Consider the following 57,671-nt stretch of genomic DNA (forward strand, 5'->3'; position numbering starts at 1 on the left):
CAAGATTTTCCAGAAGTGAAGTGTTCGGGTCGGTCAGAAAGAGGTTCAGAATTCCGTTGTCTGTTATGTAATATTTTTTGACGGATTCACGCTTCGAAAGCTTTGCTGAAAGATTTTCCGCATGAAAGACAAGCCACGCTTCTTCCGCATAGTTCAGATATTCCGCGACCGTTTCCGCCTTGACCTTTGTTCCGCACGACGAGACGATGTTCGCAAGCCTTGTGTACGATGAGGGCTGCTTTACGCTTTCCGCGATTTTTTTTATCAGAAGCTTGACGGCTCTCTCGTTCCTGATTTTGTAGCGCGAAATCAAATCGCCGAAATAGATTTTGTTGTAAAGGTTGCTGAGCCAAAGCCGCTTTTCCGCTCCCTGCGCATAGTGAAGCTCAGGAAGTCCGCCGTTGTAAAAATACGTCTCGAATTCTCGCACGATTTCATTTTTGCTGCGGATAAGGGAAACCGGATCCGTGCTGATTCCGTTCAGGGAAAGATGCTCTGCGAACGAAAACGGAAAAACGTTCTGAACAAGAAATCTTCCGCCAAGAACGGTTGCCATTTCCTTGGAAAGCATTTTGGCATTGCTTCCGGTGATGAAAACCGAATATTTGTTGTCCGCCAGCCGGCGTGCGAATTTTTCCCAGCCCACGACATTCTGAATCTCGTCAAGAAAAACAAAAGGCTTGTGGTTGAACATCTCGCCGTAGCACTGCAGAAGCAGGTCAAGGTCGGCAAGTTCAATTCCGTCAAGGCGGTCGTCCTCAAAGTTGAAGTAAAGAATTTCCTCTATTTTATGCCCCTCTGCCAGCAGGTCATGAATGCACTGGAACAGATAAAATGACTTGCCGGCGCGCCGTATTCCCACAAAAATATAGTTGAAGTTCAGCTGGATTTTTATGCTGCGGCGAAACAGATGCACAGACTGCACGAACCTCTGATTTTCGAGAATCACTTCTTTCACTTTGTCCTTATTTATGCTCATGCGGTAATTATATTGTTCAAAAAAGGAAAAATCAAGAATAATTCACCTTATAAGGTGGTAAATTTATTGTATTTAACACTGTATAGGGTGAAAAATCACTAAAAACAGGCAGGACGAGATAAATTTGTAAAGAATTCCGCCTTACAATCTATGCGCCAAAAGCGGGTAAATCCTTTAATCCAAAATTTTGAGGAACACGGCGCAGCTTTCAAGTTCGGTGAATCCGGTTTTCCTGTAGAAGCTGTATGCCGGAATTCCGTGTTCCGTCTGAAGATAAATTGCGCCTATGTTTTTCTTTTTGAGCGAATCTTCAATTCCTTTCATAAACAGTTTTCCTTTTCCCTGAGCTTCCCTGCATATAAAAAAATCATCGAGAATGTATTCGGTTCCGCTCCACCAGTGCCGAATGCAGCCTATTGCGGCTCCGCAAAGTTTTCCGTCTATAAAAAATCCGAAGACAAGCGAGCCTCTCCGCCGGGTCATGTCGCAGATATATTCGTGAAGCTGAAGCGGGTCGTTCCATCCGTCATTCCACGGCGGTGAATTGAAAACGTCACGGAACATAGTTTCAATTTGCGAAAAATAAGAATCGTCAAGTTCGCGGATTTCACACATAAAGTCCTCCTGAAATTATATCAAAAATATCAGTGTCCGTGCAGAATTTATTTTCCTAAACCTGACACGACGCTGTCATGTTAATATGCTATAATCAGCCATGCACTTTTCAGAAGCAAAAGGAATTCTTTCGGCGCGGGGAGGAATGAACATTTACCGCGGCTGCACGCACGGCTGCATTTACTGCGATTCAAGAAGCCGCTGCTACCAGATAAACCACGATTTTGAGGACATCGAGGTAAAGAGGAACGCGCCGGAACTTTTGGAGCAAAAGCTTTCTTCCAAGCGCAAAAAGTGCATGATTGGAACAGGCGCGATGTGCGACCCATACATGCACTGCGAGGCGGAGCTTGGCCTTATGCACCGCTGCCTTGAAATAATCAAAAGGCGCGGATTCGGAGTTACCGTGCACACAAAAAGCGACCTGATTCTGCGCGACATCAATATAATAGAAGAAATCAACGCAAAATCAAAAGCCGTTGTCCAGATGACGCTTACGACCGCGGACAAAAATCTTTGCCGGGTCATTGAGCCTGCGGTCTGCACAACGGACGGGCGCGCAAAAGTTCTTGCCGAATGCAGAAAACGAAAAATTCCTACAGTCGTGTGGCTTTCGCCGTTCCTTCCGTTCATAAACGACACCGAGCAGAATGTCCGCCGCCTTATGGAAATCTGCGTTCAGGAAAAAGTGCGCGGAATAATCTGCTTTAAAATCGGGCTTACACTGCGCGAAGGAAACCGCGAATATTTTTACAGCAAGCTGGACCAGCATTTTCCCGGGTTAAAAGAAAAATACATCCGCACCTATGGAAACGCTTACGAAGTTACAAGCCCGGACAACGACCGCCTGCTGCAGATAATCAGAACCGAATGTGAAAAAAATGGAATAGAGTGGCGTCTGGAAAAAGTGTTTGAATACCTGAACACGTTCCCGGAAGAAAAACAGGCCGCCACGCAGGGAATGCTGGAGTTTTAGAAAAACTTTCGGATTTTATGTTCATAAAAAGTTCCTGGTAATTCCTACGCATTTTTGTTTTTACGCTGATTGAATTGCGGACACAAACTTTATAGAATTGCCTTATGATTTTGAATATTTTGGCTGTTGCGGCGGGCGGAGCGGCGGGAAGCGTTTTGCGCTATCTTTTTACGCTGATTCCGGTGAAGAGCGTTTTTCCGTTTCAGACTTTTGTTGTGAATATGCTTGGTTGCTTTGCGATTGGTGCTGTTACAACACTGGCTTCTTTGGCGGCGCAAAAGGTTTCTTTTAGGTTCAGTCCGCTTGTTGTGCTTTTTCTTAAGACTGGCGTTTGCGGCGGATTCACGACTTTTTCTACGTTTGCGTTGGAAAGTGCGAATTTTGTTTCGGAGAAGAACTTTTTTATAGCGGCACTTTACGCTTTTTCAAGTTTGATTTTGGGAATTCTGTGCGTGATTGCCGGGCAAAATTGTATCCGGTAGGCAGGTAAATTTTAAAATGCGGCAGGGATTGGAAGGGTGAGCGCATTTTGAAAAAATGCGTGAAAACAAACGCGGAGCGTTTGGTCGGAGGCGGAAGCCGAAGCCCTGGAAAGCCCGGTTTTTGGCAGTTTGCGAAAGCGAACGGACAAAAAGCCGCCCTTAATATTATAATTTGCATTTCGGTTGACAAGATTTACTTAAAAGAATACTTTTTATACTGATTTTTATTCAATTTTTTGCTTAAGGAAGAATCGTTTATGCCTGACGGTAGTTCCGGTAACCCGGCTTCTGGTCAAAGTTTGAATGCAGCTCCTCCCCCGGTGAATCTCTAAATCATTCTTTGGCCATAAATTTCTCATCTTATGGAGTTTTCTATGGCAGATTTTAACGCTACTTTTCAAAAGACGCTGGACATTTTGCTTGAAGAAAAAAAATATTCTTCGGCAAAAGATATTCTTTCTACTATGGCGCCGGAAGATGTCGCTGCGGTTCTTCAGGAACTTGATGAAAAACCGGCCGCCCTGCTGTTCCGCCTTCTTCCTAAAAAAATTGCGGCGGAAGCCTTTGTTGAGATGGAAAGCGATTTTCAGGAAAAACTGATTAAAGGCTTTTCTGACAAGGAGCTTACCGCCATTCTGGACGAAATGTATGTGAACGATGCCGCTGACATTGTTGAAGAAATGCCTGCAAACGTTGTGAACAGGATTCTTTTTGACGATTTGATGAAGACAAACGTTATTTCTGTAGATACGCATACCGACCAGGAGGAGGTTGTTCAGATATTTTCAAAGTACAACTTTATGGCTTTGCCTGTTGTTGACAAAGAGCAGAATATGGTCGGAATCATTTCTTTTGACGATGCAATCGACGTGATGGAAGACGAAACCACAGAAGACATTGAGAGTTTTGATCAAAAAGTCAGTAAGTTTTTAAAAATTCTCACTGACTTTTAAAAAATTCTCAGTGAGAATTTTAGCTTCTACCTTAGGAAATATTTTTCTCGCTTTTCTCCCGATTTCGTGAGATTTTATTTAAAATTTAAGAGAAACATGGTATAATCCCCTTGTTGGAGAATCAGAATGGCGGAAGTACCTGTAAAAGACAAAATTGAATATACCGTTGCTCTCGTAAGCGATTTCGCAAAAAAATATTCGCTTTCCAACACACAGGCATTCAACTACCTAGATCGATTTAATGCCATTACGCTTTTGGAACAGCACTACAATATAGCCCACACCCTTGCATATTCGGAAATGGTAGATACATTAGCTTCTTATTGCAAAGACCATGGAGGAAATGTCTGATGTTTTTGTATCATGGTTCAAATGCTTGTAAACAAAGGACTCTGCCATGAATGATGTTGAATATCAGATTGAATGTACCACACGAGACCTTGCGACATATCTCGTAAGGGATTTTTCTTTTACCGTGGAACAGGCCTTGCGTGCCGTGTACAACTCAGAACTCTACCAGAAACTCTGTGACCCAAAGACAGGACTTTACTTTCAAAGCCCCCTTTATGTGTATGACTATTTAAAGACCGAAATCAAAACAGGAAAACTACAATGAGCGCAAGTTACAAAAAACTCTGGAAAATCCTAATCGACCGCGACATGAACAAGAGCGACCTCATCCGCCAGGCAAAAATCACCAGCAACATCGTAGCCAAAATGGGCAAAGGCGAAGATGTTTCCATGGAAAGCCTCAGGAAAATCTGTATTGCGCTTGACTGCGAGATTGGGGATATTATGGAAGTGAATGCGGGTGATGGAGAGTGAAAAATGAGTGATATTTTTGACATAAAAGACATGACAGAAGAAGATATAAAACATGAATACATAACAACTGCCCTCGAAGCAAAGTGGGATGCAAAAAAAATCTCCATGGAAACAGAAATCTGGAAGGCTGTAAAAAAGCGCAATCAAAATCTTCATATTTCAGCATCTCCTCTCAACAATTTTACAGACGGAAAAGTCAAAATCAAAGGAAACATTCCAAGCCGCGACAAAGGAAAACGATGTGACTACATTCTGTGGTACAACAAGGGAACACCGCTTGCAATCGTAGAAGCAAAAGACAATAACCACGCATCTTCCTTTGGCTTACAGCAGGCTATCAGTTACGGAGTTTTGCTTGATGTTCCTTTCGTTTACACTTCAAATGGCTCAACTTTTTTTGAACACGATTTTACAACAGGCTTAGAAAAAGAAATCCCACTTTCAGATTTTCCTACCGCAGAAGAATTGATGGCCCGCTGGCGTGGAGTAAATGCAGAAAAGATAGCAGAAGTTGAAAACCGCATGGAATATGCGATTGACGGTAATGCTAAGTTTTATGATGTTCCTCTTTGTTTTGAAGAGAATCTTATGAACACTCCATTTTATTCTGGAGCAGATTGTTATCCACCACGTTATTATCAGCGTAATGCAGTAAACAGAACTCTTGAAGCAATTGCAAAACATCAGGCTCGTATACTCATTGCAATGGCAACAGGAACTGGAAAAACATATACAGCTTTTCAGATTGTATGGCGTTTGATTGAATCTGGAACTAAAAAGAAAGTTCTTTATCTTGCAGACAGAAATAATCTTGTGGATCAGTCTATTCAGCAGGACTTTAAGCCGCTTGATAAAGTAATTCACAAAATCAATTTTCAGAAAGAAGACAAATCTAAAATCTCAGCATATCAGGTTTACTTTGCTTTGTACCAGCAGCTAGATTCTACAAAACATCATAATGATGAAGAGGAAGAAACAGAAGAAGAGATTGAAAACGAACTTTCAAAGTATAAAGAATTCTTTACTCCTGATTTCTTTGATTTGATTATTGTTGATGAGTGTCACCGCGGTTCCGCAAAGGCTGACTCACGCTGGCGTAAGATTCTTGAATATTTTAATGGTGCAACACAGATTGGTATGACTGCAACTCCAAAGGAAACAAAGTATGTTTCTAACATTGATTACTTTGGCGAGCCGGTTTATTCATACAGCCTTAAACAGGGAATTGAAGATGGATTTCTTGCTCCGTTTAAAGTAATTAATGTTCACACAAATATTGATGACGGCTGGAGACCTAAAAAGGGGCAGAAGGATATTCACGGAAATGAAATTGAAGATCGGGAATATAATCTTTCTGATTATGATTACAACATCATTGTTCAAGACCGTATTGATGAAGTTGCAGCTGAAATTACAAAGTACCTGAAAGAAACTGACCCCATGTCAAAGACAATTGTATTCTGTCCTACAGAAGATGCGGCAGACAGAATGCGTGTTGCATTAAATAATTTAAATACTGATATGGTCTTAAAAGATAATCAGGGAAATGTAAAGGAACAGTATGTTGTCCGCATTACAGGAAGTGACAAATATGGAAAAGAAAAACTTGATTATTTTATTTCTGTTTCACAGCCTTACCCGGTAATTGCAACGACTTCAAAGCTCCTTTCAACTGGTAGTGACTGTAAAATGGTAAAGCTTATTGTCATTGATGAACTTATTAACTCAATGACTGAGTTTAAGCAGATTATTGGCCGTGGTACACGACTTCGCTATGATGATGGAAAAACTCATTTTACAATTATGGACTTCCGCAGAGTAAGCCGATTATTTGCAGACCCTGACTGGGATGGCGAAATTGAACAGGATGAAGATTTTGATCCGAAACCAGAACCTAAAATCCCTCCTGAACCAAAAGACCCAACAGATGATTCAGATGATGATGGAGATGGCCCTGATAATGTAGATCCTCCTACACCTAATCCAAAACCAATTATTGGAAAAGGTCAAATCAGAGTAGATGTTCTTCAGCGTTTAGTTTCTATATATGATACAGATGGAAAACTCTTGAAGCAGGAATCTATTGAAGATTATACAAAAGAAAGTATTCTTGGAACTTACCAGACATTGGAAAACTTTATTCAGACCTGGAACGGTGAGCAGAAAAAAGAAATCATCCGTAACATGCTCAAAGAAAAAGGAATTGATCTTGAGCTGATTAAGAAAGATCAGAACATGACAGATGTAGATGACTTTGATTTTATCTGTCATATTGCATTTAATCAAAAGCCTCTCACAAGAAGAGAACGTGCAGAGAATGTAAAGAAACGTGACATCTTTGGAAAGTACGGAGAAGCTGCCCGCGAAGTTATAAATGCACTTTTGGATAAATATGCCGAACTTGGCATTTATGATATTGAATCAACAGAGATTCTAAAACAGAATCCATTTACTAAATATGGAAAGCCTGCTCGTATTGCGGCTTTGTTCGGTGGAAATGACAAATACCGACAGGCAATAAAAGAACTTGAGAACGAATTGTATAAGGTAGCATAAATGGGAGCAAAAGAATTAAAAGCAGCTATTTTGCAAGAAGCGATTTCCGGTCGCCTTGTGCCGCAGATAGCCAGCGAAGGAAACGCGCGGGATTTGCTGGAAGAAATTAGGAAAGAAAAACTGTCACACGGATTGGATTTTGCTAACGCAAAATCTGGAAAAAGGAAATCAAAAAAAGAGACAGCGTTAGCTGACTCGAATCCGTGTGACATTAAAGAAGATGAGATTCCCTTTGAGATTCCAGAGAACTGGTGCTGGTGTCGGTTGGGGGAGATTGTTTATAACAACGGTCAAAAAATACCTGATAAAGAATTCAGTTATATTGATATTGGTTCAATAGATAATCTGCATCAAAAGTTAAATGATAAAGAAAACTTTGTTTCACCAGAGCAGGCTCCTTCGAGGGCAAGAAAAATTGTGAAAAAGGGTGATATTATTTATGCGACCGTAAGACCGTACTTACATAACATGTGCATTATTGATAAGGACTTTGAAAAAGAGCCTATCGCAAGTACTGGATTTGCAGTTTTAGCTTGCTATCCTCAAATAAATAATCAATATTTATTTTATTATTTACTTTCACCTTCATTTGATAATTACGCAAATGATACAGAAAATTCGAAAGGAGTTGCATACCCAGCAATAAATGATGATAAATTGTACAAGGGGGTTATTCCTCTCCCACCCCTTGCCGAACAAAAACGCATTGTTCGTGCTTTGGAAGCGATTCTGCCTGTTATAGACGAATATCGTAAAAAAGAAGAAGAACTTGCCAGACTTATTCTGAGTAGAAAAATAATATAAAAAAAGAGTCGGCGTTAGCCGACTCGAATCCGTGTGACAATAATGAGGAGACCATAAATGAGCAACTTAAGTAGTTTTGTAAAACGCATTCGAGATGTAATGCGTAACGATGCCGGTATTAACGGTGATGCACAGAGAATTGAACAGATAGCCTGGATGCTTTTCTTAAAGGTATATGACGCAAAAGAAGAAGACTGGGAATTTGAAGATGAAAAATACGAATCAATTATCCCGGAAGAACTTCGCTGGCGCAACTGGGCACATACTGAAAATCAGGGTGACGGGCTTACAGGTGACAAACTCTTGAACTTTGTAAACAATAAGCTTTTCCCAACTCTTAAAAATCTTGAAATCTCACCTGACACACCAATCCGCCAGAGTATTGTACGCACGACTTTTGAAGATGCAAACAACTACATGAAGGACGGTGTACTTCTTCGTCAGATTGTAAATATTATCGATGAGCTGGATTTTGGAAGCTACGAAGAAACTCACGCTTTTGGAGAAATCTACGAAACAATTCTTAAAGAGCTCCAGAGTGCCGGAAGTGCCGGTGAATTCTATACACCACGTGCTGTAACACAGTTTATGGCAAAAATGATTAAGCCTCAGATTGGTGAAACAATGGCAGACTTTGCCTGCGGTACTGGTGGATTCCTTTCAAGCTGGATAAAAGAACTTGAAGAAGTAAAAGACGCTAAAGGCAGCATTTCAAACGAAGAATCAGAAAAAATCTACAACTCAATTTATGCTGTGGAAAAAAAGCAGTTCCCTTACATGCTTTGTGTTACAAACATGCTTTTGCACGGCTTGGACAGCCCGAAAGTTTATCACGGAAACTCACTTATTTATAAACTTTTAGACTACACCCAGAAAGATGCCTTTGACGTAATTCTTATGAATCCACCTTATGGTGGAAGCGAAAAGGACGACATCAAACAGAACTTCCCTGCAGACTTGCGTTCAAGTGAAACAGCTGATTTATTTATGGCAGTCATCATGTACCGCCTTAAAAAAAATGGACGAGCAGCTGTAATTGTCCCGGACGGATTCCTGTTTGGAAACGACAATGCAAAGAACAATCTTAAGAAAAAACTTCTTACAGATTTTAATCTTCATACAATTGTCCGCTTGCCTGGCAGTGTGTTCAGTCCATACACAAGCATTACAACAAACATTCTTTTCTTTAATAATGAAGAGCCGACTGGAAAAACATGGTTCTACCGCGTAGACATTCCAAGCGACCGTAAGCACTTTAGCAAAACAAAGCCGATGGAATTAAAGCACTTTGACGATTGTATTGCCTGGTGGAACGATCGCAAGGAAATTACAGACGATGAAGGAAATCCAAAAGCAAAGTGTTTTACAGCTCAGGAACTTATTGATTCAAATTACAATTTTGATGTTTGCGGTTATCCTCACGAAGAAGAAGAAATATTGAGCGTTGCAGAAACAATTCAGAACTACGAAGAAAAACGTTCAAAGCTTAATGCTGATATAGATAATCTTCTTGCCCAGATTACAGAACTTCATCAGAAAGCACAGAAAGGGGAGTTGTAATGCCAGAGCGAACCTTGCAGAAAATTTTAGATGAATATTACTCACTCGGAATAAACAATCAAATAGACTGGGAAAAGTTTTATCTGTATTCAATCATTACTCATTCCACTGCAATCGAAGGCTCAACCGTTACGGAAGTTGAAGCCCAGCTTTTGTTTGATGAAGGAATCACTTCCAGTAAGCGGACAATTACAGAACAGATGATGAATCTGGATTTGAAGAATGCTTACGAATACGGAATAAAATGGATTATGCAGCATCCAGAAATCACAGTGAATTCGCTTATAAGCCTTTCGGCAAAAGTAATGGCACGGACTGGAAGCGAGTATCACACAATTACAGGTGATTTTTCTGCGGCAAAAGGAGAACTCAGAAAAGTAAATGTAACGGCAGGAATTGGCGGAGTCTCTTATATGGCGTATCAGAAAGTTCCTGCAAAGCTTGAATCATTTTGCCAGAAATTGAATGAACTCCGCAAAAATATAAATCCAAAAGACATTTCTTCTGTTTACAAGCTGAGCTTCTGGGCGCATTATGAACTGGTAACGATTCATCCGTGGGTAGACGGAAACGGCAGGATGAGCCGCCTTTTGATGAATCTTTTGCAGTGGGAATACGGACTCATTCCTTCAAAAGTTCTAAAAGAAGACAAGGCGGAATATATTCAGGCTCTCATAGACTCACGGGAAAAAGATGATGATAGTATTTTTATTGACTTTATGTTGAACCTTCATGCAAAACATCTGCAAAGAGAAATTGAACAGTTTAAGGCTTCCATGAGCGAAAATAATGAGAAAATGGTCGATAAATCGCTTTTGAAGCTAGAAATGGTCGATAAGTGGTCTGTAAAGCCAACTTTAGCCGAGAAACTGGTCGATATTTTGCATTTTATGAGCGATAAATCCCAAATCACTACAGAGGAACTTGTGCGGCATTTTGATTTTGCACCTACAACAGCCAAGCGTTACCTGCGCCAGCTGACTGAATTCGGCTACCTTGAAGCAATGGGCGGGAATAAGAACAGATGCTATAAACTAAAAGAAGGAGAACTGTAAACCCATCGAATTCGAGGGGGTTAACTGTAAATGTACAAAAAATCTGCTATAATATATAGGAAGACTTATTATGGATCAAAATGAATTGGATTCAACTTGTGGCGTTTCAGACGATGAACTCACAAAACGCTTTATTGAAGCCGTAAGAATAGAAAATGAAATAAAAAAAGCAAAGGGCACTCCAATTTCCTGCTACGACTCAGCAACAAATTCCGCTTACCTGCTTTATGCAGATGGAACAAAAAAATATGTGCGAGCAAATTAAGAAACCAGAAATTATTGAATATTTTTACTGGCCGAACGAGGACTGGAGCAAAGAGAAAATCCTGCAGCTTACAGGGATAACCCTATGACCGCCAAAGATTTGAAAAACGAACTATTACAGGAAGCAAACTCATGAATTTAATAGACATATCAACAAATCTTGCAGCTTCTCTTTTTCCTGATGAAACTTGGGAAGAACAATATAAAAATGTCTTTGTGGCAAATTCACGAAAACCCAAAAACTCTGAACAAAAAGCGGTATTTGAAAAAGAACTCCTGATGGCTCGCATTGCTTCCGACAATGGGCATATTGTATTCCTTCTTCCAGAAATTCCTATCAAAAAAAATCCAGACGCACTTTTGGATGCAGAATTTACTGAATTTAAGTCCGTTTCAGGTGGAGAAAATGCTGTTTCTCACAGATTTAGGGATGCATTGCATCAAGGACAGAATGTATATTTAAAAATTGATTCCAATATCACCGTAAAGCGTATAAAACAGATTATTGCAGGAGTATTAAAGGAAAAAGAGAATACAGGAAAAGTATATTGCTATATTACAAGACTTGATACATTTTATCAGTGGAATATGCAGGATTTAAAACATAACAAGGCACCAAAAGGTGCCCTTTCGTTGCCCCAGGCTGACAAAAATCAGGACTCGGACATTTTTAATATAGCAGATTTTGAGAAAAAGTCAAGCGAGGAACTAAAATGACCGCAAAAGATTTGAAAAATGCGCTTTTACAAGAAGCAGTGCAGGGAAAATTAGTTCCTCAGATTGCAAGTGAAGGCAACGCACGGGATTTACTGGAAGAAATACGGAAAGAAAAATTGTCACACGGATTGGATTTTGCTAACGCAAAATCCAATCCGTGTGACATTACAGAAGAAGAGATTCCTTTTGATATTCCAGAAAGCTGGTGCTGGTGTAGATTGGGGGAACTTGGAAATTTCGTCAGAGGTAGTGGAATCAAAAGAGATGAAACAACAAATACAGGTTTGCCATGTGTCAGATATGGTGAAATGTACACCACTTACAAAATAAAATTTTCAAAAACAAAATCATTTACCTCTAAAGATGTTTTCGAAAAATGTCATAAAATACATACAAATGATATTTTGATGGCACTGACAGGAGAAAACAAGTGGGATATTGCTCTAGCAGCAACTTACGAAGGAACTGAAGAAATTGCAATGGGTGGAGATTTATGTAAGTTTACGCCAATCAATTGTAATTCACTATTCCTTGTTTATTTAATTAATTCTCCGTATGGAATAGAATATAAGCGTAATACTTCAACAGGTGATATTATTGTTCATACATCTACAACAAAACTCGGAAACCTATTAATTCCTCTCCCTCCCCTTGCCGAGCAAAGACGCATTGTCGCTGCAATCGAAAAGTTCATGCCGCTCATAGAAGAATACGGCAAAAAAGAAACACAACTCAAAGCCATTAATGAAAAAATTGGCACACTCACAAAAAAGGCAATCCTGCAGGAAGCCGTACAGGGAAAACTTGTTCCACAAATAGCTGCCGAAGGAAATGCACGGGATTTGCTGGAAGAAATACGGAAAGAAAAATTGTCACACGGATTTGCAAATTCCTACGGAATTTGCAGTGAGAAAGGTAAAAAATCTAAAAGCAGTGATTTACGTAGTAAATCACAAATCCGTGTGACGAAAAAAGAATTGCCAGAAATTACAGAAGATGAAATTCCGTTTGATATTCCGGAGAATTGGTGCTGGTGTAGATTGGGAGAGATTTGCAAATTAATTGACGGTGAAAAAGTAAAAGAAGTGAAATTACCTTTATTAGATGCTAAATATCTACGAGGAAAAAAAGATGCGACTATTGTATCTGAAGGAAAAGTTGCTAATGTTAATGACTTATTAATATTGGTTGATGGAGAGAATTCAGGTGAAGTATTCGTTAATAAAGAAAAAGGAATAATGGGAAGTACATTCAAGCAGTTATGTATATGTGAAAAATTATATTTACCATATATATTAAAGTTTATTGAAATGCATAAAGAGCTATTACGAAATTCTAAAAAAGGTGCTGCTATTCCTCATTTAAATAAAGATATTTTCTTCGGATTATTATTGCCTCTTCCCCCACTATCCGAACAAAAACGCATAGTAGCTGCAATCGAAAAAATGCTGCCATTATGCGAGAGATTGGGAATATAAAAACTAAAATAAGCATACAGGAGATAACAATGTTTTTTAAGAAAAAGAATATTTTTAGAAATTTAAGTATTGAAGAAATCAAGGAAAAAACAAGAGTCTTATTTATTGATGATCAAAATAGGAATGATATTATCGAATACTTGAGCAAATCAGATTGGAAATGTAGACAATTATTTGAAAGAGATTTTGACACATTAGATGCAATTGATATAAAGGATTCCCATATTATTTGTGTTGATATTAATGGTGTAGGAGAAAAACTCGGTAAGAATAATGGTTTAGATATAGTAAAATCCATTAAGACAAAAACGCCAAATAAAAAAATTATAATTTATTCTAGTCAAACTACACAAAATATTTTTCATGAAGCTGTTGATTTGGCTGATAAAAAAATCTTCAAAAGCGCAGGTGATTTTGAAGTATTCAAAAATGCAATCGAAGAACTGTCTAAAACTATATTCAGTTGGGATGAGATGGTATTAACTTCGTATGAAAAAGTAAAACCCTATTATGGAGATGAGTTAACATTAGAACTCTATAAAACTAAACTTGAAAAAATGAGCTCCAAGAAAAGTTTTTCTGTTGAACAATTGGAAGTTGCATTTAAAATTTCAACAGGAATTGCAACACTTGTATTTGAGGGAGTTAAATTATTTAAATGATAATTTTGGGTGTGAATAATAATAATGATTTGATTTATGTTTATACAGAAGACAAATCAAAAATAGATTATTTGTTATCAGCAATAAAAAATAACAAAATAGAAAATTGTGTTTTTTTTAAAGATTATATGGTTATTATCAGGGAAAGAGATTCTGGAAAGTATTTCTTTTTTTATGATGAATATAGAAATTCAAAAGATGCAAAACATGCAACTAAAGTCTTACTTCCAGCGGTATTGAAATCAAATTCTATTCTCTCAAATAATCTAACATCATATAATGAAAGTGAGCACATTATTTTACACAATGCAAAAAACATCATTCATGATATTACTTCAAGTCTAAGGAAAGAATTAAACTATGATGAGTTAGTATATCAAGAAGATAAAGTAGATTATATAAATAATTTAGTACAAAAAAACACACTTCATTATGCTAGAGAATTACTTCGTTGTGAGAAAGCCTTGGAACAAGTTGCATTTGAATATAACTGCTTGGATTTAATAACTTCCGGCGAATTGCTTGATTCAACTGATAGAACCTGGGAAAAAGCTCATTCTTGCTTAGTTCAGGCCTTTTATATCTATGAAAATGAATTTAAGGAAAGAAATATAAAAGTAAATATCGAAAAAAACTATGATGAAATTTTTTGTAATTTTTTTTCTGTCAGAAGTTCATTTGCTCTTTTATTTGAGAATTGTAAAAAATACTGTAAAGAAAATACAGATGTTTCCGTTACGATTGAAAAACAAAATGATGGTTCAATGAAAATAGATTTTGATATGATAAGTGTTTTTAATACAGATCAAGAATTGGAAACAATTTTTCTAGAACATAAACGTGGTGAAGAAGCTGCAAAAAAAGAATCAGGAAAAGGTCTTGGAATGTTTCTTGTTCAGAAATTGATGGAAATCAATGGTTTTTCAATCTATATGAAAAAACTGCCAGATAAAGAAATTTTCTACAATAATATAAAATATTGTAGAAATTTAATTGTTATTGATATTCCTCAAAAATTTATAAAGTAAGATTGTACAAGAAAAATATATGGACCAAAAATTCCTAAAACGCCTTATTTTAGAATGTCCTCTTACAGATTTTTCACAAAACGGAAACGTTACTGAAAGACAATTGCAGCTTGATAAATATTTAGAACAATTCACTTCTTTCCTTTATGCAAATGAAAATCAACTTATCCAGCATTTCTGGCAGGATTATATTGCATCCTCAGAAATAGTATTGCTCCAGAATTCAAAAATGCTAAGAAGATGTTTTATTTTCCTGGATTGTGCTGCTGCAATTTATAACTATACGGCAAGAAAAAGCAAAGGTAAAAAGAATTCACAAATTGCAGAACATATTTCTGTTCAGCTTCAAAATGATTTGAATCAATATAAAAGCATTCTGCTTCTTGCAATGAATGGCTGCTTTAATAGCGTGATTGTAGAGTATCGTTCGCTATATGAAAGTTTTGTAATTGGACAGTATCTCGTTCAGAATCCTGATTTAGTTCCTGTTTATAAAGATCATCTACAATTTCTTAGATATCATCTTACTCAGCTTGTTGGAAACAGCACACCAGAATGGGATAAAATACACGATGAATATTTGAATAAATATGGTTCAGAGTTTGCAGAAAATTATGGTTGGACAAAAAGCAAAATTCCAAATAAAAAAGACAGAAAAATTGGAACTTTGGCAAAAGAATGTAATTTGGAAAATTCATTCACCGTTCTATACAAGTATTCTAGTAGTTATGTTCATTCTTCGGCCTTTTCAGTATCGACGAGACCAGATTTATCTCAGATAAAAATATTCTTTCAAGCGGCTATGCACTTTATCGAATCTGAGATAAATGATTATCTACGAGAAAGTAAACTGCCTGCAAAAGATGCAGTTATTATGCGGAATATCCTGGTATTTTTATATCAGGATTTTGAAAAACTAGATAAAAATCTAAAACGAGATTTATGATAATGCCCACAGAAAACAAAAGCGAAATCATAATTTTCAAGACCTCGGATAATACTGTTTCTATTGATGTCCGATTTGAGGGCGAAACTGTTTGGCTTACAATAGATGACATGTCCTCCTTGTTTGAAAGGTCCCGCTCAACAATAAATGAACATATCTTGAATATTTTTGAGGAAGGAGAGCTTGACAAAGAAAGCTCTGTGAGTAAAATCAGAATTTCCGATTTTTCTACCAAACCAACTAATTACTATAATCTTGATGTCATTATTTCCGTGGGGTATAGAGTAAAGTCGTTAAGGGGTACTCAATTCCGCCAGTGGGCTACAAAGCGCTTAAATGAATACATCCGCAAAGGCTTTACGATGGACGATGAACGGCTCAAGCAGGCTGGCGGCGGTGATTATTGGAAAGAGTTTTTAGCCCGCATCCGAGATATCCGTTTTTCTGAAAAAGTGATGTACCGCCAGGTTCTGGACTTGTACGCGACTAGCGTGGACTATAAGCCTAAATCGTCAGAATCAATTGCTTTCTTTAAGATGGTTCAGAACAAGCTTCATTATGCGGTGAATCGGCAGACCGCATCTGAAATTGTAATGGACTCTTGCATCAAGGCTTGTTCATTCCGGAGGATTTTTTTGTTTTAATATGAAAAGCGATTATCTTACTTCAAAGCCGGCGTTTTACGCGCTTTTTGTTTTTTCACTTCCGATTATAATTGGCAATTTGTTCCAGCAGCTTTACACGATGGTCGATTCTGCGGTCGTGGGGCGGTTTGTGGGCGAGCAGGCTCTGGCGGCGGTCGGCGCGTCTTATTCGCTTACGGTTGTTTTTATCTGCGTTGCGATTGGCGGCGGTGTCGGCTCTTCGGTGATTGTGAGCAAGTATTTTGGCGCGCGCAATTTTTCTGTGATGAAGACTGCGGTCAGCACTGCGTTTTTGACGTTTCTGGGAATCAGCGTTTTTCTTGGCGCGGTGGGAATTGTAATAAACCGTCCGCTTCTTGTGCTTTTAAAGACTCCTTCAGACGCGCTGGACATGGCTCTTGTCTATCTGCGGATTTATTTTCTGGGCCTGCCGTTTTTGTTCATGTACAACGTGATTTCCTCGATGTTCAATGCGATTGGAAATTCGCGGATTCCGCTTGTATTTCTGATTTTTTCTTCAGTTCTGAATGTCGCGCTGGACTTTCTGTTTGTAGCGGTGTTTAAGACCGGAGTTGCAGGAGCGGCATGGGCCACGCTGATTGCCCAGGGGCTTTCGTGCGTTCTGTCGTTCGCGGTTTTTATGCGCACGCTTGGGAAATTCAAGGATTCAGAAGATGGAGTTGAGGCGGCCGAAGAAACTTCCGACGGCGCAGTCTTAATGTCTGGCGGCGCAAGTTTTTCTGGCGGCGGAGCGAGACGTTACGGAAAGTTGGCTCGCGGCGGTTACAGAAAATTCAGATTTTTTGACGGACGCGAGCTTTCATCAATGGCGAAAATCGCGATTCCTTCTATATTACAGCAGTCCACCGTTTCTATCGGGATGATGCTGGTTCAGTCCGTGGTGAACAGTTTCGGCTCGGAAGCGCTTGCCGGATATTCTGCGTTCAGCCGCATTGCGTCGATTGCGATTGTTCCTATGGCGGCGTTGAACAATTCAATGTCATCTTACACGGCGCAAAATATAGGGGCAGGAAAACCGGAGCGCGTTGTAAAAGGCTACCGTGCGGCGAATCTTATGGTCGCGTTTTTTGCGGTAACGCTCTGCCTGTGCATTGAAATTTTTTACCGTCCGCTGATTTCTCTTTTTATCGGGGACGGCGGAAGCGAGACTGCTCTGCGCACAGGACAGGCCGCGCTGCGCTTTGAAGGATTTTTTTACTGCTGGATAGGATTTAAAATGGCCTGCGACGGACTTTTGCGCGGAGCGGGCGACATGAAAGTATTTACGCTTGCAAATTTAATCAATCTTTCAATCCGCGTGGTTGTCTCGGTCGTATGCGCTCCGCGGTTCGGAATTGAATGGGTCTGGTATTCCGTTCCGATGGGCTGGTTTATGAACTTTGTAATTTCGTTCGCGGAATACAGAACCGGAAACTGGAAAAAAAGATTATAAAAAAATAAATGCCGCCTGACCATAAAACATCCAGGGATGAATTAAGTAGTCCGGCGGCCATCGCTATAAGATATAACAGCTCCTAGAATTCGTTTCCCGGAAAGCGCGGAATCAAATCTGTAGCTTTTTTTATTTCCTCATCGGTCGGAATGTAGTCGCTCATCGTTCCGTTGTTGAACGCTTCGTAGGCTTTCATATCAAAGTAGCCTGTTCCTGTAAGACCGAACAGGATTGTCTTTTCTTCGCCGGTTTCCTTGCATTTTAAAGCTTCGTCGATTGCAACCTTGATTGCGTGGCTTGATTCCGGTGCCGGCAAAGTTCCTTCCGAACGGCAGAAAAGCTCAGCCGCCTTGAAAACTTCCGTCTGCCCAACGCTTCTTGCCTCAATGTAGCCGTCGTGGTAGAGCTGGCTTACAATCGCGCTCATTCCGTGGTAGCGGAGTCCTCCCGCGTGGTTTGCGCTTGGCATGAACTGCGAGCCGAGCGTGTACATTTTCTGCATCGGGCAGACCTCGCCTGTGTCGCAGAAGTCGTAGGCGAACACTCCGCGCGTAAGGCTTGGGCAAGATGCAGGCTCAATCGCGATGAACTGGTAGTCCTTTTCACCGCGCAGTTTTTCTCCCATGAACGGGCTTATAAGTCCGCCCAAATTCGAGCCGCCGCCGGCGCATCCTATTATTACGTCCGGCTTGATTCCATACTTGTCCATCGCGGCCTTTGCTTCCATTCCGATTATCGACTGGTGAAGCAGAACCTGGCTCAAGACCGAGCCAAGAACGTATCTGTAGCCGTCATGCTTTGTGGCGTATTCCACCGCTTCCGAAATCGCGCAGCCCAAAGAGCCGGTGCATCCCGGATATTCGGCGTTAATCTTTCTTCCTATTTCAGTTTCCATGCTTGGAGAAGGAATCGCCTGCGCTCCGTAAGTTCTGATTACCTCGCGGCGATGAGGCTTCTGTTCATAGGAACACCGAACCTGATAAACGCGGCAGTCCAGACCAAGATATGCGCACGCCATGGACATAGCGGTTCCCCACTGGCCGGCTCCTGTTTCCGTAGTAACGCCCTTTAGTCCCTGCTCCTTTGCGTAGAATGCCTGGGCGATTGCCGAGTTCAGCTTGTGGCTTCCTGATGTATTGTTTCCTTCAAACTTGTAGTAGATTTTTGCCGGCGTTCCGAGCTTCTTTTCAAGGCAGTAAGCCCTTGTAAGCGGAGAAGGACGGTACATCTTGTAGAAGTCCAGAATTTCCTGAGGAATCGGAATGTAGCGGTCGGTTTCGTTCAGCTCCTGCTTTACAAGCTCCCTGCAGAAAACGTGCTCAAGCTCTTCCGCAGTGCAAGGCTTTAGCGTTCCCGGATTTAAAAGCGGAGCAGGCTTGTTCTTCATGTCGGCGCGCATATTGTACCAGAACTGTGGCATCTCTTCTTCGTTCAAGTAGATTTTGTAAGGGATTTTCTTTGTATCCATAAGTTCCTCCTGTAAGGTGTAAAGTTTGCAACGCAGCAGCCTGCGGTTGTTTTGTTTCTATGAATAGTAATATATAAGTCTTTTATGATTCTGTCAATAGTAACGAAGCTATGCAAAAAAAAATATGAGCGGCAGACATTCTTGCTTTCTTTATTTTTTTCTCCGTTAAAAATGATTTATTCGCCGGAATCAATGAATAAAATCCTGTTTTTCAATAAGGATAAAAATGCCGAAAAAGATAATAGAAAATAATTTACAAGGAGTTGCACTATGAACGAAACATTAAAAAATCTTGAAACACGCAGAAGCTGCCGCAAATTCAAGCCTGACATGATTTCTGAAGAAGATTTGAATGCTGTAATCCGAGCCGGAACTTTTGCGCCGACCGGAAAAAATCTTCAGTCGCCAATAATTATTGCGGTTACAAACAAAGAGTTTCGCGACAAAATCAGCGAAGAAAACCGAAAAATCGGCGGCTGGAGTGAAGGCTTTGATCCGTTTTATGGCGCACCTGTGATTTTAATTGTTCTTGCCGATAAAAGCGTTTCTCCAAACTACATTTACGATGGCTCGCTCGTTATGGGAAATCTGATGAATGCAGCGAAAAGTTTAGGACTCGGCTCAATCTGGATTCACCGCGCAAAGCAGGAATTTGAAAGCGATTTTGGCAAAAAAATTCTTTCAGACCTTGGAATAAAGGGCGATTTTGAAGGAATCGGGCACGTTGCACTTGGTTACGCTGCCGAAGGCGGAGAAGCAAAAGCCGCTCCTCGCAAAGAAAACTACGTTTATTGGGTGAAGTAAAAATGCACTTTCATTGCTCGGTTATGCCGGGCAATGTCAATATGAAATTTTCTGATTTTAATTTTTACTGAACTTTTTTGTACCAGTTGATAACTTCGCCTAGATTTTCCGCGCAAACTTTTTCTCCGCCGTGAAGCATAATTTCAAGCATTTCATTTTCCTGCTGTGTGCGGTCTGTTTTTGCTCCAAGTTTTTTTGTTATCATTTTTACCATCAGGTTCATCATAAGGCGGTAGATTCCGTGCAGTTTTTTCACATCGAAATTTCCCTGCAATGTGAAAAGAGGAATTGCAACTGGAACAGAAGTTTTTTCGCGGATTTGTTCTGTGCGTGTTCCAGTTCGTTCCATGCCGACTGCGCAGACTGCTTTGATTTTGTATTTTTTTGCAGCCGCCTTGTAGCCTTTTACTTGCGCCGCCATTATCCAGCCAAGATAAATGATTTCGCTTCCTGCCTCGACTTTTGACTTTGCTTCTTCCATTGAAAATGCTGGAAGTCCGGTTTGTTCCGCGAGCATCTTTGCGTATTGCGCCGTGCTTCCTGTGTTTGTTGTGTAGATGATTGCTTTCATTTTTTCCTCCGAAATTATTTTGATTATTTTTCAGCCCGTTCTTTTTCGAGCCGTTCTATAAAATTTTTTATGTGATTTTCAAGCTGAACAAAAACTGATTTTTTTGCGTTCTCTTCTGCGCCGTCATAAACGCTGTAAAGAATAAAAATTGGTCCGTAAAATTCAAGCGCAAGTTGTCTTGCTTTCGGCTTTGATTTTGTCATCTTTTTGAAAATTTTTGTCATGTATTCAAGCGGTCCGGTTCCAAGATAATTCTGATAAAGGTCAGACATTTCCTTGCTGCGGAACTGTTCCAGCGTAAGCATTTTGCGGAACTTTGCGGAAAAATTTTCTTCCGTCCAATGCCTGAATTGCGCAATACTGTACTCGCGGATTTTTTCAGTTGGAATATGAATGTATGCTTCTGCGAATTTTTTTTGTTCAGTTTCTGGCATTTCGTATTTTTTTGCGCGCTCCAAGTCAAGCTTTGCCATGCGTTCAATAATCTGCTCAAGAATTTGTTGTTTGCTTTCGTAATGTTTATAAAGTGCGCCCTTTGTGATTTTTAGTTGAGACGCAATGTCGCTCATGGAAGTTCCTAAAAATCCGTTTTGTGAAAAAAGTTCAAGCGCAGTTTCTATAATTTGCTCTTTTGTTTCGCAGGACATTTTATCTCCGTTTTGAATTTTGATATTAAGTAACCGTTCGTTTACTTATGAATGTATTTTAGTTACCAAGCGGTTACTTGTCAAGATGAGTTAATTTTTTTTGACAAAGTATTTCTAAAGCGAATACTTTAATTTGGGGAATTTTTTCAAGTTGTCATAAAAAACTAACAAAAAACTTATGTATTTTTCATTTGCTTTATTTAAAAAGAGTGCTAAAATATTTTAAGAAATCATTTTTTCGGAGGTAATTATGAAAAAAATGCTGAAACTTGCTGCGGCGCTTAGGTTCGCGTCTGCCGTAATACAGTGCAAGGTTCTTCTTTTCCGCGGATGTCTCCAAAAACCTATGGATAAAATCGTCCACTATGCAATATAATGTAATCAGGCTGTTTTTAGTCATGGCATTCCCCCGTTTGAAATGTATGGCAAGGCAGTAGAAAACAGCGAAAATCTGGTCTAAAAGCGATAGAAGCTATTTCATATCTTGCCATCGTTCTTTTGTGAGGCAGTTTGTGTGTCCAATCCGCACCTCGTTTAAAAGGGGAACAGGAATTTCGTTGTAAGTATGGTGAAAGACGAACTTCAGTTTTTCCTGCGTGCGCTTTGATTTTATGTTTCCGTCGTAGTAGCCGCACCAGATTTTGTTCATCCCAAGTTCTTCGAATCCACGGCGAATTAGTTCAGCTGCTGCTTCGGGAATGTAGCCTCTTCCCCAAAACGGTTTTCCTATCCAGAATCCAAGTTCGCATTCATCATATCGTTCGGTCATGTCGGTGTACCCGTTGAGTTTGAGTTCGACTGCTCCGATTGCCTTGTTGTCTTCCTTTTTGCATACGGCATAACATTCGCTTCCGCAGAAAACGTTTCTGATAACTTCAAGGCTTTCTGTATCGGCTTCAGTCCATCTACGCAAAATCAGACGTTCCGTTATTTTTGGAAATGCCGAAAGTTTTTTGTAAAAAACGCCGTCCCAACATTCCGTTCAGTCAAAGTTTCCTATTTTGATTTTCATTTTTCAAGCGCAGAAATTATAGAATGAAAAAATCAGTTCCTCAACCTTTGCAAAATTTTTTAATTGACTTGATGACAACAGGTCTGCATTTGTTTTATCATTAATCAAAATTGAAAACGAGAAAATAAATTTTATGCAGAAAAATATTTTTGTTCCAGAGCATATTGTGCATCCGTTCAGTCCGTTTTTTTGTGAAGATTCATGCGTTCTTATTGTGGGAAGCCTTCCGTCTGTAAAGTCGCGGAAAAATGGATTTTACTACGGACATCCGCAGAACCGTTTTTGGAAAATGCTTGCCCTTGTTTTTTGCGAGGAGATTCCGAAGTCTACAGAAGAAAAGAAAAATTTTTTGAGGCGGAATAAAATCGCAGTTTACGATTCAATCAAGGAATGCACAATTTGCGGCTCATCTGACAGTTCAATCCGAAGCGTTGTTCCTTCCGACATAAAATCGATTATTGAAAATTCCAAGGTCAAAAAAATTCTTGCCAATGGAAAAACTGCCGCAAAATATTTTCTAAAATATCAGGATGAAAATTTGTGCTCCATGCTAAAAACGCTTCCGTCCACAAGTCCTGCCAACGCTTCATTTTCCCTTGAAAAACTTGCGGAAATTTGGCGTGCGGAATTTGAAAAATAAATTCAAGTCATTTTTTTTGCTTTTCAAATCCCATAGAAAATATTTTCAGTTTGTTCTATAATACTGCCACATCATTTTTTACAGAGGCTTTTTATGTCTAACTATCCTTTTCAAAATATCGAAGTAAAATGGCAGAAGTACTGGGAAGAAAACAAAACTTTCCGCGTAGAAGAAGACAAATCATTTTCAAAAGAAAAACGCAGATATATTCTTGATATGTTTCCGTATCCGAGTGGTGCGGGGCTTCATGTAGGACATCCTGAAGGCTACACTGCCACAGATATTTACAGCCGCTACTTGCGCATGAACGGCTACAATGTTTTGCATCCGATGGGATATGATTCATTCGGGCTTCCTGCTGAAAACTATGCGATAAAAACTGGAACTCATCCTTCAATCACAACAAACGCTAACATTGCGAATTTTACACGCCAGATAAAAGCTCTTGGATTCAGTTATGACTGGGACAGATGCGTTTCAACTTGTGAGCCTGAATATTATAAATGGACTCAGTGGATTTTCCTTCAGCTTTACAAAAAAGGCTTGGCTTACGAGGCTGCAACTCCAATCAACTGGTGTCCTTCCTGCCTTACAGGTCTTGCAAACGAGGAAGTAAAAGAAGGCAGGTGCGAAAGATGCGGTGCAGTTGTAACACGCAAGACAATCCGCCAGTGGATTTTAAAAATCACCGATTACGCAGAACGTCTCCTTGAGGATCTTGATTTGCTTGACTGGCCTGAAAGTGTAAAGCTCATGCAGAAAAACTGGATTGGAAAATCTTGCGGTGCGGAAGTTGAATTTGAAGTCGCTGGCAAAGACGGAAACGGAAGCGGAAAATATTTGAAAGTATACACAACAAGAGCCGACACGCTTTTTGGCTGCACTTACATGGTAATGTCACCGGAACACAAAATGCTTAAGGAACTCACAACTCCAGAGCAGAAACCGGCAGTAGAAGCTTATGTTGAAGAGGCCGCAAAAAAATCCGACCTTGAGCGCACTGACTTGAACAAGAACAAAACAGGAGTCTTTACAGGAAGCTACGGAATTGATCCTGTAAACGGAGCGAAGGTTCCAATCTGGATTTCTGATTACGTTTTGACTTCTTACGGAACTGGCGCGATTATGGCTGTTCCTGCGCACGATGAGCGCGACTGGGATTTTGCAAAGAAATTCAATCTGCCGATTATAAAAGTAATTGCTACAAAAGAAGACATTGTTTCTCTTGGCGGTGGAGATGAAAAGAAAGGCGCGGAACTTTTACAGGCCGCTTCAAAAAATCCAGAGGAATACAAAAAGCTTGTTGATGCCCACCCGGAAATTTTCTGCGTGGCAAACGAATGCACTTCCGCAAAGGACGGATATTCAATCAATTCGGAATTCATTACAGGAAAAAGCACAAAAGACGCGATTCAGGAAATGATAAAATTCCTTGAAGAAAAAAAATGCGGAAAGGCAACTGTAAACTACAAGCTCCGCGACTGGATTTTCAGCCGTCAGCGTTACTGGGGAGAGCCAATTCCTCTTGTTCACTGCGAAAAATGCGGATGCGTTCCAGTGCCGGAAAAAGACTTGCCTGTAAAGCTTCCTGATGTAAAATCCTATCAGCCAACAGGAACTGGCGAAAGTCCTCTTGCCGCAATCGAATCCTGGGTTAACACGACTTGCCCTAAATGCGGAGGAAAGGCAAAGCGCGAAACAAACACAATGCCTCAGTGGGGCGGCTCATGCTGGTATTATCTTCGCTACCTTGATCCAAAAAACAATTCAGAGTTCTGCTCAAAAGAAAAAGAGGAATACTGGATGCCGGTTGACCTTTATGTAGGCGGAGCTGAGCACGCGGTTCTTCACCTTTTGTATGCAAGATTCTGGCACAAAGTTCTTTACGACATAGGAGCAGTTTCAACAAAAGAGCCGTTCCATCGCCTTATAAACCAGGGACTTATAACTTCGTTTGCATTCCAGCGAAAAAACAAAACTCTTGTTCCAACTGACGAAGTTGAAGAAAAGGACGGAAAATATTTTGAAAAGGCGACAGGCGAGCAGGTTGAGCAGATTATCGCCAAGATGTCAAAGTCGCTCAAGAATGTTGTAAATCCTGATGAAATGATTCAGAAGTACGGAGCCGATTCTGTGCGTATGTACGAAATGTTCATGGGACCGCTCACTGTTTCCAAGCCATGGAACACGCAGGGACTCGTAGGAATAAACCGCTTCCTTGAAAAAGTCTGGAACATAAGCGAAAAGCCAATGGACGAAATCGACATAAAAGGCAAGCTTGAAGACAAAGCTCTTGTTGCGCTTAGAAAAACTTTCGCCCAGACAATCAAAAAAGTTACGGAAGACACTTCTTCTCTCAGCTTCAACACCGCAATCAGCCAGATGATGATTTTTATAAACGAAGCTTCAAAGTTCAATTCACTTCCAAAAGAAATGTGGAAGGATTTTGTTCTTATTCTTAGCCCTTATGCTCCTCACCTTGGCGAAGAGCTTTGGCAGAAACTCGGCGGAACAAAAACTGTGGCTTACGAAAAATGGCCTTCGTTCAGCGAGGAATTCTGCAAGGAAGACAGCATTCAGATTGTCGTAATGATAAACGGAAAACTCCGCGACAAATTTGAAGCTGCTCCCGGAACAGACGATGAAACGCTCAAGAATCTTGCTTCCCAGACAGAAGGCTATAAAAAGTTCACAGACGGAAAGACAATTGCAAAAGTCATTGTTGTAAAAGACAAGCTTGTAAACATCGTGGCAAAGTAAATGAACTCGACAAGCTTAAAAGCCCATTACATCAAAGTGGCAGGAGTTGTGGCTCTTGTTGGAAATGCAGTTCTTGCCGCTGTGAAGTTTTTGTTCGCATATCTTTCAGGTTCTCTTGCGGTTGCAGGTGATGCAATTGACAGTTCCACCGATGTTCTGATTGCGCTTGTAACTTTGTTTGTAAGCCGCATAATTCAGCAGCCTGGTGACAAGGAGCATCCTTGGGGGCACGCAAGAGCCGAAACTACTGCGACAATGGCCTTGGCTTTTATAATTTTCTTTGCGGGCGCGCAGATTGTACTTTCCGCAGCAAAAAAAATTATCCTGCATGATTTTCAGGCTGAAACTTCACTTGTGGCGGTTTATGCGGCCGTTGTTTCGATTGTGGGAAAATCTCTTCTTGCTTTGATTCAGTTTCACTACGGAAAAATCGCCGAAAGCGAAATTGTAAAGGCAAACGCCCAGAACATGAAAAGCGACATAATGCTTTCCGCGGCAGTTCTTGCAGGCCTTTTATGCTCCGAATTTTTTAAGCTTCCTTTCCTTGACCCGGCAATTGCGCTGCTTGTGGGGCTTTGGGTTATAAAAAATGCCGCCTCCCTTTTTGCGAGGATGAACCTTGAGCTTATGGATGGAAACGCCGACAGCTCGCTTTATAAAAAACTGTTCGATGCGGTTGCGACAGTTTCTGGTGTTCAAAATCCGCATAAGGCAAGAATCCGCAGAATGGCTTCAAGCTTTGACATTGACTTGGACATTGAAGTTGACCCGTCGCTTTCCGTTTACGAGGCGCACGAGCTTAGCGAGCAGGTTGAAAGTGCAATCCGCAGGAAAATTCCTGAAATTTATGACATTGTGATTCATGTTGAGCCGAAAAATTCCGATTTGCATCAGCCCAAGGAAGAATTCGGCTTGAATCCTCAGAATTTATGAGGAATATTTAATATTCTTTTGGAAAATTCAATATTTGCGAAGAATAACTTATATCCTTGAATATTTATACAAAGAACTCAGGAATATACAAAAATCTTCAAGAATATGTATAAAAATACAAGAATATCTCTTATTTTTGAAGAAAACTCCTTAAAACTGAAAATTCACACTTGAATGAAGCGTTCATGAGGCTGTTTTTGAAAATAATCACGAATTTCTTTGCGGCTTTCTTCATTTGACTTGTAATTAAGCATTTTTGTCTGGAAATAATGTCCGAATTCGAACTGCGCGCAGTAGTACGAAAAAAATCTCTGAATCCGCGTCTTGTGGAATTCCTTTGGCTGGAATTTTTCAACATTGTCTATAAAGTTCAACGCAGTTTGCATCCTGTCAATTGTAATTTTTTCCGCGGAATCTTCAAGGCCGTTTTTTATTTGCGCGAAAATCCAGGGACGTTCGGCGGCGGCTCTTGCAATCATGATTCCGTCTGCTTCCGGGGCTTTTTGAATGGCAAACTTTGCGCTGGCGGTGTCCTTTATGCAGCCATTTACATAGACTTTGATTTTTTTTTCATACCGCTGTGAAAGTTTTTTCGCAAACTCGTACCTTGGAAGTCCGCGGTATTTTTCCTTGATTGTGCGCGCATGAAGCGTTATAAGCTCAACTCCGTTTTCTACAAGCATATCTGTAAAGTTGAAAAAAGTTTGCTCCGTGAAATTTTCGTTTCCAAGCCTGCATTTTACGCTAAATCTGAAATGGTTTTGTGTTTTTTCTTCTATTAAATCCAGCGATTTTTTTACTTTTGAGACTGCTTCTGCGGTTTCTTTTAGCGGCTTTAGCATCCAGGCGATTCCGGCTCCGATCTTGTAGATTTGCGGGGCAGAACAGCCCATGTTCAAGTCGATTCCGATTCCGCCTTTCTCGCACACAATTTCAGCTGCCTTTGCCAACGATTCCGCGGAAGTTCCCGTGAGCTGCCACACGATTTTTTCCGGGCAGGGTCCGTTCATAAGATAATATTTTTCAAACGGTCCCATATTCAAAAGCGAAGAGGCATTTATCATTTCGGTGAAATATTCATCGCAGCCTCCGAATTCTTCCACAGAAATCCTGAATGCTTCATGGCTCAAGGTTGCCATTGGCGCGCAGATAAGTTTCATTTTGAATTCAAGTATTCCGCAAAAAGTTCAGCGGCATCAGCGCAGAGTTCCGGGCAAGGGCGTTTTTTGTAGTACTCTTCTGTTCTTTTTTCTGAAACTGGAGAATCTGCTTTTCCTTCAACGGAATTTTTTCGCAGGTAGTTTTGGGATTGTCCGAGCGGAGAAAGTCCAAGAAGTTCCCGGCAGATAAACGAGCCGTTCTTTTTCTTGAACTTTTCGCACAAAAATTGTCCGTCTTTGTAAACTGAATCCTTGGCTTCTTTGTCTTTTGGGTCTGAACTGCCGTTTTTTATGCTCAATGCAAGCAGCATTCCGTTTACCGCACCGCACATTTCACGCAGCCTGCAAGTTCCGCCGCCAAATGCCTGGGCAGATTTTAATGCAAGCTCCCGGTCAATTCCAAGTTCCCCACAGAAAACTTCAAGAACTGACTGGGCGCAATTGAAACCGCTTAGAAAATTTTCCTTTGCGCGTTTTTTTGCTTCTTCCGGGGAAATCATAGCACCTCTATAGATTTTGCGGCTTCTTCAATAAAAGAAGCGTCAAGAGATTCAATTTCGCCTTTGTCAACAGCAGCAGACATATTCTGTTCGATTGGAATGCGGGCAAGAACTTTTAGATTGAATTCTTCCGCGATTTTTCCGATGTTGCTTTCACCGAAGACTTTTATTTCTTTTCCGCAGTCCGGGCATTTTACGTAGCTCATGTTTTCTACAAGGCCCAAAACCGGAACATTCATCATGTTTGCCATGTTTACGGCTTTTTCAACGATTACGCGCACAAGCTGCTGCGGCGAAGAAACAATTATAATTCCGTCTATTGGAAGCGACTGGAAAACTGTGAGCGGAACATCTCCAGTTCCCGGCGGACAGTCAACGAACATAAAATCAACGTCTTCCCAAAGAACATCTGTCCAGAACTGGCGCACTGCCCCGGAAATAACTGGACCACGCCAAACAACCGGATCAGTTTCGTTCTGCAGAAGGAAATTCATCGACATAAGCTGAATGCCTGACTTTGACTTGACTGATTTTAAGTATCCGCCTTCGCTTCCGTCGCTGTTTTTTTCTGAAACACTTTCAGCGCGCACATTTCCAAGCCCGAATGAAGTTGGAATGGAAGGTCCTGTAATGTCAGCGTCAAGAATTGCTGTCCTGAATCCGTCTTTATTTACTTTGCAGGCTAAAAGACTTGTTACAAGCGATTTTCCGACTCCGCCTTTGCCAGAAACAATTCCGATAACTTTTTTTACAGAAGAGCCTGAATGAAGATTTTCCTTTAAAGGCTTTTTTTCACATTTGTCTCCGCAGCTGGAGCAGTTTCCACCACAAGCCATTTTTCACCTCTATTTTTTTGTATTTAGTTTGCAATGAATATAATCAAATTTCCTCAAAAATACAATAAAAGATATGCAATGACAGGGCAAGCGCATTATAAATGTATTCAGCATAAAACTGGCTTTCAGTCACGGTTTTCTGGTTCAAAATCGCGCAATGATGCGCCACAAGCTGATTGTTGCAAAGTAACCATAGAATTGAGCGCTCACGCGGTCGCAACAATCAGAGTGTTTTTTCCCTCACGAACCGTTCCTTCGCACAAACTTTACTTAAAATATTTATAATGCGTTTGCCGTGTATGCAATGATAATATGCGTTATGCACAGTAAATATATTGAAGAAAATATAAAAAAATGTTAATCTATAATTCACTCTCAGTAAAAAGTGGTAAAATAAACTTTTTAGTGGGGGGGGGGTACTTGTTGGTATTTTATGCTTCGTTACTGACTTTTATTTTGAGCCTTTTGCTGACTTGGCTTATAATAAAGATTTGTAAAAGATACGAAATTTATGATGAAATAGATCCTCGCAAGATTCATAGCGGAAACATTCCTCGTTTGGGAGGTGTCGCAGTCTTTGTGTCTTTTTTTGTTTGCGCAGGAATCTACGTCTGCCTTTTTCAGAAGGGAGCATTTGATTTTGCCTGGCAAGCATTTTTAGGACTGCTTTTGATATTTGCCTTTGGATTTATTGACGACCTTGTTGATTTGCACGCACGGTTTAAGTTTTTAATTCAGATTGCCGCGGCTCTTTTGGTTGCGCTGAGTCCTGTTGGAATCAACAAAATATTCTTTGTAAACTTGAATCCTGTTTTTGGAAAGATTTTTACTTTTTTTTGGATTTTGGTCTGTGTAAATGCTTTCAATTTGATTGACGGAATTGACTGGCTTTGCTCTGGAATTTCATTTCTTTCTATTATAACGTTTGGCGTTTTAAGCTTGATTTTTAGAACATACTCATTTTCACTTTATTTTATTCTTGCGGGCGCAATTGCAGGATTTATGGTTTTCAATAGACCGCCGGCAAGAATATTCCTTGGAGATTCAGGAAGCCAGACTTTGGGTTTTGCTGTTGCAGTTTTTCCGCTTATTTACAAAGAATCTCCAAGTTTTGAGTATAACAAGATGCTCATAATGCTTCTTATTGCGTCTATTCCTCTTACAGATGTTATTGCCGCCACTTGGAGAAGACTCCGTGATCACCGTTCTATTTTCAGTGCGGACAGATCCCATATTCACCACAAAATGCTTAACGTTGGATTTTCACGATGCGCGACAATTGTATTCCTTTTGTGCCTTCAGGTTCTTATCTGCTTTTCAGTTTTGATTTCATACAAGCTTACTGTAAGAGTTGCGACTGCCGAGCTTTGCCTGTTTTTGGCTATAGTTGAGCTTGTTTTTATCACATTCCATTATCTGAATCATTCTGTAAATCTTAGAAGAACAGGACATCTTCAAGACCATCCAATGGAAGAGCACTAATCCTGTGTGTTTTTTTCGCTTCCGGTTATAAGCGGAACGTGCTTCCTGTTAGAACAGGAACGTTGTTTTTCTTTTAAGCGGAAACCTCTTCCTCTTCTAATAGGAATGCTTCTTTTGTTTGAGTAGGAACATTCTTTTTGTTCATGCGGAAATGTTTTTTTCTGGAAAATTCCCGTGCTTTTCACTTTGTTCTTATTTTGTTATACTTTCTGAAAATAAATTTCTGTCCACTTGATTTTTGGACAAAGAAAATTTTTAAGGAAAAACTATGTTAAGTCAAAAAGATTTGTTTAAATCCGCTGTGTTGAATGCTGTGAATCAGTTTAAAATTGAAAATAAAATAGATTGCCCTGAAATTGACGAAAAGCTTGTGCGTGTGGAAAATCCGCCGCGCCCTGAAATGGGAGACTTGGGAAGCCCGATGTTTCCGTTCGCCAAAATGTTCAGAATGGCTCCTCCTGCAATTGCCGCCTCCGTTGCCCAGTCGCTTAAAAAATCCGCGGAAAACGATGCGTCTCTTGCTTCTCTTGGTGAATTTGACGCTGCCGGTCCTTATGTGAATATAAAGTTAAATAAGGCTGCTTCTGCTTCAGGAATTCTGGCTTCGATTGTTTCTCAGGGGGAAAACTACGGCTCTTTTGATTCCGCAGGAAAAAAGCCTCTTGAAGGCCAGCGGATTATGGTTGAATTCTCTTCGCCGAACACAAACAAGCCGCTTCATCTTGGACATCTTCGCAATGACGCCCTTGGTGAAAGCGTGAGCCGGATTCTAAAAAAAGCGGGTGCGGAAGTTTTCAAAGTTGACCTTATTAACAACCGCGGAATCCATATCTGCAAATCCATGTTGGCGTACAAGCTTTTCCATGAGGCAAAAAATGAAACCCCGGAATCTCTTGGAATGAAGGGAGATCATTTTGTAGGCCAGTGCTATGTTGAGTTTGACAAGTATTCCAAGGAGCACCCGGAAGCCGTTCAGCAGGCGGAAGAAATGCTTGTAAAATGGGAGCAGGGAGACAAAGAAGTCCGCGGGCTTTGGCAGAAAATGAACAGCTGGACTTTGGACGGACTAAAGGAAACTTATAAGAGAACTGGAATTGTCTTTGACAAATTCTATTTTGAAAGCGACACTTATCTAAAAGGAAAAGATGAAATCTTAAAAGGACTTGAAAAGGGTGTATTCTTTAAAGCTCCCGATGGTTCTGTGAGAATTGATGTTACCGATGTTGTTGGAAAAGGCAAGGATGAAGACAGCCACGAAAAAGTTCTTCTTAGAAAAGACGGAACTTCTGTTTACATAACCCAGGACATTGGAACTGCAATCAGCCGCCACAATGACTGGCCTTTTAATCAGCTTGTTTACGTTGTTGCAAGCGAGCAGAACTATCATTTTAAGATTCTTTTCCATATCTTGAAAAAACTTGGATTCGGCTGGACTGAAAAACTGTTCCATTTGAGCTATGGACTTGTAAACCTTCCGAGCGGAAGAATGAAAAGCCGTGAGGGAACCGTTGTTGACGCTGATGACTTGATTGATAGCCTCCATGCTCAGGCTTTAAAGGCGATTGAAGAGCGTGGCAGGGACAATTCAGTTGGGAATCCTGATGAAGTTGCTGAAAAAGTCGCGCTGGCTGCCTTGGATTATTACCTTTTGAATGTTGCGCCGGTAAAAGATATGCTTTTTAACCCGGAAGAATCACTTAGCTTCAACGGAAACACAGGACCTTATCTTCAGTACATGGGAGCGCGCATCGCTTCAATTTTACGCAAGGCAAAAGAGCAGGGGCTTGAGCCGTCTAGTTCGGTAGAAGATTTTTCACTTTTGACTGCGGAAAGCGAATGGGCTTTGATAAAGGATTTGGAAAGATTTCCTTCTATTGTTCAAAAATCTGCGGAAACTTTAGATCCAAGCGGAATGGCTTCTTACCTTTACGATGTAAGCAAAAGTTTCAGTGCGTTTTACCGTGACTGTCCGATTGTCGGAACTGCTTCTGAAAATGAGCGTCTTGCAAAAGCCCGCCTTGCTCTTGCGCAATGCACTTTGTCTGTTTTAAAAAGCGGAATGGATCTTGTTCTTGTTCCTTACTTGGAAAGAATGTAAGGTCTATAAAAAAATTCTGCCTGCCTAAAAATTTATGCGGGCGGATTTTTTGAATTTTAATAAAACTGTATTTTCTCAATTATCAGGGCAAACGCATTATAAATGTATTCAGCATAAAACTGCTCTCCCAGACACGGTTTCGTGGTTCAAAATCGCGCAATAATGCGCTACACGCTGATTGTTGCAAAGTAACTATAGAATTGCCCGCTCACGCGGGCGCAACAATCAGAGTGTTTTTGCCCACGAAACCGTTTCTTCGCGCAAACTTTACTTAAATTATTTATAATGCGTTTGCCCTGTCTCAATTATTCTCTCTTATTGAATAAATACTTAGTTTTTTGTATACTGATGTTGTTTTACAAAAAAAAAGTGCATATTTATACAAAAATGGAGGCTCGTCTATGAACGAAAACAGTCAGAACTCAAATTTTATCGACAAACTTTCAAAACTTACTGTGGACAACGATCCCATAGATCCAGCCCTTTATGAAAAATTCAATGTCAAGCGCGGACTTAGATATGCGGACGGACGCGGAGTTTTGGTCGGACTTACAAAAATCGGAGATGTTGTAGGATATTATATCGATGAGTCTGGAAGCAAAGTCGCCATTCCTGGAAAACTGATTTACCGTGGATATAATGTTGAGGATATTGTAGAAGACGCGGAGCTTCATCATCAGTTTGGATTTGAGCAGTGCGTTTATCTTCTTTTGTTCGGACAGCTTCCTACTCAGTCGCAGCTGGATGAATTTTCAAGTTTCTTGGGAAGCCTAAGGTCTCTTCCTGAATATTTTACAGAAGACATGATAATGAAAGCGCCTTCAAGCGATATTATGAATAAAATAGCGCGCGGAGTTCTTGCCTCATATTCTTATGATCCAGATCCTGAAAACCGCGATGTTGCAAATATTCTTCGCCAGTGCATAGAGCTTATTTCCCGCTTTTCCACATTGGCCGCTTATGGCTATCAGGCAAAACGCCGCTATTATGATGGAAAAAGTATGTACATCCATAATCCGCTTCCAGAGCTTAGCACTTCTGAAAATTTCCTGCGCCTTACAAGAAACGATAAGAGCTATACTCGTCTTGAAGCTGAAATTCTTGACCTTGCGCTTATTCTTCATGCCGAGCACGGTGGTGGAAACAACTCTTCTCTTACAATCCACGTAGTTTCATCTGCGGACACAGATACTTATTCCGCTGTTGCCGCCGCGGTTGGCTCTTTAAAAGGCCGCCGCCATGGTGGAGCGAATATCCGCGTTATAGAAATGATGGACAATATCAAAGAAAATGTAAGAGACTGGAGCAACGAAAAGGAAATAGAGGACTATCTTTATAAAATCGGGAAAAAAGAAGCCTTCGACCGCACAGGACTTATCTACGGACAAGGGCACGCCGTCTATACAATCAGCGATCCGCGTGCAATTCTTCTAAGAAACAAGGCTGCAGAACTTGCAAAGGAAAAGGACTGCGAGGAAGAATTCAATCTTTACACTTCAATAGAACGGCTTGCTCCGGAAATTCTTTATGAGCTTCACGGACAAAAAAAGCGCATCTGCACAAATGTTGACTTTTATTCAGGCTTTGTTTATTCAATGCTTGGAATTCCGCGTGAGCTTTACACTCCTTTGTTTGCCATTGCGAGAATTGCCGGCTGGAGCGCGCATAGAATTGAAGAGATTGTCGCAGGAAAACGCATTTACCGCCCGGCATATAAAAATGTCGCAGAAGAGCGTGAGTATGTTCCAATGGAAAAACGTAAATAAAAAATACATTACTGATGACAAAATTCAAAAATTTGTTGACAACTCGATATAAATTTTATTATCTTTTTCATCAGATAGGAAAATGAAATGAGCAAAGAAAAACATCATCACCACGAGGAACACAAGCACGAAGAGCATGAAAAACTTCAGAATGCCGTAGCTCAGGAGAATGAAAAAAAAGAAAATGCGGAAGTTCAGGAAGAAAAAACTCTTTCCGCAGAAGAAAAAATTTCAGAGCTTGAAAAGCAGATTGACGGACTGAAAAAGGAAAATGCTGACTTAAAAGATCAGGTTTTGCGCCGTGCTGCTGATTTTGACAACTACAGAAAAAGAGCGATTCAGGAAAAGCAGGAAGCCTTTGATTTTGCAAACACAAATTTGCTAAAGGATCTTCTTGAAAGCCTTGATAACTTTGACCGCACTGTCGAAGCCGCGGCTACTGCCACAGATCCAAAGTCTATTGCTGATGGCGTTACAATGATAAACAAGAACCTCATCAGTATGCTTGAGAACAAGTACAATCTTGTTTCTTACGGTGTTGCAGGCGATGCGTTTGATCCGGATATTCATGAAGCCATTGGCTCTTCTCAAGACCCGGTAGCTTCTCCTGTTCTGAAAGTAGTTTATCTGAAAGGCTATAAACTCAAGAACAGAGTTATTCGCCATGCAAAAGTAATGGTGAGTATGCCGGACGGAACTGTAAATCCGCCGTCAGAAGAAAAGAAAGAAACTGAAGAACAAAAATAGTTTCTTCAGGAAAAGATAAATTGAATATAAAAAGAGGTAAATATTATGGGTAAGATTATTGGAATTGACTTGGGAACAACAAATTCTTGCGTCGCTGTAATGGAAAACGGCGAGCCTGTTGTAATCCAGAACTCAGAAGGCGGACGCACAACACCTTCAATCGTTGGTTTTACTGCAAAAGGAGACCGCATTGTTGGTCTTCCTGCAAAGAACCAGATGGTTACAAATCCAAAAAACACAATTTATTCTATTAAACGTTTTATCGGACACCGCTACAACGAGCTTTCTGGTGAAGCAAAGCTTGTTCCATACACTGTAAAAGACCACGGTGAAGATGTCCGTGTTGAAGTTGAAGAAAACGGAGCAAAGAAGGAATACAGCCCTCAGGAAATTTCAGCGTTTATTCTTCAGAAAATGAAGAAGACTGCGGAAGATTATCTTGGCGAAACGGTTACAGAAGCTGTAATTACAGTTCCTGCTTACTTTAACGATGCTCAGCGTCAGGCTACAAAAGATGCTGGTAAAATTGCTGGTCTTGATGTAAAGCGTATTATCAATGAGCCTACAGCAGCATCCTTGGCATTCGGATTCAACAAGGATCAGAAGCAGGAAAAAACAATCGCGGTATACGATCTTGGCGGCGGTACATTTGATATTTCAATTCTTGAGCTTGGCGACGGTGTTTTCGAAGTAAAATCTACAAACGGAAACACTCACCTTGGTGGAGACGACTGGGACCGCTGTGTTGTAAACTGGCTTATTGAGCAGTTCAAGGCTGATACTGGAATCGATCTTTCAAAGGACAGCATGGCTTTGCAGAGACTTCGTGAAGCTGCTGAAAATGCAAAGATTTCTCTTTCAAACCAGACAACAACTGAAATCAACTTGCCGTTTATTACAGCTGATGCCACAGGTCCTAAGCACTTGCAGAAAACTTTGACACGTGCCCAGTTTGAGCAGATGACAGACCATTTGTTTGAAGCTACACGCGAGCCTTGTATGAAGGCCATGAAAGATGCTGAAATTACACCTGATAAGATTGACGAAGTTCTTCTTGTCGGCGGTTCAAGCCGTATGCCAAAAGTTCAGGAAATTGTAAAGTCAATTTTTGGAAAAGAAGGAAGCCGTGCTGTTAACCCGGATGAAGCAGTTGCAATTGGAGCTGCAATTCAGGGCGGTGTTCTTGCAGGCGATGTAAAAGATGTTCTTTTGCTTGATGTTACACCTCTTTCTTTGGGAATCGAAACAATGGGCGGAGTCTTTACTCGCCTTATCAACCGTAACACAACAATTCCTACAAAGAAGAGCCAGGTTTTCTCTACAGCGATGGACAATCAGACTGCTGTAAGCATCCATGTTCTTCAGGGTGAGCGCGAAATGGCAGCCCAGAACAGAACTTTGGGTAATTTTGACCTTACAGGAATTCCTGCGGCACCTCGTGGAGTTCCTCAGATTGAAGTTACATTCGATATTGATGCGAACGGAATTGTCCATGTAAGCGCAAAGGATATGGGAACTGGTAAAGAACAGCATATTCAGATTACTTCTTCAAGCGGACTTTCTGAAGAGGAAATCAACCGTATGGTAAAAGATGCCGAGGCAAATGCCGATGCCGACAAAAAGAAAAGAGAGGCAATCGATGCAAAGAACGAAGCTGACAGCCTTGTTTATGCAACTGAAAAATCTCTCAAGGATATAGGCGACAAGATTTCTGCTGACGAAAAGTCAAAGATTGAAGCATCAATGAACGAACTTAAGGAAGCTCTTAAGGGCGATAATATCGATGACATCAAGGCTAAGGCTGAAAACTTGAAGCAGGCTTCTTACAAGATGGCTGAAGAACTTTACAAGTCTCAGGCTGCACAGCAACAGCAGGGTGCGGCAGGAGCACAGGGAACTTCAAATCCAAATCCTGATGAAGGAAAAGACGGAAATGGTTCTGGCTTCAAGGGCGCAAATAACGCTGATGATGTTGAGTACGAAGTAAAAAACTAAAATCTAATCTAAAGTAAGAGAAACGGGGTTGCCTTGAAAGAAATTTCGGGGCAACCTCGATTTTATAGGAAGACAGTATGTCTGCAAAACGTGATTATTACGAAGTTTTAGGTGTTGATAAAAATGCGGATAAGGACGCAATAAAAAAAGCTTATAGAAAACTTGCCATTCAGTATCATCCAGACCGCAATCCAGGTGATAAGGTCGCAGAGGAAAAATTCAAGGAAGCAACAGAAGCTTATGAAGTTCTAAGCGATGATCAAAAACGTCCGATTTATGATCAGTATGGCTTTGCTGGATTGGAAGGAATGGGAGGCGGAGATGCTGGCGGTGGATATAGCCACGCTTTCCATGACTTTAGCGATTTGTTCGGCGGCTCAAGCGGATTCAGCGATATTTTTGAAAATCTTTTTGGCGGCGGATTTGGCTTTGGCGGAAGTTCAGGCGGAAGAAGCAGAAGCAATAATGACGGCGCGAGTTTGCGTTATGATTTGCATATTGATTTTAAAGAAGCGGTTTATGGCTGCAAAAAAGATATAACTTTCAGGCGGGACGAGCAGTGTCCTGATTGCCACGGAACAGGAGGAGCCGCAGGCTCTTCTGTAAAGACTTGTCCTAGCTGCGGCGGAAGAGGTCAGGTTGGAAGAAGCTCTGGTTTCTTTGTTGTTCAGCAGACTTGTCCTACTTGCCACGGAAAGGGAACTGTAATTGACAAGCCTTGCGCTTCTTGCCGCGGAACTGGAGTTTTTGCAAAGTCAACAACAATGAGCGTAAAAATTCCTGCTGGCGTAGAAAACGGACGGCGGCTTTCTATCCACGGAATGGGAAATGCTGGAACACACGGCGGTTCCGCCGGAGACCTTATAATAGTTGTAAATGTACGGTCTGACAGATATTTTGAGCGCGATGGTCATGATTTGTATTGCGCAGTTCCAATAAGCATATCCCAGGCGATTTTGGGTGCTACTATAGAAATCAAGAATCTTGATGAAAAGACTTTGTCTATAAAAGTTCCGGCAGGAACTCAGCATGGAAAATTTCTCCGCATACGCGATGAAGGCGTTCCATTTGAAGGCTCTTCAAGAAAAGGCGACCTTTATGTAAAGATTATGGTTCAGATTCCTTCAAAGCTTTCCCGTCAGCAGATTGCCGCGATGGAAGCTTTTGCCGCATTGGAAAAGCCAACATCTTCGCCGGATCTTTTGACAAGAGAATCCTTAGGCTGATAAAAAATTAACATTCCCCGGCTTGATCGGGGAAAACTGTCCTAGCTCATTTCTAAGTTTCATATAATTTTTTCTTAAATTTCTGCCGATAGTATGATATACTGTTGTATAAACCCAAGAGCGAGGTGCAGAGATGTATAAGACTAAAAGACATGCCGTTTCAATTGCAACGGGAGCCGTTTTTCTTGTAATTTTAGCTTTCTTAGTTTCAGCCGTTTCTCCTGCTGTAAAAAATGCACGTGAAAATGTTATATTCTTTGCCTTTACAACAACTTCTGTTGTTTTTTCAATCATCTATGTTGTTGTTACGCATTTAAAAAACGGAATTCTTGACATAATCCGGAACAAGGCGTTTTTTACAAAGGAAACTGGCATTTTAAGTGAATTTATCGATAAAATCCGTTTCTGCTATTCGCTGGATGATTTTTACGAGGCGATTTCTTCAGTTCTTGAATTAAAAGGTGACTGCTCTGTTCTTTTTATTGACCGTGAAAAAGACTATGTCCTTTACAACAGCCCGGATAGAATTTCCTGCTCTAAATCCGTAATGGATGCGCTCAGGCTTAACTATCCTGTTACTTGGAGCGAAGGCTATTTCTTTATGGGAGATGAATTCGGCATTGTAACAAAGCAGAGCCAGGCGCGCGGTTTTATTCTTTCAAGAAATAAAAAGCACCTTTACGTTTTCTGCCGATACACAAAGCTTTTTGATTCTGAAATTTACAAGCTTCTTTATGATGAATTCGCGCGTTTTCAGGCCAGGGCACTTACAATCAGCAATTTGTCTGAAATTTCTTCACTTTCAAGAGAATGGAAGCAGCTTGCGGACACACAAAAGTCGTTCTTGCCGCTGGATATGCCTAAGATTGACAAGCTTTCTGTTGCGGCATATTACCGTCCGCTTGTAAATGTTTCAGGAGACTATTATTCAGTTCTTCCGATTTCTTCGACAAAAACACTACTTATGCTGGGAGACGTTTCTGGAAAAGGTCTTGCGGCCGCGCTGGTCATGGGACTTGTTATGAACACAGTAAAAATTCTTGGAGACAAGGAAAATCTTCCTGCCATGATTAGGGCTGTTGACAAGGCGATAAAAGGAATGAAGCTTCAGGATAAATACACGGTTCTTTTTATTGGAATCGTTGATACTGAAAAAATGACAATCCGCTATGTAAACGCTTCCATGTCTGATCCGCTGATTATCACAAATTCTCCGTCCGGCTATAGAATCAAGCCTCTGACTTCCAACTGTTCACTTGTTGGAATTATTGACATTGACGATGTTCAGGTTGATGAGCAGCGTTTGTTCCGCGATGATGTTATTCTTATGGCTTCCGACGGTGTTTCTGAAGTTATGAATGACGAAGGCGTGGAACTTGGGGATACAGAACTTTATCAAAAGACGATTAAAAAGAGCGCGGCAAAGTCGCCAAAAGAATTTATAGATGATGTTGTAAATCTTATTATGGAATACAACGGTGGAAAAAAGCTCAGGGACGACGTTACAATGATGGTCGCCAAGGTCGAGAGGTAGAAAATGATTTTTGTTGTTATAAATATTATTATCTGCGCTATTCTTGTTTATATTTCATTTAGCATTGATAAAAATGTAAAGGGAAATTCTTCCAACGCAAGCCTTGTAAACTTGTTTTTGTTCTTGGGTGTTATATTTTTATTTATGGCGATTACAATTATACTCTGTCTGGACAATTCAGTGCAACATACTTTGCTTTCCAATCCAGATGGAACGCAGTCGCTTCATGTTGAGCTTCATAACTCATTTCCAGCAGCCTTGCTTTCAGGAAGATTCACTTACCTGATTATGGGCTGGTTTGCTGTGTGCAGCTGCAGCTATATGCTTGTTTTTCCGGATTATAAAAAATACAAGACTGTTACATTTTTTCAGGTTTTGCTTTTTATTCTTGCAGTTTACATGGTTTTCTTTGCTCCGAACGCATTTACTTCGGTTACGCTTGCAAAAGGAAACTTCCTTCGCATTTCTTCTGGAATCGTATTTAAAGGAAAACTGAGTGGCGCATTCAATGTTTCCTGGCTTACTTTTTACAACTTTCTTTACAGGGGTTTGATTCCGGCATTTGTTTGCGTCATGGTTATTGTCCGCGCTGAAAATACAACTTCAAAACTCAAGCAGCAGAATATGCTTCAGAATGTCTTTGGAATCATGCTTTCCTGGGTGGTTTTCTGGTATATAAATCTCTGCTCTGAAATTCATCCGGTTCTTAACAACTTTGCTCCGATTGGATTTATTCCAGAACTGTATTTCTTTGCGCGTTCAAATGGTAATGACGAAATTGTTGACGCTAGAATTCTTTTGATGGGCTTTGTGCGCCTTTTGATTGGATTTGTTGCGCCGATGCTTGCTTCCGCAGTTTTCTTTATTATTCTTCTGCCGGTTTCAAATGTTAATATTCGTATTTTTGAACTTTTGATTTATGTTGCGATTGCGTTTGTTTTCTTTGTGTTTATGCTTTTCCGCAGGAAGTTCAAGAATTCCGAGCTTTTTAGAAACAAAATGTATTCGGAAGATTTTGAGCGCGACATAACTTCAATAGATTTCAACCTTGAAGCGAATGAAATTACAGGAAGTGTATTCAATGTATTCAAAAAATATGTCGGCTCTTCTTCAATGAAAATTCTTATTGAAGATGGCGTTGGCAACATGATCTGCATTTATTCTTCTGACGGTGACAAAAGTTTTTCTACTCCGATTGACCAGTCAGTTGCGGATGTTTTATTGAACAACCATCATCAGATTGTTTTCCGCGAATTTGCCCAGACCAACAATTCCGTTGCCTCTGTAAGAAGCAAAATTCTTGGAGTAATGGACAGAACAAATTCAGATGCGATGATTATGCTGAGCGAAGGCCGCCAGTTTATCGGCTTGATTCTTCTTGGCAAAAAAATCAGCGGAAACATTTATTCTGAATACGATTACGAGGTCTTTAACAAGTTCTATTCAAATTTCTTTGTTGTAGGATATTACGTAAAGAACATCATGAACGAAGCCGTAGTTGGAACTGTAAAACGCGAAATCAGAATGTCCGGGCAGATTATTACTTCTATCCAGGAAAACATGGATTTAATAAAAAGCAAGAAAGTTGATGCTGGCTATCTTATGGTTCCTGCCCACAACATTGGCGGTGAATTTGTGGACATGATTCGCCTTACAGACACGCGGCACATTTTTGTAATCGGAGCTTTAAGCGGAAAAGGAATAGCGGCTTCAATGGGAATGGTTATCTTGAAGTCCATTATCAGAACTTTCCTTTCTGAAACCACAGACTTCAAGCTGCTTGTTGCAAAAGTGAATACATTTATCCGTGAAAATCTTCCCAAGGGAACTTTCTTTGCCGGAACTTTTGGAATTCTTGATTTCAATACAGACACAATGTATTATATCAACTGCGGAATTCCTGCGTTGCTTGTGTACACTCGCGCATATAACAATGTTATTGAAGTTCAGGGTGAAGGACATATTCTTGGATTTGTAAAAGATGTGGCTCCGTACATAAAAGTAAAGAAAGTCAAGCTTTCCGAAGGCGACATAGTTATGATTGTAACAGACGGAATCATTGATACAAAGTCTTTGCGCGGAGACATCTTCGGAAAAACAAGAACTCAAACTGCTCTTATGGAAAATTCCGGCTATCCTGCTGAAAAAATGGCGAAGTTCACTTATGATGCTCTTGTTGAATTTACTTCAAAGGAACTTGAAAACGACATTACAATACTTGTTATGAAATATTTGGGAAATCAGGCTCAGGCTTAAGATTTTATAAAAAGATTTTTAAAAGAGGCAAAAAATGAATCAGCTTGCTCTTAAAGAAAAAATTGGTGTTAACTATATGCTGCTTGAGCTTACAGGCACTTTGGATTCCTACACGATTACTGAGCTTCAGGAAAAGCTTTTTGAATATATTGCTGACACGAACGTTGTCCTTGATTCAAGCCAGATAATTCAAGTTGACTCTTCTGGCGTTGGACTTATTCTTGCAGGGCATAATGATGCGGAATCTTCCGGGACTAAGCTTTTTATAATGAATCCTTCCGAGCCGGTAAAGCGCGCTTTGGAGCGGACTGGATTTTTCGATATGTTCCATATAATTCATTCAGTTACTGAGGTTTCTGATGACTAGAAAAATTCTTTTGGCGGCTTTTGCAATTGCCGGAATTTTTTGTCTTGCAGGCTGCGAAAAAAAAGCTTATGCCCAGTCTTCAAAGCCGATTGTAAAAATTCCATCTGCGGAAGAAGAAAAGTTCAGCAGAGTTTTTCAGAAAATGTCTGCCAGAGCAAAAGAAGCCATTTGTGTTACAGAAGAAAATAAGACGGAATTTATAAAAGATCTTTATGCGATTCTTGAGGAGGAAAAAACATTCCGCCCAGATGACAAAAGCCTTTTCTTTTTAATTGACAAAAAGCACACCGTGTCTTCTTCTTATGCGCCAAAAGACTTAGTTTCTTTGAAAAAAAACAGCCTTTTTGACTTGAACAAAGCTGGAATGAAAATCCGCCCGGAAGCTTATTCTGCTTTAAATGAAATGGCGCAGGCCGCATTAAATGATGGAATAAGACTGTTGGTAAGCTCTGCCTACCGTTCTTATTCTTATCAGGAAAATCTTTTTAACTACTGGGTAAGTGTTGACGGACTTGAAGAGGCTGAACGTGAAAGCGCGCGCCCCGGAACAAGCCAGCATCAGCTTGGAACAGCAGTTGACTTTGGCTCGATTTCTGATGACTTTGACAAAACCCAGATGGGACAATGGATCTATAAAAATGCCGCTGATTACGGCTGGTCTCTTTCGTTTCCAAAAGGCTATGAAGATGTTACCGGCTACCGCTGGGAATGCTGGCACTTCCGCTACATAGGAAAAAACGCCTGCCGTTTTCAGCAGAAGTGGTTCGGCGGAATCCAGCAGTTCATGCTTGAATTTATAGACTGCTGGAAAAACACAAATTAAATTTTTACTCCCAAAAGCTTGGCGACTTCTTCCGCTGTTGTAAACTGGATTGCGTGAATTCCAATTGAAGCGGCGGCTTCGCAGTTATCTTTTCTGTCGTCAACGAACACCGTGTCTTTTGCAGGAACATTTTCCGCCTCAAGGATTATTTTCCAGAAGTTTGTGTCCGGCTTGGAAACTCCCATGTAGCACGAGCTGTATGTCTGGTCAAAAATCGCATAGTCGCCGCGCTCAAGGTGGTTAAAATAATGCGCAGAAACTGTGTTTGTTCCGCACACAACTCTGTTTCCCTCCGAACGCAAAGCCTTTACAATTGCAACAGTTTTTTCGTTTCTTACAGGATGAAAAAGCCACCTGAACCAGTCTGTTTTTACGGCAATTCCGCTTCTCTTTGAAAATTCCGCCCAGAATTCGTTTGTGTCAATTATTCCATCGGAGCAAAGACTGAACAATCCTAGGCTTTCAAGCTGACCTTTGTTTGCGCCGTCTGTTTTTTTTCCGCAGATTCTTTCAAATTCTTCAACTGAAATTCCAAGAACCTTGCTTAGCTTGTCATCTAAAACCGCGGAATTTGTTACAACGCCGCCCATGTCAAAAATATAAAGCATTTTTCCTCCAGTATTTTTATTCTGAAAATATTTTTTTTAAGTCGCAGAAGTTTTCAAGTTTTTCTATGTATTTTGAAGCTTTTCCGAATCCGTAGGAAGCCCAGATAAAAGGAATTCCTGCCTGCCTGCAAGCGTCCTCGTCTCCCTTTGTGTCGCCGATGTAAACTGCGGAATTCATTCTGTTTCTTGCCATCAGAATTTGAATGTTTTCCGCCTTGGATTTTCCTGTGCGCCCGAAGCATTCGTAGTCTTTTATAAAAGGTGAAAGTCCTGTTTTTTCCATTGTAAGCTCAATGTATCCATTTTGGCAGTTGCTTACAATGTAAAAGTTTTCCGAAGATGAAAGTTCCTTTATTGTTTCAATTACGCCAGGATATGTTATGTCGAATGTGTTTTCCCTGATTGCAATCTGCTCTTCCGTGCAGCAGTAGGACATGAGTTTGCTTTGTTCTGCCTTGCTGAGTTCCGGCCATAAGTCGCTTGCGATTGTGTCCATTGTTTTTCCGAATTCCTGCTGAAGAACCTGGGCGTTTACTTTTTTTGCCTTTAGTCCGGACATTTCAATTGCCTTGTTCCAGGCGACTGCGACAATTCCTGTTGTGTTCCAGATTGTGCCGTCTATGTCCAGAATAATTCCATTAAAACCGCTGTTTTTCATATTTTATATTATAACGAATTTTATGCTGCGTAAAAAGTATGCGGCAAATTTTTTGATAAAAACAATAATTATTGAAACGTTTCTATAAAAATTGATTTTTTTTGCTTTTTTTGTGTTGCAAAACAAAAAATCTGATTTATAATGAAAATCACCTTAGAAAGAAAAAAGGTTTATGCATTACTAATGAAGGAGGCAATTGCATGAAAAAGTTAGTAGCTACAGTTTTGGGAGTAGCATTGGTTGCGTCAGTAGCAACATCAGCACCTTGGGGAAAGAAGAAGGCTAAAGGTAAGACAACTGGCGGAAAGGTATTGAACATCGCTGTTTGGAACGACGAATTTCCAGCACGTTTTGAAAAATACTACAAATCAAAAGTTCCAGCTGGTGTAAAAGTTAACTTTATCCAGACTCCAAACCAGGGAAACGCTTATCAGAATAAGCTTGATGAAGCTCTTCTTGCACAGAACTCAGCAGCAGCAGACGAAAAGATTGATATGTTCCTTGTTGAAGCTGACTATGCATTGAAGTATGTTGACACTCCATATACTCTCGATGTAGTTAAAGACATCGGTCTTACAAAGGCTGATTTGGCCAACCAATTCAAGTATACAAAAGACATCATGACAGACTCTAAAGGAGTTCTCAAAGGTGTTTCTTGGCAGGCTTGTCCGGCTGGATTTATCTATCGCCGCTCAATCGCAAAAGCTGTTCTTGGAACAGACGATCCGGCAAAAGTACAGGAAGCTCTTTCTAACTGGGACAAGTTTGACTCAGTTGCTGCAAAGGCAAAGGCAAAGGGATACTTCATGCTTTCTGGATTCGATGATGCATTCCGTGTATTCTCTGACAACGTAAAGACAAAGTGGGTTGTAGGAAACAAAATCAAAGTTGATCCGATGATCCAGCGCTGGGTTGACATGACAAAGACATACACAGACAAGGGCTACAACAACAAGGCTAACCTTTGGTCAGCAGAAAGCTTCCAGGGTGCAAAGAAAGACGGAAAAGTATTCGGATACTTTGGACCAGCTTGGTTCATTGACTTCTGTCTTGCTCCTAACACTCTCGATGATCCTGCAAAGGGAAATGTTGTTGGAAACGGTTCTTATGGCGATTGGGCATTCTGCAAAGGACCTATGGGATTCTCATGGGGTGGAACTTGGATTTGCGGTGCAGCAGGTTCAGACAATGTTGACTTGATTAAAGACATCATGCTCACACTTACTTGCGAAAAAGACACAATGGTTCGTATTGCTACAGAAATGGGCGACTTCACAAACAACGCTCCTGCTATGCGCGAAGTTGCAGCATCTGACTACCAGAACCCATTCTTGGGTGGACAGAACCACATGGCAGTATTCATCGATTCTGCTGATTCTATCGACAAGAGCTGTATGTCTATGTACGACCAGGGTATGACAGAAAAACTTATGGCTGCTATGTCTGACTACTACAACGGAAAAGTTTCACTGGATCAGGCTTGGAACAACTTCTATACTTCTGTTATCGAACTTTATCCAAACTTGTCTAAATAATTGATGTAATTCTTATCACTGAAACCATGGCTTAATGGTTTCAGTCTCAAGGTTGCAGAAAAAAAGTGCCGCCTTTTTAAGGTGGCACTTTTTTTACCCGTTTTTTTCAATAGAAATGCTTCCCTCTATGATGTGTTGCTATTATTTCTGAGAGGATTTAATGAAAAATGATGTTAAAAAAAGTGCGAATAGAAAGCATACCATCCAGTATGACAATTGGGGATATGTTTTTATTGCGCCATTCTTTGTAATTTATATTATATTTTCGCTCATTCCGCTTTTGACAACTTTTATTTTTAGCTTGTTTGAGTATTACCGAGTAGGACTTCTTACTGTTGGACCTACTTTTATTGGTTTAGAAAATTTCAAGGCGATATTTACTGCTGGCGACAGCTTGGGAAAATATTTCCTTAATACACTTATAATGTGGGTCATGGGGTTTGTTCCGCAGATTATAATTTCTTTGCTTCTTGCTGTTTGGTTTACAAATACAGAACTTAACCTTAAAGGTCAGGGATTCTTTAAGACAGTTATTTACATGCCTAACTTGATTATGGCGGCGACATTCGCAATGTTGTTCTTTACTTTGTTCTCGCCTAACGGTCCTGTAAACGGCATGATTCGCTCTATTGTTGACAAAACAAATGAAACAGCACTTGGACTTGGTGCGGCTGAGCCAATGAAGCCAATCTACTTCTTTACTTCTACGGCTTGGACTAGAACTTTGGTTGCTACAATGAACTTCCTTATGTGGTACGGAAACACAACAATCTTGCTTATGGCTGGTGTTATGGGAATTGATAACAGCCTCTTTGAAGCAGCCCGCATAGATGGAGCTTCTCCTTCACAGGTGTTCTTTAAAGTTACAATGCCGTTGCTTTTACCGATTTTCGTTTATGTTTTCATTACTTCTTTGATTGGTGGTATCCAGATGTTCGATGTTCCGCAGATTTTGACAAATTCTGCCGGTACTCCAGATAGAACCACAATGACTATTATCATGAAGCTTAACAATCATCTTCAGAGCAAGAACTACGGACCTGCAGGAGCTATTTCTGTACTTCTGTTTGCAGTTACTGGTGTTTTAAGCGGACTTGTTTATAAGATTACTATGAGCAAGTACCAGAATAAAAGATAGGAGATAATTTTATGGAGAAATTAAAAAGTCAGGCGAAAATGCTTTCTACCAGAAGATTTATCTGCTATGCAGTTCTGGTTCTTTTGGCGATTCTTTCATTGTTTCCATTCTATATCATGGTTGTCAATGCGACTCGCTCACATCCGCAGATTCAGAGTGGATTCTCTGCTATCCCTGGAACTCAGCTTTGGCTTCATATCAAGCAGTTTATAAAGAGTGAACGCTGGTTTGATGTTGTTGCTGGTCAGCAGGTTGAACGCAAGGTTTACGGAACAAGCTATCCTATTTTTCGCGGTCTTGGTAACAGTTTCCTTGTTGCTATTTTTACAGCTGCGTTTACAACTTACTTTAGCGCAATGACTGCCTATGGAATTTATATGTACAATTTCAAAGGCAAAAAGAGCGCGTTTAAGTTCATCATGGCAGTTATGATGGTTCCAACACAGGTTTCTACACTTGGATTCTTGCAGTTGATTACAAAGCTTGGAATTATGAATTCTTATATTCCTCTTATTATTCCTGCGATTGCGGCGCCGGTTGTTTTCTTCTATATGTATCAGTCAATGGAAGCGACTTTGCCTTATTCAATTGTTGAAGCAGCCCGTGTAGACGGAAGTAATGAGTTCTATACTTTCAATGCGATTGTTTGTCCTATGCTCAAGCCAGCGTTTGCAGTTCAGTCAATCTTTGCATTCGTTAGTTCCTGGAACAACTACTTTGTTCCAGCTCTCGTAATCAGTGACAAAAAGCTTTGGACAGTTCCGATTGTTATTGCAAATGCCCGTTCTGCTGACTACATGATGTTTGACTTGGGTGTTAACTATACACTTATGACTGTTGCTATTCTTCCTTTGATTGTGATTTACTTCTTACTTTCAAGATACATTATTGGCGGTGTAACTGCTGGTGGTGTAAAAGAGTAGGGCTTTCATTTGCCAGACTTATGCCGGATTGCATTTGCAGTCCGGTTTTTTTTATGCTTAATCCATATTCTTAATTGCCCAGTTGCTGAATATATTGTATATTATCTGATATAGCAAAATTTCTACTTGAGGTAAAAATGAACGATAAAAAAGATGATGACAAGAAGCAGACTGAAAATGATCCGTATGATTTTTTCAAGCTTTCTGCAGACAATGAAAAGGGAGACAATAAGCCTTCTGGAAATGGTCCGCAGAAAGGTCCGCCTTTTTGGACAATCCTTTTGGTTCTTGCCGGTGTTCTTATAGCCGTGAACATGATGTTTTCTTCCAAGCCAACTGATTTGATTGATTTTTCGGAATTCAGGAATCTTATAGATCAGGGGCAGATTGTCCGTGTTGAGCTTGGTGAGAATTATTTTACTGGCTATACTTCGCATTCTGCAGGTACTTCTCAGCCTTCACGATTTGGCTTTATGGGAATGTCTCTTGGAACTGAAAGCGGCGGGGTCTACAGAACTTCTGGCGTTCTCATGGAAGGTTTTATTGAATTTCTTGATGAAAAAGGCGTGGACTACAAATTTGTAACTCGTCAGAACAATTATCTTATTCAGCTTTTGCTTAATCTTGTGATTCCATTTGGCTTTATTTTCTTAATGTATTTCTTTATTTTCAGAAAAATGGGCGGCGGAATGGGCGGAATGGGTTCTATTCTTGGCGGCGGCGGAAGATCAAAGGCTGTTGATGAAGGAAAGGTTAAGACTCGTTTTCAGGATGTGGCAGGTGTTGATGAAGCAAAAGAAGAATTGATGGAGCTTGTTGACTTTTTGAAGCAGCCTAAGAAATATACTGATATAGGCGGAAAAATTCCAAAAGGCGCGTTGCTTGTGGGACCTCCGGGAACAGGAAAAACTTTGCTTGCGCGTGCTGTTGCAGGTGAAGCCGGTGTTCCGTTTTTTAGGATTTCCGGTTCTGATTTTGTTGAAATGTTTGTTGGTGTTGGCGCAAGCCGTGTTCGCGATTTGTTCCGTTCTGCCCGTGAAAAAGCTCCATGCATTATCTTTATTGATGAGCTTGATGCTATAGGCAAGAGCCGTGTAAATAATCTTGGCGGAAACGATGAGCGCGAGCAGACACTGAATCAGCTTTTGGTTGAAATGGACGGATTTGACAATGAAAAGGGACTTATAATTCTTGCTGCCACAAACCGCCCTGACATTTTGGATCCTGCACTTTTGCGTCCTGGACGTTTTGACCGTCAGATTGTAGTTGACAAGCCGGATGTAAAAGGCCGTGAAGAAATTCTTAGGCTTCATGCAAAGAATGTGAAAATAGATCCAAGCGTTGATTTTTCCGCAGTTGCCCATGCTACAAGCGGATTTGCCGGCGCAGACTTGGCAAATATTGTAAATGAAGCGGCTCTTCTTGCTGTTCGTGCTGGAAGAAAAGTTGTTCTTATGGATGATTTTGACGAAGCAATAGAAAAAACTTTGGTCGGTCTAAAAAAGAAATCCCGCGTTGTAAAGGAAAATGAGCGCAAGATTGTGGCTTACCATGAAACTGGTCATGCACTTGTTGCGGCGTTTACTCCTGGAAGCGATCCAGTTCATAAGATTACAATTATTCCGCGTGGAATGGGCGCTTTGGGATATACTTTGCAACGTTCGGAAGATGACCAGTTTCTATATAGCAAAAAAGAGCTTATGGGACAGGTAGATGTTCTTTTGGGCGGACGTGCGGCTGAGCAGATAATTTTTGGTGAAATAAGCACAGGAGCTTCAAATGATATTAGCCGTGCAACCGATATTATCAAGCGCATGATTACAGATTACGGAATGAGCGAAAAATTCAAGAATGTTACTCTTGGAAAAAGTGGAAGAGGTTATGGAACTCAGGAGCCTGAGCTTGTCCGCGAATTTTCAGAAGATACTCAGAAATATGTGGATGACGAAATTGCCCGTGTTATGGAAGAACGTTATCAGTTTGTCCTGAAAACTTTGAAAAAACACGGAAATCTTCTTGAATACATTGCGCAGCGTCTTCTTGAAAAAGAAACAATGGATGGCAAGGAATTCCAGGAAATCGTAAAGGCTGAAGATCATTGCAATGAGCTTGAATCAACTGCTGTAAAAAATTCTTCTGAAGAAAAGGAAAAGCCTAAACGAGCAAGAAAACCTCGTGCTAAAAAAGACGTAACAGAAGAAAAATAATTTCATTAAGCTCTGGTTATTTGCCAGGGCTTTTTTTTCGGAAAGTTAAATAGCCCAAATGTCGAGTTTTTAAAAGAACAGTAATTTAAGTATCATTACCGTGCTACGGGAATCTGTTGGAAATTTTCGATAGATTATCGGGTCAAGCCCGATAATGACATAAAATTATAAAACTCGAAATTAAGGGTAAATAAAAAGTTGGCTTTCCTTAATTTTCTCCGAGCGTGAATCCGTAGTAATTATGTCCGGGAAACACTTTTGTGTCGTCTGGAAGTTCTGTGTAAATTCTATTCAGGCTGTGCTTCATATCCGCATCGCTTCCGCTGAAAAGATCCGTGCGCCCCCAAGAACGGTGAAAAACTGTGTCGCCGCTTATTAGAAGTTTTTCATTTTGATTATATAGGCAGCAAGACCCTTTTGTGTGTCCGGGTGTGTGAAGAATTTTCCAGTTTTCAAGAAGCGGAATATTCTGTATATATGAAGAAAGATTTGTGTTGTCAGAAATTAAAAAATCTGCTTCTGGAAGATTTGAAACAAAGGGCAAAAACTCAAGGAAATTCATTGGCTCAAGTGAAATTCTTTGCAAAATTTCACTTCCGTTTCCTATAAAATGCGCGTCGTTCGAATTAATAAGAATTTTTACATCAGGAAATTTTTGCTTTATTGCATTCAGTCCTGCCACATGGTCAAAATGTCCGTGGGTTAAAAATATAACTTTCGGAACAAGATTATTTTCTTTCAAATAGGAAAAAAACTTGTCCTCGTCATTTGAGAATTTGCAGCAGGCTGGATCTACAATCAATGCGTCAGAACCTTTCAATCTTACAATGTAAGTATTAACGCTAAAAGGTCCTGTTTGTATGGCATGAATCAATATGCTTCACCGTTTCCAAAGTGAGATTTTACCTGACCGTCATCAGTTGTTTCTGAATATGGCTTATCTTCAGCTGGTGCATTGTCCATTGAAGCCGCGAATGCGCTCTGTTCTGCCGCAATTTTTGCTTCTTCTGTGTTTGCCGATGTGTCTGCGTGCGCGTCATTTACAACATTTGCAGGTATTGTATCTTCTGAAACGACAGACTCTGTTGAAGCTGATTCTGTGTTTTCAGGAACTTCATTTTCATCCTTTTTGCGTGAATAGCTTACGCTCAATTTTCTTCCGCGGTATTCATATTCGTTTAATGCTTTTATTGTCTTGTCGCAGTCTTCCGCAAAGAGAGTTATAAAAGAATAGTTTGAAAGAACTCTGATTTCTCCAATGCGTGAACGTTCAAGACCTGCAACACTTACGAGAAGCCCGACTAAATCTCTTGGAAAAACTCCGCGGCTTCTTCCAACGCTTATAAAAATTGTGTCTGCAACAGAAGGATCGATTGTTACACGTGGTGATTTTTCTGTGCGTTCTTTGCGTTCTTCTGAATTTCTTTCTGACTGGCGGCTTTCATTTCTTGAAAAACGTTCATTTCTGTCTGAACGTCCGAATTTTTCTGTTTTTTCTGTGCGGCTGAAGCGGTTACTTTTGAATCCTGAATTTGCATTTTTGATGAGCAATGCTGCTACATAGCTTCTGCGCGAAAACGGAACATTTTTTTTGAAAAGCTTTTTAATCTGCTTTAATGTTTCAATTTCTGCATTGCTTGCTTTTTCTACGCGGTTTACTGCATCTTTCAAAAACGATGCGATGTTTTCTTCATTCAATTTAAAACCTTCACGGTTATTGTTGTATGCCATAATTAAACTCCTGTAACTAACTAAGGCTCTTTTCTGAATCTGCCGCTGCATGGCTTTTCAGAATAAAAAATTAATCTTTTAATAAATCTACAATATAGCCGGATCCTAGCTTTTCAAAAGAAAACTGGCTTAATAAATGTTCCATGGATTCCGGAATAATTGTATTTGAAAATAAAACCCACTGAATTCCGCTGTTTTTTGCTTTTTCCAGACATTTTTGGAAAAGTTCCTTTCCTATGCCTAAGCCACGGTAATTCTGAAAGACAAAAAAATCAGTAACTACAACTGTTTTTTTTGCCGAGGACGGACATGATGAAAATAAAATGCAGCCTAAAAATTCTTTTAAATGAGAATAGCAAACAAAACCATACTTATTCTCACTTTTAGAAAAAGCTGACTGGTAACGCCACATTGCAGCAATGGAAATCCCAATCTCGCCTTCAAAGCTGTCTTTATATTCTTCTGCCATTATTTCAACTGCACGATCAACGCATTCCTTGTCCCTGCCAGAATCGTATTCCTTGAACTCAAAATCATTCCGAACGAGGTCTTCCATTTCATCTATGGAATCTTCTTCAAGAAGCTCAAGTCCCCAAGTCTCGCGCAAGTCATTGTACCATTCGTTGATTTTAGAAAGCATCCTCTTTGTTTTGAATGCAAACCATCTTTTTTCAACATCTGGATACGCTTTTAGAATATTCTTAAAATTTCTGAACACCCCCCTTCTGCTTTGCAAGCATCTTTTTAATTCATTCCTCGCTAAAGGTGAACGGCAAGTTTCTGAAAAGGCTTCCATAAGATTAAAACCGTCATCGCTTGTCCAGTTTGGCAAGGAATAAACTTTGTTTTCATCTATTTTTAAGTCTTCTGCCGGATTGTCAAAATTTTTTATGAAGCTTACAACCTTATTTTCCGCGGCATTGAATGCGCTTTGGGAATTTTGGTCTTCCATGGCAAACATAATGTCATTTTTAATGGAATCTGTAAGCTCGAATGTCATTTTGAAAAAGTCAGGCTAAGTCTTTGCGGTTTGTAATTACTTTGCAGATAAGTCCGTATTGAACCGCCTCTTCTGAATTAAGCCAGTAGTCGCGGTCAGTGTCCTTTGACACCTTTTCTAATGAAGTTCCTGTCTGCTCAGAAATTATCTCGTTTATCTTTGTGCGTGTCTTTGCGAGTTCTGCGGCATGAATTTCGATGTCTGTCGCAACACCTTTCATTCCGCTTGAAGGCTGATGAATCAGGTAGCTTGAATGCGGAAGTCCAAGCCTGCGTTCTTTTGGAACAGAAAGAAGGATCAACGCCGCTGCGCTTGCAATAAGACCAGTTCCGATTATATAAACAGGCGCATTTATAAAACGGATTGTGTCAAAAATTGCAAATCCTGCATAAACATCTCCGCCAGGACTGTCAATATAAATGTAAATTGGCTTGTCGTTGTCTGCTTCAAGAATTAAAAGCTGTCTTATAATTTTTTCTGCAAGCTCTTCACAGATTTCACCGCTTAAAAGGATTTGTCTTGTTTTTAAAAATTTCTCTGCAAGAGGATCTGGGGCTGAGTTTTCAGCTTTTTTTTCTTCTTTTTCATCTTCTAAAACGATACCATCGATTTTTTTGATCATTTTTACTCCAAAACAGACTGCAATATAAGAAACAGCCATGCTAGAAATATACTATAAATCTGCTATATTTTCAATAATCTTTGCCAGGGCAAACGCATTATAAATGTATTCATCATAAAACTGGTTCCCAGGCACGGTTTCGTGCTTCAAAATCGCGCAATAATGCGCTACACGCTGATTGTTGCAAAGTAACTATAGAATTGCCCGCTCATGCGGTCGCAACAATCAGAGTGTTTTTGCCTCACGAACCGTTCCTTCGCGCAATCTTTACTTAAATTATTTATAATGCGTTTGCCCTGTAATCTTTGCTGATTTCCAAAATTCCATCATTTTATTGTCATTTTCGGCTTTCATTTCAAGATTTTCCTGGTTCATACTTTTTTCAACAAACTTGAATCTTGCGCTGAACTTGTTTATGGCTCTTTCAAGCGCAACAGACGGATCTACATTAAGTTTGCGGCTTAAATTTACACATGACAAAAGCAAATCTCCAACTTCTTCTTCTGTGTTTTCTGGCAAAGATTCCTTTACTTCAGTTAATTCTTCCTTTATTTTATCGTAAGCTTGTTGTGTTGCACGCCAGTCAAAGCCTTCTTTTGCAGCTTTCTTTAAAATTTTAAATGCCTTTAAAAGCGGCGGAAATCCTTTTGGTACAGAATCAATTGCGCTTTCCTGTTTTCTGCCTTCCACATTGTCTTTTATTTTGTCCCACTGCGCTTTTACATCTGATGCGCTTTGAATTTTTGTTGAACGATTGGTTTCGCTTGCATTTTCAAAAATATGAGGATGCCTTCGGATAAGTTTTTCGCAAACTTCATTTAAAACTTGATCGATTGTAAATTCGTTTTCTTCTTCAAAGCATTTTGCAATGAAAATAAGATTGAAAAACACATCGCCAAGTTCTTCACGTACGTGGCTTGGGCTTTTTTCTGTTATCGCATCAACGGTTTCAAAGGTTTCTTCTATTAACGTGCTTCTTAATGTCTGCGGCGTCTGAATTTTATCCCAAGGGCATTCTTTGCGCAGAATATTTGCAAGTTCAAAAAGCCTGTTGAATGAAGCCGCAGACAATGAAATGTTTTCTATTTTCTTTGTAAGTTCTGATTTTTCCATAAAATAATTTTTTTTACTTTGTTTCTGGAATAACTTTTTTCTTTCCCCATTCAGAAATTAGTTTTTCTGGTTGTGATGAAGTCAAAATTTTTGAAAAAAGAATATTTGCCTGTGAAAAAACTTGTGAAAGTATTATTTTTTCATCTTCTGAAAATATGCCTAGCACAAAATCAGCGACGCTTCCATGGACAGGTTTTCCAACTCCGAATCTTAGCCTCCAAAAATCCGCAGTTCCAAGATGTTCCTTTATTGAGCGAAGTCCGTTGTGTCCTCCAAGTCCTCCAGACCATTTTAAACTGACTGTTCCAAGCGGAAGTTCAATTTCATCATGCAGAATAAGAATGTTTTCCGGTTTTATTTTAAAGAAACGGGCAGCTTCTCCAACAGCTTCTCCGCTTAAATTCATGTAAGTCAAAGGCTTCATAAAGTAAATTTTGTCTGGAACATTTGAAGCTATGGGCAAAGTACCGTCTTGTCTTAGTTTTATAAGTGAAAAATCTTTTAGCCAATTTAAAAAGTCTTCATAGTCAACACAAGAAAACTCTGATTTATGTTTTGACTGCCAAGAAATTTTTGATGCAAACGGAAGCTGTTCTTCAAAAATCCATGGAACATTATGTCTTGTGCCTGAATATTCCTTTCCATAGTTTCCTAAAAATGCAATTAGCTGAATCATGCGTGCATTATAGGCTATAAAACTTTTGAATTCAATAATCTGAAAGCTTTCTAAAGCGAAATGAGATTGCTAAAAAGCATTTACAGGTGAAAGACCTTCTTTTCTTACTGTGCCAGGGGAAATTCCAAATCTTGCGCGGTAGGAATTTATAAAATACGCCGGGTTTGAAAATCCGCATTCTTTTGCAATATCCTGAATTTTCATTCCTGTAAGTGAAAGAAGTTTATGGCTTTCTTCTAATCTAAAAAGGTTAAGGTATGCAGAAATTCCAATTCCCATTTCCTTGTGAAAAATACGTGTAAGATAATCCGGGTCAACTCCAACTTGGTCTGCAAGCGTATTTCTGCTGATTTTTTTAGAAAGATTTTTGTTCATATAAAGAATTGCGTACTTTACAATAGAACCTGTCCTTGAAGGAAGAACTGGCTGTTTTTTTGACATAAGATTTTTCAGCCGCTCAACAAACTGGCTGGATTGCGAAACTGACTGGTTGCATATAATTACGTTTGAAAAATCAGAGATTGAATTTAGATTGTTAAGTTCTTTAAAGTTTTCTGCTGTAATTAGAACTGGAACAAAGATTAGTTTTTCATTTTTCCGCACTTCAAGAATGTCCGCGTCTTGTATGCTGTCAAAAACAATCAAATCTGGAGCAAATCTTGTGGCTAAAGTGGAAAGAAATGTAACAGATGAAATTACTTCCGTTTCATTTTCTTTTGCAAGAATCTTTAAAAGAGGTGTCTGGTTTCCTATAAAAATTATTTTCCGTGGTTTCCATTGAATCATAGAAACTCCGCGCAGCCAAATTTTGTATCATTGAACTGCAAAAACTGCTCTATAATTTCTTTTGCTTCTTTATTTACTTCTGAAATTCTTTTTGCGCCGTTTTTTATCTTGATGAGCGGATTTATATAGCGTCTTTTTACTTGCAAATCGACACAGAAAAAGCCTTTTATTTCACTTTCTGAACGTAAAATCTTTTTCATTCCACGGAATGTCCTGAAATACTTTGAAAATTCCCAGGAAGGATTTTCTTCTGCGGATTTTGTAAATATTTCTATAAGTTCTTTTTCAGAAAATGTAAAAAGCTCACTTGGTTTTATAATTTTATTTTCTTCTGCAAGTTTCAGTATATCAGCCATAAGCTGCATTGCAATTTTGTCTTCATTCTGCTGAAGAATCGTGCTTGTCTGAATGAATTTTTTTGTGTAAATTAGGCATTCATTCTCTTCTGAAAACCCCAACTCTGGAAGTCCTTTTTCATTTTCCAAGACATTTATGTGATTGTAGCTGTTTTCTATTTCTGTTAAAGTCCAAATAGAATCCAATGCCGCTCCGCTCGGATACATATATTCCAAACGGTCTGCGCTTAGGCCCGGAATTTCGTTGTCGGCAACAGGATAGATATGGTAGTCGTTTACTTCTGCAACTTTTATTCCGTCTTGCTTTAAAAATTCAAGAAGTTCCAAGTCATTTTCTATTAACTGCGCATTTAAATTTTCTGTGCTGCTTTGTGTAAGCGCATCTCCGTTTTTAAAATCAGAAACGTGGCTGAATGCAGGTGTTGAAACATCATGAAGGAGAGCTGCGATTGTCTGTTTTTTGTCCTTTGTGAAATTCCAGACAATTAAAGCAGTTCCTATTGAATGGTCGAGCCGTGAATAAAAAAAACTGTTATGAAAAAGAGGCGTCCAGTCGGTTCCGCATAAAAGTCCCACACCTTCAAGACGTTTTAAAATAGGCAATGAAATATATTTACTTAGAAAATCCGGTGTTTTTTTGCATAGAATTTTGTGGTATTTGGCTGCAAAATTTTCTTTCATAAATATATTCCAAGT

At 40.0% G+C, this 57,671-nt stretch carries 56 protein-coding genes (1 of these 56 running past the window's edge); 37 read left to right on the plus strand and 19 right to left on the minus strand.

The window, feature by feature from the left end; genetic code table 11:
- On the minus strand, positions 1-979 hold the 5' portion of the coding sequence (locus tag TRESU_RS02930) for an ATP-binding protein (protein ID WP_013700823.1). The gene continues 290 nt to the left of window position 1, outside the view; 979 of the gene's 1,269 nt are visible here — the first part of the coding sequence; the start codon lies at positions 977-979; its stop codon lies beyond the left edge, outside the window.
- A 174-nt stretch (positions 980-1,153) separates the two neighbouring features.
- On the minus strand, positions 1,154-1,594 hold the full coding sequence (locus tag TRESU_RS02935) for a GNAT family N-acetyltransferase (protein ID WP_013700824.1): 441 nt from the start codon (positions 1,592-1,594) through the stop codon (positions 1,154-1,156).
- 100 nt (positions 1,595-1,694) lie between these two features.
- Between TRESU_RS02935 and TRESU_RS02940 the strand changes: the two genes are divergently transcribed.
- From TRESU_RS02940 to TRESU_RS03025, 18 genes are all read left to right on the plus strand, one after another.
- Positions 1,695-2,570, plus strand: a complete 876-nt coding sequence (locus TRESU_RS02940) for an SPL family radical SAM protein (RefSeq protein WP_013700825.1) — start codon at positions 1,695-1,697, stop codon at positions 2,568-2,570.
- Positions 2,571-2,674: 104 nt separating this feature from the next.
- Positions 2,675-3,052, plus strand: a complete 378-nt coding sequence (gene crcB, locus TRESU_RS02945; protein ID WP_013700826.1) for a fluoride efflux transporter CrcB — start codon at positions 2,675-2,677, stop codon at positions 3,050-3,052.
- A gap of 374 nt (positions 3,053-3,426) precedes the next feature.
- Positions 3,427-4,005, plus strand: coding sequence for a magnesium transporter MgtE N-terminal domain-containing protein (locus TRESU_RS02950; RefSeq protein WP_013700827.1), 579 nt, complete (start codon positions 3,427-3,429; stop codon positions 4,003-4,005).
- Positions 4,006-4,131: 126 nt separating this feature from the next.
- On the plus strand, positions 4,132-4,356 hold the full coding sequence (locus tag TRESU_RS02955) for a DUF3791 domain-containing protein (RefSeq protein WP_013700828.1): 225 nt from the start codon (positions 4,132-4,134) through the stop codon (positions 4,354-4,356).
- Between the two features lie 46 nt (positions 4,357-4,402).
- Entirely contained in the window at positions 4,403-4,621 is a 219-nt protein-coding gene (locus TRESU_RS02960; RefSeq protein ID WP_013700829.1) for a hypothetical protein, read from the plus strand.
- Positions 4,618-4,830, plus strand: coding sequence for a helix-turn-helix domain-containing protein (locus TRESU_RS02965; protein ID WP_013700830.1), 213 nt, complete (start codon positions 4,618-4,620; stop codon positions 4,828-4,830). The genes TRESU_RS02960 and TRESU_RS02965 overlap by 4 nt, the downstream gene beginning before the upstream one ends.
- A 3-nt stretch (positions 4,831-4,833) precedes the next feature.
- Positions 4,834-7,386 (plus strand): EcoAI/FtnUII family type I restriction enzme subunit R, encoded by a 2,553-nt coding sequence (gene hsdR / locus TRESU_RS02970; RefSeq protein ID WP_013700831.1) that lies wholly within the window; start codon positions 4,834-4,836, stop codon positions 7,384-7,386.
- Entirely contained in the window at positions 7,387-8,190 is an 804-nt protein-coding gene (locus TRESU_RS02975; RefSeq protein WP_013700832.1) for a restriction endonuclease subunit S, read from the plus strand. It abuts the gene before it with no gap.
- A gap of 57 nt (positions 8,191-8,247) precedes the next feature.
- The gene (locus TRESU_RS02980; protein ID WP_013700833.1) at positions 8,248-9,750 is read left to right on the plus strand and encodes a type I restriction-modification system subunit M; all 1,503 of its coding nucleotides are present in this window, start codon (positions 8,248-8,250) and stop codon (positions 9,748-9,750) included.
- Positions 9,750-10,805, plus strand: coding sequence for a Fic family protein (locus TRESU_RS02985; RefSeq protein WP_013700834.1), 1,056 nt, complete (start codon positions 9,750-9,752; stop codon positions 10,803-10,805). Before TRESU_RS02980 ends, TRESU_RS02985 begins: the two co-directional genes overlap by 1 nt.
- Before the next feature lie 70 nt (positions 10,806-10,875).
- Positions 10,876-11,070, plus strand: a complete 195-nt coding sequence (locus TRESU_RS02990) for a hypothetical protein (RefSeq protein ID WP_013700835.1) — start codon at positions 10,876-10,878, stop codon at positions 11,068-11,070.
- 131 nt (positions 11,071-11,201) lie between these two features.
- On the plus strand, positions 11,202-11,786 hold the full coding sequence (locus TRESU_RS02995) for a CdiA C-terminal domain-containing protein (RefSeq protein ID WP_013700836.1): 585 nt from the start codon (positions 11,202-11,204) through the stop codon (positions 11,784-11,786).
- Positions 11,783-13,264 carry a restriction endonuclease subunit S gene (locus tag TRESU_RS03000; protein WP_013700837.1) on the plus strand — a complete coding sequence of 494 codons (1,482 nt, stop codon included), beginning with the start codon at positions 11,783-11,785 and terminating at the stop codon, positions 13,262-13,264. Before TRESU_RS02995 ends, TRESU_RS03000 begins: the two co-directional genes overlap by 4 nt.
- Positions 13,265-13,293: 29 nt before the next feature.
- Positions 13,294-13,926, plus strand: coding sequence for a response regulator (locus TRESU_RS03005; RefSeq protein WP_013700838.1), 633 nt, complete (start codon positions 13,294-13,296; stop codon positions 13,924-13,926).
- Positions 13,923-14,954 (plus strand): ATP-binding protein, encoded by a 1,032-nt coding sequence (locus TRESU_RS03010; RefSeq protein ID WP_013700839.1) that lies wholly within the window; start codon positions 13,923-13,925, stop codon positions 14,952-14,954. The genes TRESU_RS03005 and TRESU_RS03010 overlap by 4 nt, the downstream gene beginning before the upstream one ends.
- 19 nt (positions 14,955-14,973) lie before the next feature.
- Complete coding sequence (locus TRESU_RS03015) at positions 14,974-15,900, plus strand: DUF5677 domain-containing protein (protein WP_013700840.1); 927 nt, start codon at positions 14,974-14,976, stop codon at positions 15,898-15,900.
- Positions 15,897-16,544, plus strand: coding sequence for a RhuM family protein (rhuM, locus tag TRESU_RS03020; protein ID WP_013700841.1), 648 nt, complete (start codon positions 15,897-15,899; stop codon positions 16,542-16,544). The genes TRESU_RS03015 and rhuM overlap by 4 nt, the downstream gene beginning before the upstream one ends.
- A gap of 1 nt (position 16,545) precedes the next feature.
- The gene (locus tag TRESU_RS03025) at positions 16,546-17,997 is read left to right on the plus strand and encodes an MATE family efflux transporter (protein ID WP_013700842.1); all 1,452 of its coding nucleotides are present in this window, start codon (positions 16,546-16,548) and stop codon (positions 17,995-17,997) included.
- A gap of 82 nt (positions 17,998-18,079) precedes the next feature.
- Here TRESU_RS03025 and TRESU_RS03030 read toward each other — a convergent pair whose 3' ends face one another.
- Entirely contained in the window at positions 18,080-19,465 is a 1,386-nt protein-coding gene (locus TRESU_RS03030; protein WP_013700843.1) for a TrpB-like pyridoxal phosphate-dependent enzyme, read from the minus strand.
- Between the two features lie 270 nt (positions 19,466-19,735).
- Between TRESU_RS03030 and TRESU_RS03035 the strand changes: the two genes are divergently transcribed.
- The gene (locus TRESU_RS03035) at positions 19,736-20,269 is read left to right on the plus strand and encodes a nitroreductase (protein WP_013700844.1); all 534 of its coding nucleotides are present in this window, start codon (positions 19,736-19,738) and stop codon (positions 20,267-20,269) included.
- A 64-nt stretch (positions 20,270-20,333) separates the two neighbouring features.
- Here the strand turns inward: TRESU_RS03035 and TRESU_RS03040 are convergent, their stop codons facing one another.
- Together TRESU_RS03040 and TRESU_RS03045 are read right to left on the minus strand one after the other, a co-directional pair.
- Positions 20,334-20,840 (minus strand): flavodoxin domain-containing protein, encoded by a 507-nt coding sequence (locus tag TRESU_RS03040; RefSeq protein WP_013700845.1) that lies wholly within the window; start codon positions 20,838-20,840, stop codon positions 20,334-20,336.
- Between the two features lie 23 nt (positions 20,841-20,863).
- Positions 20,864-21,487 (minus strand): TetR/AcrR family transcriptional regulator, encoded by a 624-nt coding sequence (locus TRESU_RS03045; protein ID WP_013700846.1) that lies wholly within the window; start codon positions 21,485-21,487, stop codon positions 20,864-20,866.
- Positions 21,488-21,737: 250 nt separating this feature from the next.
- On the opposite strand from TRESU_RS03045, the gene TRESU_RS15800 reads away from it, so the two are divergent.
- A complete protein-coding gene (locus TRESU_RS15800) occupies positions 21,738-21,863 on the plus strand; it encodes a hypothetical protein (RefSeq protein WP_013700847.1) in 126 nt (41 codons plus the stop codon).
- Positions 21,864-21,959: 96 nt separating this feature from the next.
- On the opposite strand, the gene TRESU_RS03050 is transcribed toward TRESU_RS15800, so the two are convergent.
- The gene (locus tag TRESU_RS03050; protein ID WP_013700848.1) at positions 21,960-22,400 is read right to left on the minus strand and encodes a GNAT family N-acetyltransferase; all 441 of its coding nucleotides are present in this window, start codon (positions 22,398-22,400) and stop codon (positions 21,960-21,962) included.
- A gap of 232 nt (positions 22,401-22,632) precedes the next feature.
- On the opposite strand from TRESU_RS03050, the gene TRESU_RS03055 reads away from it, so the two are divergent.
- The 3 genes from TRESU_RS03055 to TRESU_RS03065 all read left to right on the plus strand — a co-directional run bounded on the left by TRESU_RS03055 (position 22,633) and on the right by TRESU_RS03065 (position 26,832).
- Positions 22,633-23,139 carry a DNA-deoxyinosine glycosylase gene (locus TRESU_RS03055; protein WP_013700849.1) on the plus strand — a complete coding sequence of 169 codons (507 nt, stop codon included), beginning with the start codon at positions 22,633-22,635 and terminating at the stop codon, positions 23,137-23,139.
- 93 nt (positions 23,140-23,232) lie between these two features.
- On the plus strand, positions 23,233-25,899 hold the full coding sequence (leuS, locus tag TRESU_RS03060; RefSeq protein WP_013700850.1) for a leucine--tRNA ligase: 2,667 nt from the start codon (positions 23,233-23,235) through the stop codon (positions 25,897-25,899).
- Complete coding sequence (locus TRESU_RS03065) at positions 25,900-26,832, plus strand: cation diffusion facilitator family transporter (RefSeq protein WP_013700851.1); 933 nt, start codon at positions 25,900-25,902, stop codon at positions 26,830-26,832.
- Between the two features lie 164 nt (positions 26,833-26,996).
- On the opposite strand, the gene TRESU_RS03070 is transcribed toward TRESU_RS03065, so the two are convergent.
- Genes TRESU_RS03070 through TRESU_RS03080 form a run of 3 tightly spaced genes read right to left on the minus strand, consistent with a single transcriptional unit; the run spans position 26,997 to position 29,328 of the window.
- Entirely contained in the window at positions 26,997-27,992 is a 996-nt protein-coding gene (locus TRESU_RS03070; protein ID WP_013700852.1) for a tRNA-dihydrouridine synthase family protein, read from the minus strand.
- Positions 27,989-28,492, minus strand: coding sequence for a C-GCAxxG-C-C family protein (locus TRESU_RS03075; protein ID WP_013700853.1), 504 nt, complete (start codon positions 28,490-28,492; stop codon positions 27,989-27,991). The genes TRESU_RS03070 and TRESU_RS03075 overlap by 4 nt, the downstream gene beginning before the upstream one ends.
- Positions 28,489-29,328: an Mrp/NBP35 family ATP-binding protein gene (locus tag TRESU_RS03080; RefSeq protein ID WP_013700854.1), complete on the minus strand. Its 840-nt coding sequence runs from the start codon at positions 29,326-29,328 to the stop codon at positions 28,489-28,491. Before TRESU_RS03080 ends, TRESU_RS03075 begins: the two co-directional genes overlap by 4 nt.
- 420 nt (positions 29,329-29,748) lie before the next feature.
- Here TRESU_RS03080 and TRESU_RS03085 point away from each other — a divergent pair, with 420 nt between their 5' ends.
- The 10 genes from TRESU_RS03085 (at position 29,749) to TRESU_RS03135 (ending at position 43,622) form a co-directional block, all read left to right on the plus strand.
- A complete protein-coding gene (locus TRESU_RS03085; protein ID WP_169309731.1) occupies positions 29,749-30,810 on the plus strand; it encodes an MraY family glycosyltransferase in 1,062 nt (353 codons plus the stop codon).
- 268 nt (positions 30,811-31,078) lie between these two features.
- Positions 31,079-32,908, plus strand: coding sequence for an arginine--tRNA ligase (gene argS, locus TRESU_RS03095; protein ID WP_013700856.1), 1,830 nt, complete (start codon positions 31,079-31,081; stop codon positions 32,906-32,908).
- Positions 32,909-33,309: 401 nt separating this feature from the next.
- Entirely contained in the window at positions 33,310-34,674 is a 1,365-nt protein-coding gene (locus tag TRESU_RS03100) for a citrate/2-methylcitrate synthase (protein WP_013700857.1), read from the plus strand.
- Between the two features lie 87 nt (positions 34,675-34,761).
- Entirely contained in the window at positions 34,762-35,421 is a 660-nt protein-coding gene (locus TRESU_RS03105) for a nucleotide exchange factor GrpE (RefSeq protein ID WP_013700858.1), read from the plus strand.
- Between the two features lie 45 nt (positions 35,422-35,466).
- On the plus strand, positions 35,467-37,416 hold the full coding sequence (gene dnaK / locus TRESU_RS03110; protein ID WP_013700859.1) for a molecular chaperone DnaK: 1,950 nt from the start codon (positions 35,467-35,469) through the stop codon (positions 37,414-37,416).
- Between the two features lie 77 nt (positions 37,417-37,493).
- Positions 37,494-38,642, plus strand: a complete 1,149-nt coding sequence (gene dnaJ, locus TRESU_RS03115) for a molecular chaperone DnaJ (RefSeq protein WP_013700860.1) — start codon at positions 37,494-37,496, stop codon at positions 38,640-38,642.
- Positions 38,643-38,775: 133 nt separating this feature from the next.
- A complete protein-coding gene (locus tag TRESU_RS03120; RefSeq protein WP_013700861.1) occupies positions 38,776-40,176 on the plus strand; it encodes a PP2C family protein-serine/threonine phosphatase in 1,401 nt (466 codons plus the stop codon).
- Positions 40,177-40,179: 3 nt separating this feature from the next.
- Complete coding sequence (locus tag TRESU_RS14055) at positions 40,180-42,432, plus strand: PP2C family protein-serine/threonine phosphatase (RefSeq protein WP_013700862.1); 2,253 nt, start codon at positions 40,180-40,182, stop codon at positions 42,430-42,432.
- 34 nt (positions 42,433-42,466) lie between these two features.
- Positions 42,467-42,799 carry an STAS domain-containing protein gene (locus tag TRESU_RS03130; protein WP_013700863.1) on the plus strand — a complete coding sequence of 111 codons (333 nt, stop codon included), beginning with the start codon at positions 42,467-42,469 and terminating at the stop codon, positions 42,797-42,799.
- Positions 42,792-43,622, plus strand: a complete 831-nt coding sequence (locus TRESU_RS03135; protein WP_013700864.1) for a M15 family metallopeptidase — start codon at positions 42,792-42,794, stop codon at positions 43,620-43,622. Before TRESU_RS03130 ends, TRESU_RS03135 begins: the two co-directional genes overlap by 8 nt.
- Here the strand turns inward: TRESU_RS03135 and TRESU_RS03140 are convergent.
- Both TRESU_RS03140 and TRESU_RS03145 read right to left on the minus strand, forming a co-directional pair.
- Positions 43,619-44,230: an HAD family hydrolase gene (locus TRESU_RS03140; protein ID WP_013700865.1), complete on the minus strand. Its 612-nt coding sequence runs from the start codon at positions 44,228-44,230 to the stop codon at positions 43,619-43,621. The two genes, TRESU_RS03135 and TRESU_RS03140, sit on opposite strands and share 4 nt — an antisense overlap.
- 16 nt (positions 44,231-44,246) lie before the next feature.
- A complete protein-coding gene (locus TRESU_RS03145; RefSeq protein ID WP_013700866.1) occupies positions 44,247-44,888 on the minus strand; it encodes an HAD family hydrolase in 642 nt (213 codons plus the stop codon).
- A 200-nt stretch (positions 44,889-45,088) separates the two neighbouring features.
- On the opposite strand from TRESU_RS03145, the gene TRESU_RS03150 reads away from it, so the two are divergent.
- The 4 genes from TRESU_RS03150 to ftsH all read left to right on the plus strand — a co-directional run bounded on the left by TRESU_RS03150 (position 45,089) and on the right by ftsH (position 50,691).
- A complete protein-coding gene (locus TRESU_RS03150) occupies positions 45,089-46,423 on the plus strand; it encodes an ABC transporter substrate-binding protein (protein WP_013700867.1) in 1,335 nt (444 codons plus the stop codon).
- 160 nt (positions 46,424-46,583) lie between these two features.
- A complete protein-coding gene (locus TRESU_RS03155) occupies positions 46,584-47,561 on the plus strand; it encodes a carbohydrate ABC transporter permease (protein WP_013700868.1) in 978 nt (325 codons plus the stop codon).
- Between the two features lie 11 nt (positions 47,562-47,572).
- Complete coding sequence (locus tag TRESU_RS03160) at positions 47,573-48,484, plus strand: carbohydrate ABC transporter permease (protein WP_013700869.1); 912 nt, start codon at positions 47,573-47,575, stop codon at positions 48,482-48,484.
- 137 nt (positions 48,485-48,621) lie between these two features.
- Positions 48,622-50,691 carry an ATP-dependent zinc metalloprotease FtsH gene (gene ftsH / locus TRESU_RS03165; protein WP_013700870.1) on the plus strand — a complete coding sequence of 690 codons (2,070 nt, stop codon included), beginning with the start codon at positions 48,622-48,624 and terminating at the stop codon, positions 50,689-50,691.
- Between the two features lie 208 nt (positions 50,692-50,899).
- Here the strand turns inward: ftsH and TRESU_RS03170 are convergent, their stop codons facing one another.
- The 8 genes from TRESU_RS03170 to TRESU_RS03205 all read right to left on the minus strand — a co-directional run bounded on the left by TRESU_RS03170 (position 50,900) and on the right by TRESU_RS03205 (position 57,656).
- Positions 50,900-51,565, minus strand: a complete 666-nt coding sequence (locus TRESU_RS03170; protein WP_013700871.1) for an MBL fold metallo-hydrolase — start codon at positions 51,563-51,565, stop codon at positions 50,900-50,902.
- On the minus strand, positions 51,562-52,422 hold the full coding sequence (locus TRESU_RS03175; protein ID WP_013700872.1) for a DbpA RNA binding domain-containing protein: 861 nt from the start codon (positions 52,420-52,422) through the stop codon (positions 51,562-51,564). Before TRESU_RS03175 ends, TRESU_RS03170 begins: the two co-directional genes overlap by 4 nt.
- A gap of 70 nt (positions 52,423-52,492) precedes the next feature.
- Positions 52,493-53,422: a GNAT family N-acetyltransferase gene (locus TRESU_RS14060; protein WP_013700873.1), complete on the minus strand. Its 930-nt coding sequence runs from the start codon at positions 53,420-53,422 to the stop codon at positions 52,493-52,495.
- 10 nt (positions 53,423-53,432) lie between these two features.
- Positions 53,433-54,044, minus strand: coding sequence for an ATP-dependent Clp protease proteolytic subunit (locus TRESU_RS03185; protein ID WP_041612183.1), 612 nt, complete (start codon positions 54,042-54,044; stop codon positions 53,433-53,435).
- A 276-nt stretch (positions 54,045-54,320) separates the two neighbouring features.
- Entirely contained in the window at positions 54,321-55,157 is an 837-nt protein-coding gene (mazG, locus tag TRESU_RS03190) for a nucleoside triphosphate pyrophosphohydrolase (protein ID WP_013700875.1), read from the minus strand.
- A 13-nt stretch (positions 55,158-55,170) separates the two neighbouring features.
- Entirely contained in the window at positions 55,171-55,833 is a 663-nt protein-coding gene (gene pth / locus TRESU_RS03195) for an aminoacyl-tRNA hydrolase (RefSeq protein WP_013700876.1), read from the minus strand.
- Between the two features lie 69 nt (positions 55,834-55,902).
- Positions 55,903-56,619, minus strand: a complete 717-nt coding sequence (locus tag TRESU_RS03200; RefSeq protein WP_013700877.1) for a helix-turn-helix transcriptional regulator — start codon at positions 56,617-56,619, stop codon at positions 55,903-55,905.
- Entirely contained in the window at positions 56,616-57,656 is a 1,041-nt protein-coding gene (locus TRESU_RS03205) for an HD domain-containing protein (RefSeq protein WP_013700878.1), read from the minus strand. Before TRESU_RS03205 ends, TRESU_RS03200 begins: the two co-directional genes overlap by 4 nt.
- Between the last annotated feature and the right edge of the window lie 15 nt (positions 57,657-57,671).

It is taken from the genome of Treponema succinifaciens DSM 2489 (assembly GCF_000195275.1).
Lineage (GTDB): Bacteria > Spirochaetota > Spirochaetia > Treponematales > Treponemataceae > Treponema_D > Treponema_D succinifaciens.

What these genes read in the sequence shown, in the direction of transcription:
- TRESU_RS03145 (WP_013700866.1), bottom strand. Translation starts at nt 44,888, where the DNA reads ATGAAAAACAGCGGTTTTAATGGAATTATTCTGGACATAGACGGCACA.
- TRESU_RS03140 (WP_013700865.1), bottom strand. Translation starts at nt 44,230, where the DNA reads ATGCTTTATATTTTTGACATGGGCGGCGTTGTAACAAATTCCGCGGTT.
- TRESU_RS03015 (WP_013700840.1), top strand. Translation starts at nt 14,974, where the DNA reads ATGGACCAAAAATTCCTAAAACGCCTTATTTTAGAATGTCCTCTTACA.
- argS (WP_013700856.1), top strand. Translation starts at nt 31,079, where the DNA reads ATGTTAAGTCAAAAAGATTTGTTTAAATCCGCTGTGTTGAATGCTGTG.
- TRESU_RS03100 (WP_013700857.1), top strand. Translation starts at nt 33,310, where the DNA reads ATGAACGAAAACAGTCAGAACTCAAATTTTATCGACAAACTTTCAAAA.
- TRESU_RS03130 (WP_013700863.1), top strand. Translation starts at nt 42,467, where the DNA reads ATGAATCAGCTTGCTCTTAAAGAAAAAATTGGTGTTAACTATATGCTG.
- TRESU_RS03055 (WP_013700849.1), top strand. Translation starts at nt 22,633, where the DNA reads ATGCAGAAAAATATTTTTGTTCCAGAGCATATTGTGCATCCGTTCAGT.
- TRESU_RS14055 (WP_013700862.1), top strand. Translation starts at nt 40,180, where the DNA reads ATGATTTTTGTTGTTATAAATATTATTATCTGCGCTATTCTTGTTTAT.
- TRESU_RS14060 (WP_013700873.1), bottom strand. Translation starts at nt 53,422, where the DNA reads ATGACATTCGAGCTTACAGATTCCATTAAAAATGACATTATGTTTGCC.
- TRESU_RS02950 (WP_013700827.1), top strand. Translation starts at nt 3,427, where the DNA reads ATGGCAGATTTTAACGCTACTTTTCAAAAGACGCTGGACATTTTGCTT.
- TRESU_RS03200 (WP_013700877.1), bottom strand. Translation starts at nt 56,619, where the DNA reads ATGATTCAATGGAAACCACGGAAAATAATTTTTATAGGAAACCAGACA.
- TRESU_RS03185 (WP_041612183.1), bottom strand. Translation starts at nt 54,044, where the DNA reads ATGATCAAAAAAATCGATGGTATCGTTTTAGAAGATGAAAAAGAAGAA.
- TRESU_RS03045 (WP_013700846.1), bottom strand. Translation starts at nt 21,487, where the DNA reads ATGTCCTGCGAAACAAAAGAGCAAATTATAGAAACTGCGCTTGAACTT.
- TRESU_RS02955 (WP_013700828.1), top strand. Translation starts at nt 4,132, where the DNA reads ATGGCGGAAGTACCTGTAAAAGACAAAATTGAATATACCGTTGCTCTC.
- dnaJ (WP_013700860.1), top strand. Translation starts at nt 37,494, where the DNA reads ATGTCTGCAAAACGTGATTATTACGAAGTTTTAGGTGTTGATAAAAAT.
- TRESU_RS03205 (WP_013700878.1), bottom strand. Translation starts at nt 57,656, where the DNA reads ATGAAAGAAAATTTTGCAGCCAAATACCACAAAATTCTATGCAAAAAA.
- TRESU_RS02990 (WP_013700835.1), top strand. Translation starts at nt 10,876, where the DNA reads ATGGATCAAAATGAATTGGATTCAACTTGTGGCGTTTCAGACGATGAA.
- TRESU_RS03030 (WP_013700843.1), bottom strand. Translation starts at nt 19,465, where the DNA reads ATGGATACAAAGAAAATCCCTTACAAAATCTACTTGAACGAAGAAGAG.
- TRESU_RS03035 (WP_013700844.1), top strand. Translation starts at nt 19,736, where the DNA reads ATGAACGAAACATTAAAAAATCTTGAAACACGCAGAAGCTGCCGCAAA.
- TRESU_RS03160 (WP_013700869.1), top strand. Translation starts at nt 47,573, where the DNA reads ATGGAGAAATTAAAAAGTCAGGCGAAAATGCTTTCTACCAGAAGATTT.
- TRESU_RS03175 (WP_013700872.1), bottom strand. Translation starts at nt 52,422, where the DNA reads ATGGCATACAACAATAACCGTGAAGGTTTTAAATTGAATGAAGAAAAC.
- TRESU_RS03005 (WP_013700838.1), top strand. Translation starts at nt 13,294, where the DNA reads ATGTTTTTTAAGAAAAAGAATATTTTTAGAAATTTAAGTATTGAAGAA.
- TRESU_RS03150 (WP_013700867.1), top strand. Translation starts at nt 45,089, where the DNA reads ATGAAAAAGTTAGTAGCTACAGTTTTGGGAGTAGCATTGGTTGCGTCA.
- TRESU_RS02960 (WP_013700829.1), top strand. Translation starts at nt 4,403, where the DNA reads ATGAATGATGTTGAATATCAGATTGAATGTACCACACGAGACCTTGCG.
- TRESU_RS02935 (WP_013700824.1), bottom strand. Translation starts at nt 1,594, where the DNA reads ATGTGTGAAATCCGCGAACTTGACGATTCTTATTTTTCGCAAATTGAA.
- TRESU_RS02965 (WP_013700830.1), top strand. Translation starts at nt 4,618, where the DNA reads ATGAGCGCAAGTTACAAAAAACTCTGGAAAATCCTAATCGACCGCGAC.
- TRESU_RS03065 (WP_013700851.1), top strand. Translation starts at nt 25,900, where the DNA reads ATGAACTCGACAAGCTTAAAAGCCCATTACATCAAAGTGGCAGGAGTT.
- pth (WP_013700876.1), bottom strand. Translation starts at nt 55,833, where the DNA reads ATGATTCAGCTAATTGCATTTTTAGGAAACTATGGAAAGGAATATTCA.
- TRESU_RS03120 (WP_013700861.1), top strand. Translation starts at nt 38,776, where the DNA reads ATGTATAAGACTAAAAGACATGCCGTTTCAATTGCAACGGGAGCCGTT.
- TRESU_RS02985 (WP_013700834.1), top strand. Translation starts at nt 9,750, where the DNA reads ATGCCAGAGCGAACCTTGCAGAAAATTTTAGATGAATATTACTCACTC.
- TRESU_RS02975 (WP_013700832.1), top strand. Translation starts at nt 7,387, where the DNA reads ATGGGAGCAAAAGAATTAAAAGCAGCTATTTTGCAAGAAGCGATTTCC.
- TRESU_RS03040 (WP_013700845.1), bottom strand. Translation starts at nt 20,840, where the DNA reads ATGAAAGCAATCATCTACACAACAAACACAGGAAGCACGGCGCAATAC.
- TRESU_RS03025 (WP_013700842.1), top strand. Translation starts at nt 16,546, where the DNA reads ATGAAAAGCGATTATCTTACTTCAAAGCCGGCGTTTTACGCGCTTTTT.
- TRESU_RS03075 (WP_013700853.1), bottom strand. Translation starts at nt 28,492, where the DNA reads ATGATTTCCCCGGAAGAAGCAAAAAAACGCGCAAAGGAAAATTTTCTA.
- TRESU_RS03010 (WP_013700839.1), top strand. Translation starts at nt 13,923, where the DNA reads ATGATAATTTTGGGTGTGAATAATAATAATGATTTGATTTATGTTTAT.
- hsdR (WP_013700831.1), top strand. Translation starts at nt 4,834, where the DNA reads ATGAGTGATATTTTTGACATAAAAGACATGACAGAAGAAGATATAAAA.
- leuS (WP_013700850.1), top strand. Translation starts at nt 23,233, where the DNA reads ATGTCTAACTATCCTTTTCAAAATATCGAAGTAAAATGGCAGAAGTAC.
- TRESU_RS02940 (WP_013700825.1), top strand. Translation starts at nt 1,695, where the DNA reads ATGCACTTTTCAGAAGCAAAAGGAATTCTTTCGGCGCGGGGAGGAATG.
- mazG (WP_013700875.1), bottom strand. Translation starts at nt 55,157, where the DNA reads ATGGAAAAATCAGAACTTACAAAGAAAATAGAAAACATTTCATTGTCT.
- TRESU_RS03135 (WP_013700864.1), top strand. Translation starts at nt 42,792, where the DNA reads ATGACTAGAAAAATTCTTTTGGCGGCTTTTGCAATTGCCGGAATTTTT.
- TRESU_RS02980 (WP_013700833.1), top strand. Translation starts at nt 8,248, where the DNA reads ATGAGCAACTTAAGTAGTTTTGTAAAACGCATTCGAGATGTAATGCGT.
- crcB (WP_013700826.1), top strand. Translation starts at nt 2,675, where the DNA reads ATGATTTTGAATATTTTGGCTGTTGCGGCGGGCGGAGCGGCGGGAAGC.
- TRESU_RS02995 (WP_013700836.1), top strand. Translation starts at nt 11,202, where the DNA reads ATGAATTTAATAGACATATCAACAAATCTTGCAGCTTCTCTTTTTCCT.
- TRESU_RS03155 (WP_013700868.1), top strand. Translation starts at nt 46,584, where the DNA reads ATGAAAAATGATGTTAAAAAAAGTGCGAATAGAAAGCATACCATCCAG.
- dnaK (WP_013700859.1), top strand. Translation starts at nt 35,467, where the DNA reads ATGGGTAAGATTATTGGAATTGACTTGGGAACAACAAATTCTTGCGTC.
- TRESU_RS03105 (WP_013700858.1), top strand. Translation starts at nt 34,762, where the DNA reads ATGAGCAAAGAAAAACATCATCACCACGAGGAACACAAGCACGAAGAG.
- ftsH (WP_013700870.1), top strand. Translation starts at nt 48,622, where the DNA reads ATGAACGATAAAAAAGATGATGACAAGAAGCAGACTGAAAATGATCCG.
- TRESU_RS03070 (WP_013700852.1), bottom strand. Translation starts at nt 27,992, where the DNA reads ATGAAACTTATCTGCGCGCCAATGGCAACCTTGAGCCATGAAGCATTC.
- TRESU_RS03000 (WP_013700837.1), top strand. Translation starts at nt 11,783, where the DNA reads ATGACCGCAAAAGATTTGAAAAATGCGCTTTTACAAGAAGCAGTGCAG.
- TRESU_RS15800 (WP_013700847.1), top strand. Translation starts at nt 21,738, where the DNA reads ATGAAAAAAATGCTGAAACTTGCTGCGGCGCTTAGGTTCGCGTCTGCC.
- TRESU_RS03080 (WP_013700854.1), bottom strand. Translation starts at nt 29,328, where the DNA reads ATGGCTTGTGGTGGAAACTGCTCCAGCTGCGGAGACAAATGTGAAAAA.
- rhuM (WP_013700841.1), top strand. Translation starts at nt 15,897, where the DNA reads ATGATAATGCCCACAGAAAACAAAAGCGAAATCATAATTTTCAAGACC.